Raw genomic sequence first — 56,125 nt, forward strand, 5'->3', positions numbered from 1 at the left:
CACCGGTGTCCTCGGCGGCTTCACCACGTTCTCGACGTACGCGGTGGACATCGAGCGCCTGATCCGCGAGGGCCACCCCCGCACCGGCCTCGCCTACCTGGGCCTGACCCTGCTGGCGGCCCTCGCGGCGGCCTGGTGCGCGGCGTGGACGACGCGCCGCGCGGTGGCGTGGCGGCGGACATGAACTGGCTGCTCGTCATCGCCGGCGGCATGATCGGTGCCCCCCTGCGCTACCTCACGGACCGCGCCGTGCAGCTGCGGCACAGGACGGACTTCCCCTGGGGCACGTTCACCGTCAACGCGACGGGCTGCCTGATCCTCGGCCTGCTCACCGGGGCGGTCATGGCGGGCGCCGCGACGGCCCAGACCCAGCTGTTCCTCGGTACGGGTCTGTGCGGGGCGCTGACGACGTATTCGACGTTCTCGTACGAGACCCTGCGCCTGGCCGAGCGCGGCGCGGGCTTCCAGGCGACGGCCAACGCCCTGGGCAGCGTCTCGGTGGGTTTGGGCGCGGCGTTCGCGGGGGTGGGTGTGGGGGAGGTCATCTGGCGGTGACGGCGCATGCCCCGCCCCAGCCCGCGGCCCGCTTCACGGCGCCCTTGTCCGGTTGAGTGTGTGGGTTCGGGCCTGTGTGACCGAGTGAGCCGGGCCGGACGGCCCGGCTCGTCGACTGTTTTCCGTTTTCCCGGAGGTTTCGCGAACTACGTGGGACCAGGGCTGCTGGGAAGTGTGAGCGTCGAGTGGGCGTGGAGCGTGATGCGCACCGGTGTGAAGGTGGTGGCGTCCAGTGGCGACTCGCCGGTGCCGGGATTCCGGGCGTAGCGCGGGTGGGCGCCCGCGCTGATCTGCCAGCGTATGCGGTGGCCGACGGGGAAGCGGTGGGCGGTGGAGCTCATCGGTACGGTGACCTGCGAGGGCGTCCGGCCGGCCGTCGGTAGGCGGCTGAACCCGTCGCAGATGTTGACGGAGCGGCCTTGTGGGTCCACGTCGCACAGGCGCGTGAAGACATCGGCGTGGCCGGTGTCGGTGGAGACGCTCAGCCGTGCGGAGACGGGGCCCAGGACGTCCAGGGGCTCGGTCAGGGGTGGTCCGGTGAAGGTCAGGACGTCGTCTCGGGCCTCCAGGGCGGCGTTGTCCCGGGGGCCGGCGGTGCGGGAGAGCAGGGGGCCGCCCAGGGAGGGGGTGGGGTCGGCCGGGTCGTAGCGGATCGCCGCCACGGGTGCGGAGTCTGTGGGGGCCCGCTGGGTGAGATGCCCGCCAGGAATGGGGTACCACGGGGTGGCAGCCGCGGCCGGAGGCCATGCGTCGAGGTCCTGCCAACTGTCTTCGCCGCCGATGTGCACACGTACCGCGGTGGGACGCAGGTCTGAGGGATCGGCGTCCAGGTGGGCGCGCAGCCACGCGAGGCTCTCGGCGAATACCTCGGGCCATCCTCGCTGCAGGGCCGACGTGTGGGTCCAGGGCCCCACGAGCAGGGCGGTCCGGCATCCGGCCCGGCGCAGCCGGTCGTACTGCTCGAAGGTCTGGTCGGCCAGTGCGTCGTGCCATCCGGTGATGAGGGCCGTGGGTACGCGGAGCCGCTCCGCCGACTCCGCCAACGACGCTCCGTGCCAGTAGGAGTCCTCGGCGTCCGGGTGGGTCATCACGTCGTCCAGCCACGGCAGTTCGCTGCCGAAGGCCGACACGTACGCCCTGCGCGGGGGCTGCTTGGTGGTGACCTCGCGCAGGCGCCGTTGCAGGCGCAGCGTCGCCTTGAGGAACGGTGCCATGCCTTGGTGCTGGTAGTTCATGCCCAGGCCCACGGCGAGGGCGTTCTCCAGACGGAGCGCACCGCCCGCGTGGAACAGGGCGTGGGGATCGTGCAGCCCCACTTGCACCACCATGGCCTTCAGCTCCGGCGGGGGGTCCAGAGCGAGGGCCCATTGCACGTAGCCCAGGTAACTGGGGCCGACGGTCCCCAGTGTTCCGTTGAACCAGGGCTGCTCGCGCAGCCAGGCCACCGTGGCCCGGCCGTCGGCGGCCTCGTTGCGCCAGAGATCGAACGTGCCGCCCGAACCTCCGGTGCCGCGGCAGCTCTGCAGGACCACGTGGAAGCCCTGCTCGGCGAAGAGCAGGCCGAACTGGGGTGACCACGGCAGGCCTCGGCCATAAGGGGAGCGGACCAGCAGGGTGGGGAAGTCGCCCTGGGCGCGCGGGAAATAGTGGTCCGTGATCAACGGGCTGCCGTCGGCGGCCGGTACCGACAGTCCCGGCTCCCACCCGACCTCGTACCGCCTCGCCGGCAGGCCTCGCCAGGTCGCCCGCATCATCCGGGCGGACAGCGGCGACTTTCCGGCGGGTGGCACCCAGGCTGGTCCGGCTGCGGCTGCGGCTGCGGCTGCGGCATCGGGCGTGCGTGATGGCATCGGTGCCCTCCTCTATTCTCGTACGATGTACGAGAATAGAGGATGCTTGGATGACCTCGAAGCAAGGGCCGACCCAGCCACCAGGGGAAGGAGAGCGAGGTCATGTCCGACGACGGAACATCCGGTGCCGAGAGCGTCGATCCCGAACAGCTCTGGCTGCGTCCCACCGAGCCGCGCAGGGGCCGCAAACCCTCCTTCAGCCGGGAGGCGATCACCGCCGCGGCCGTCACTCTGGCGGACGCGGAAGGACTCGACGCGGTCACGATGCGGCGGGTGGCTGCCGAGGTCGGGGCGGGCGTCATGTCGCTCTACAGCTACGCCCCCGACAAGGAGACGTTGCTGGAGCTGATGGTCGACCACGTGAGCGGCGAACTCACGGTCACGGACCCACCGAGCGGCGACTGGCGTGCCGATCTGAAGACCGTGGCCCGCCTGCAGCGCGCCCACATGCTGCGGCACCCTTGGCTGCCCGTCGCCTTGTTCACCCGTCGTGTTCCGGGGCCCAACACGCTGACCTTCCTGGAACAGGTGCTCGCCGTCCTGCGGCCCACCGGGCTGGACGGTGCGGCGAAGCTCGAGATCTTCGCCCAGATCACCGCATTCGTGGCCGGGTACGTGATCCAGGAGAGCGCGCACGCCGCAGTCTCGCGATCACCGGACCGGGCCGCGGCCGAGGGTCGCTACCTCGCCGCTGTCGCCGCCGACGGCCGCCACCCGGAACTCGCCGAAGCCCTCTCCGCTCCCGGACGCCCCCTCACACCCGACGCCACCTTCACCCGGTTCCTCAACCGGCTGATCGACGGCCTCGATACTGACTGACGCGCCACATCGACGCGTGCCCGGGTTCTCAGCCGCCGAGTTCGTAGCGGAGCTGGACGACGCCGTTGCCGAAGGTGTGGGTTCCGGTGAGTCGCAGGTCCGTCCGGACGTCCGCAGGCCGGAACATCGGCCTGCCTCGGCCGATCAGCACCGGGTGGACGTAGACGTGGATCTCGTCGATCAGCCTCTCGCGCAGGAACGTCGAGGCCAGGTCCGCGCCTCCCACCACCACGTCCCCGTTCGCCTTCCCGACAAGGGCCCGGATCTCCTCGGGGACCACCTCGCGCACGATCGTCGTGTTCCAGTCGGCCCGTTCCAGGGTCCGCGAGAACACGTACTTGGGCATGGTCCGCCAGATGGGGCCGAACTCCCGCATCGCCTCGGTGAACCCCGGCTCGTCGTCCGCGGTCGGCCAGACCTCGGCCATCAGCTCCCAGGTGACGCGCCCCTCGAAGAACGCGCCCATGCGGGCCGCCTTCTCGTTGAAGTGGCGGTGCAGCTCGTCGTCGACCAGGCTCCAGTCGAGCTCGCGGTCCGGCCCCTCCATGAAGCCGTCCAGCGACACGGACATCATCCAGATGATCTTGCCCATCACGGTCCTCGCCGTCATCCGTGCCCGCCGCTGCCGCGGCGGCGGGTCTACGGATGACGGTAGAGGGTGGGGGGCTCCTGCTCACCCCGCCGAGCGTGTGTGTCCGCGTGGCCGGCGCGGGCTCACGGCCGGCCGGGGTCCCCGGTCAGCGCCGCCGCCATCCGCAGATGCGGCCTGGCGTCGTCCGGGCGGCCCTGCCGCTGCAGCGTGCGCCCCAGCATGAGGTGGGCGTAACTTTCCACCGGGTCGAGTTCGAGGACCTCGCGCAACGCGGTCTCCGCGCGCAGCAGTTGGGCCGAGTGGTAGTAGGCGCGGGCCAGCAGCAGGCGCGGGGCGACCTGCTCCGGCACCTCGTCGGCCAGGGTGACCAGAACGCGCGCCGCCGTCGCGTACTCCTTGGCGTCGAAGAACAGCCGTGCCCGCTCCCAGCGCTCCGCCGGCGTGCCGTGGTCGTAGTACGTCGTGTCCACCGTTTGCTCCACTGTCTGCCTCCTTCGAGGCCTGCAACAGAGCCGTGTGGTTGAAAATTCCACTAGCGGGTGGCGAGCCGTTCCAGCAGCGTGGCGCTCCGTGCGAGCAGCTCCCGCTCCTCGTCGTCGAGTTCGGCGTCGATGGCCCGCGCGAGCCAGCCGACCCGGCGGCCGCGCTCCGCCTCCAGCGCCGCCCGGCCCGCGTCCGACAGCTCGACCAGGGATTTGCGGCCGTCCGTGGGGTGCGCCCGGCGCGTGACCAGGTCCTGTTCCATGAGCAGCCCCACCGCCCTGGCCATCGACTGCGGGCGCACGCGCTGGTCGGCGGCGAGGTCGCTGGTGGTCATGGCGCCGTCGCGGTCGAGCGCGCCGAGCACGGCGACCTGGCCCAGCGGGATCCGGTCCTCGTGCTTGACGCGTCGGGTGAGCTTGCCCATCGCCGTGCGCAGTTCGGCGGCGATGGCGGCGGCTTCCGAGGTGGGCATACGGCACTTTAGCCCGTCGCCCGGCGCCGTCGCGCGGCTGACCTGCGCGGCTGCCCCCGTCGCGGTCCCGTGGCGATCGACGCGCAACGGTGTCGCACGGCACTGCACAGCAATACTGTGCAGCAGAACTGAACAGCATTGCTGTACTGTTCCTGATCGTCGGGCCCAGCGCCAGCGTCGTCGCAGCCGGGGCCCCGGCGCCACGACCACGGGAAGGACCTCCCATGTCCGATCGGTTCGCTCAGTCCGCTCAGTCCGACCAGCCCATTCGGTCTGCTCCGTTCACCCCCTCCGCTCACGAGGCCGGATCCGCCGATGCCGCCATCGAGTCCGTCGTCGCCCGCCGGATCATCGACAGCCGGGGCAACCCCACGGTCGAGGTCGACGTGGTCCTCGCGGACGGCTCCCTGGGGCGCGCCGCCGTCCCCTCCGGAGCCTCCACCGGCGCCCGGGAAGCCGTGGAACTGCGCGACGGGGACTCCGCGCGCTGGCACGGCAAGGGCGTCGACCGCGCCGTGGCGCACGTCAACGAGGAGATCGCGGCGTCCGTACGCGGACGGGACGCGACGGACCAGGCGGGACTCGACGCCGCACTGATCGACCTCGACGGCACCCCCACGAAGTCCCGGCTCGGCGCCAACGCCGTCCTCGGCGTCTCCCTCGCCGCCGCCAAGGCCGCCGCGGCGTCCCACCGCCTGCCCCTCTACCGCCACCTCGGCGGCGCCGACGCCCACCTCCTGCCGCTGCCGATGATGAACATCGTCAACGGCGGCGCCCACGCCGACAATCCGCTGGACTTCCAGGAGTTCATGATCGCGCCCGTGGGCGCGGACACCTTCGCCGAAGCCGTCCGCATGGGCAGCGAGGTCTTCCACACCCTGCGCCAGGACCTGCTGAGCGCCGGGCACTCCACGGGCGTCGGCGACGAGGGCGGCTTCGCGCCCGCGCTGCGCACCGCCGAGGAGGCCCTCGACTTCGTGATGTCCGCCATCGAGCGCACCGGCTACCGCCCCGGCGCCGACATCGGCCTCGTCATGGACCCGGCGTCCTCGGAGTTCTTCCGCGACGGCGTGTACGAGTACGCGGGGGAGGGGGTGCGCCGCACGCCCTCCGAGCAGGCCGACTACCTGGCCGGGCTCATCGACGCCTACCCGGTCGTCTCCATCGAGGACCCGATGGCCGAGGACGACCTGGACGGCTGGCGCGAGCTGACCGCCCGCGTCGGCGACCGCTGCCAGCTCACCGGCGACGACGTCTTCTGCACCAACGAGACGCTGCTCCGCGAGGGCATCCGCACCGGCGTCGGCAACTCCGTCCTGGTCAAGGTCAACCAGATCGGCACCCTGACCGAGGCGCTCGCCGCCGTCGCCACGGCCCACGGGGCGGGCTGGACGGCCGTCATGTCGCACCGCTCGGGCGAGACGGAGGACACCACCATCGCGGACCTGGCGGTGGCGACCGGCTGCGGTCAGATCAAGACCGGTTCGCTCTCCCGCTCCGACCGCACCGCAAAGTACAACCAACTGATCCGGATCGAGGAGGAGTTGGGCGACGCGGCACGTTACGCGGGCCGAGCCGTGTTGCGGCGGGCCTGACCTCCTGGGGCCCTGCCCCCTCTCGGGGGCAGGGCTCGTGAGGCAGGCGCCTCCGTACGCGTACAGGTCCTCCCCATACGTCTCCGTACGAGCCCGTACGAGGAAGCCCCCGCTTTGATCTTCCCGCGACCGGGTAGCCGTCCGACATGGTCACCGACAACGCCGACAACGCCGACAATGCCGACAACGCCGACTCCCCGAGCGGCTACGTGCAGCCCGTCATCGACACCCAGGCCCTCGCCGAGCTGCTGGACGGCGAGTACGCCGAGGTCCGCCGCCTCGTCCGCACCAACCTGGTGGCGTACGCCGACGTCCTGGAAGAGGCGGAGCAGCTCGGCTTCGACGCGTTCCGCGAACGGGTGCGCGAGATCGTCGTCGAGATGGCGGCCACCGGCCAGACCGGGATGGGCTTCCCCAAGGAGTACGGCGGTGGCGGTGACATCGGCGCGTCGATCGCCGCGTTCGAGACGCTGGCCCTCGGTGATCTGTCGGTCCTGGTGAAGGTCGGCGTGCAGTTCGGGCTCTTCGGCGGCGCGATCCTGCAGCTCGGCACCGAGCGCCACCACGAGACCTATCTGCCGGACGTGGTCAGCGGGAAGCTGATGGGCTGCTTCGCGATGACCGAGACCGGACACGGCTCCAACGTCCAGGCGCTCGGCACGGTGGCCCGGTACGACGCCGGGACCCAGGAGTTCGTCATCACCACCGGCGGCGACCAGGCGCGCAAGGACTACATCGGCAACGCGGCCCGGCACGCCGAGCTGGCGGTCGTCTTCGCCCAGCTGGAGGTGGGCGAGGAGCGCCAGGGGGTGCACGCCTTCGTCGTACCGATCCGCGCCGGCGGGCAGCCCGCCCCCGGCGTACGGATCGAGGACGACGGCCGCAAGATGGGTCTCAACGGCGTGGACAACGGCCGCATCTGGTTCGACGGCGTGCGCGTCCCGCGCGAGGCACTGCTCAACCGGTTCGCGGACGTCACCGCGGAGGGCGTCTACCGGAGTCCGATCGACAACCCCGACCGCCGCTTCTTCACCATGCTCGGCACGCTCGTCCAGGGGCGGGTCAGCGTCGCGGGCGGCGCCGTCAACGCCGCCAAGGTGGCCCTGGCGATTGCCACCAAGTACGCGCTGCGGCGACGGCAGTTCGAAGCGGCGTCGGACTCCGAGGAGCAGGTGCTCCTCGACTACGGCATGCACCGGCGCCGGCTGCTCCCGCTCATCGCGCGCACCTACGCGCTGCATTTCGCGCAGGACGTCACGCGCACCCAGCTGCACGAGGTCTTCTCGGGCATCGCGGACGACGAGCGGGCCCGGCGTGAGCTGGAGGCGCGGGCCGCGGGCATCAAGGCGCTCGCCACCTGGCACGCGACGCGGACGATCCAGGAGTGCCGCGAGGCGTGCGGCGGCGCCGGCTATCTCGCCGTCAACCGGTTCGCCGCCCTCAAGGCCGACAGCGACGTCTTCGCGACGTTCGAGGGCGACAACCACGTGCTGCTGCAGCTGGTGGCCAAGGGCCTGCTCACGCACTACGCGAGCGAGTTCGAGAGCATGGACCAGCTCGGCATGGTCCGGTACGTCACGAACCTCGCCGTCGAGACGGTCATCGAGAAGTCCTCGGCGCACAAACTGCTCGAGCGGGTACGGGACCTGCTGCCCGGCGGCGACGAATGGGACCAGCAGGCGGGCCTCCTGGACTCGGAGTACCACCTCGCGATGCTCCGCTTCCGCGAAGAGCACATGCTGGCCGGTGCGGCGCGTCGGCTCAAGCGCGGGATGGACCAGGAGAACCACCCCGGCGTCGTCTTCTCACAGGTGCAGGACCACGTCATCGCGGTGGCCCACGCCCACGTCGAGCGGCTGGTCCTCGAGGCGTTCGTGGACAAGGTGGAGGGGTTGCCCGACGGCGACGAGAAGGTCGCCCTCGGGCTGCTGTGCGACCTCTACGCCCTCTCCGTCATCGAGGCGGACCGCGCCTGGTTCATGGAGCACGGCCGGCTGACCGTGCAGAGGTCCAAGGCGATCCGCCGCGAGGTGAACGACCTCTGTGCCAAGATCCGGCCCATCACGGCTGAGCTCGTCGACGCCTGGGGCATCCCGCAGGAGATGCTGCGCTCTCCCGACTTGGTGGGCTGACTTCCGGACTTCCGGACTTCGGGCGTCAGGACCTCCGGCCTCCGGACGTCCTGACTCCCTGCCGCTCGGAGCGGGTCAGCTGATGCGCGTGGCGACCGACGCGGAGTTGTTGCCGGTGTTGGTCTCGCGGCTGGTGGTGCCCGCTTCGCTGCGCAGGTGGACGGTGCCGCCGCCGTAGGAGGGGCCCTTGCCCGCGATGTCCAGGCGGACGGTCGCGCCCGGCTTGAGGTTGCCCAGATCGGCGATCAGGGAGCCGCCGGGGGTGTAGGTGGTGGCGCCCTGGCTGACCCGGTCGGCGACATGGGTGATGCCGTTGGGAAGCGTGGTGGAGAGACTGACCTTGTTCGCCGTGCTCTTGCCGATGTTGGTGACCACGACCTGCCAGACGCGTTCCTGGTGGTGGTCGATGTGCTGTGGACCCGTCGCGGTGACCTTCAGGTCCGCCCCGGCCTTCGCCCGGGGGTACTGGTAGTAGTCCTGGTTCCAGTGCCCGCCGATCCAGGCGTCGCCGTAGTGGCCGTCGTATCCGGAGGAGGGGGCGGGCGGCTTCGGCCCGGCGGGGGCGGCGGTGGCCGGGGCGGCCGAGGCGACGGCGAGAGCGGCTCCGGCGGCGACGAGAGCCGTGAGGGCACCGGCCGTGCGCCGGGTGCGTGAGGAGTACATCCGAGCGGACCTTCCATGAGGACGAGAGGGGGAAGCGCGCGTCGCTGAGCGCCTCTTCCATAAGAACAACACGGACACCTCACCCTTTTTGCTCCTGTAGGTCCCGTCCTGGCCGGTAGAAGGTCCCGCGTGTGCGCAGGCCGACAGGTCCCTCCCTCGACGGCGGGTCAACGCGTGTACAACCATCGGCCGCTTCCGCGTGTCTCGCAGGTGAACGACACCCGCGCGCACGCGTCTCGAGATCGCTCGCGCTCAAGGAGGAACCGTGGGCATCCGCCGACCCGCTCTGTCGACCGCCGTGGCCGCCGCCCTGATCGGCACGCTCGGCACACCGGCCGTCGCATCAACCGCGTCCGCGTCCGCGAAGGACGGTGCCGTCACCGTGCGCGAGGACTTCGACGGCGACGGCTACCAGGACGTCGCCGTCGCCGCGCCCGGCGCGACGGTCGGCGGCCATGTGTGGGCCGGTTACATCACGGTCAGCTACGGCTCGGCCCGGGGCCTCGACCCCGCCCGCACCACGGTCATCACCCAGGACACCCCGGGCGTGCCCGGCGACCCGGGCGACAACCAGGTCTTCGGCTACGCGATGGTCGCCCGCGACCTCGACGGCGACGGCCTGACCGACCTGGCGGCGGTCGCCCGCGGCTACCGGCCGGACGACAACGTCAGCGGATCGGTGATCGTCCTGTGGGGCCGTAAGACCGGCATCTCGGGCGAGGGCGCCGTCAGCGTCGCGGCACCGGAGAACGCCCAGGTCGGCGACGACCTCACGGCGGGCGACTTCGACGCCGACGGCCACCAGGACCTGTTCCTGCGCAACGGCGAGGACTACGACTACCACGACGTCCTGTACGGCCCCTTCACCCGGAGCGGCGCCCCCGCGCGCGACCAGCAGGTGCAGGTGTACAGCACCGACAACTCCATCAACTCGACGGCCACGGGCGACTTCAACGGCGACGGCATCGAGGACCTCGCGACCTTCTACGTCTACGAGAACCACGCCGAGGGCGGGAAGCTGTGGCTCGGCACCAAGACCGGTCTTTCCACGGTGCCGCAGCGGCTCAACTCCGCGTCCAGCACCGCCGTCGCCGACTTCGACCGGGACGGCTACGCCGACCTCGCCACGCGTATCTTCCCGGGCGGCGACACCGAGGGAACCGAGGAGGACTTCGGCACCGTCAAGATCTACTACGGTGCGGCGTCCGGGCCCAGCCAGACCCGTACACAGACGATCACGCAGAACACGGCGGGCGTGCCCGGAGTCAACGAGAAGGGCGACCAGTTCGGCGGCCGGCTGAGCGCCGGTGACGCGAACGGCGACGGTTATCCCGACCTGGCCGTGGGTGTCCCCGGTGAGGCGATCGGCACGAAGAAGAAGGCCGGCGCGGTGGTGCTGCTCAAGGGCGGCAGGAGCGGGCTGACCGGCAAGGACGCGCAGGCGTTCCACCAGGACACGGCGGGAGTGCCGGGTGTCGCGGAGTCCGGCGACGTGTTCGGCGCCTCGGTACGGCTGCTCGACATGACCGGCGACGCCAAGGCGGACCTCGTCGCGGGCGCACCGGGCGAGAACCTGGACTCCGTCGTGAACGGCGGCGCGGTGTGGCTGCTGCGGGGCGCCGCGGCCGGCCTGACGGCCGCGAACTCGACGGCGCGGAACCCGGAGGACATCGGCGCACCGGCGACGAAGGCCCGGTTCGGTGAGAACCTGAGTGGCGACAACGGGCCCGGAACGGTGTTCCCTTAACACCCATGACCCGCACGGTCATGACCCGCAGGCCGAACCCGTGACCCCACCGGTGACTCGCGAACGGCCCGCACTTATGTTGTGGCGATGCAGCCACAGCAGGATCCCGCCACCCCGCCCGTGACATCGCGCCCGCGCGGCCGCACCACCACCGCGGTCGTGTGGCTCGCGGCAGGCCTCCTGATCGGGGCCGGCGCGGTCGGAGCGGCCTGGGCGTCGGACGACGGCGGGGCGTCGGAGGAGAGCGGCGGAGCCGCCGCGGGCGACGCCCGCGGCGCGTGCCGGGCTCTCGACGGATTCGACGAGGCGAAGTACACCGACAAGGGACCGGCCGGCGAAATCGCCCTGAACCGATACGCCGCGGCCGGCGCGTTGTCCGCGTCGGCCGCGGCGGGCGACGCGCGCTACAAGCCGCTGGCCCGGGCGATACGCCGCTCGCAGGAGCGCCACGCCAGGACGTTCCGCTTCGACACGACGGCGAAGCGGGATCTGCACAAGGCCCGCGGTTACTGCCGGGACCTGTAGTCCTGCCGAGCGGTGCAGCCGACGACCGGAGCGCCCTCCCGTACGGGCCACGGGAGGGCGTCACCAGGATCAGACCTCGCGGACGACGACCACCGGGCAGGTCGCGAGGTGCACGCAGTGCTGGCTCACCGACCCGAGCAGCGCCTGGGTGAAGGCGCCGTGCCCGCGGTTGCCCACCACGAGCAGCTCGGCTTCGCGCGACGCGGTGATCAGAGCCGCGGCCGGGTTTCCGTCCAACACCCTCGTGCGGATCTCGACTCCCGGCTCGTCCTTGCTGACCTCTGCCACCACTTCGTCGAGAGTCTTGCCGAAGGCGCTCTCGAAGTCGTCGGGCAGCGGCAGCGGAGGCCAACCAGGGGCCGTCGGATAGCTCCAGGCGATCACGGCCTCCACGATCTCGTGCGTCAGCCGGGCCTGTCGCACCGCCCACCGCAGCGCGGCTCGGGACGGGAGGGAACCGTCGACGCCGACCACGATCTTGCGCTGACCGGTGCGGGGGAGAACCATGTTGGTCCCTTTCGGGGATCGGGGCCTCAGGAGGCCGCTCGACGGTGAACCGGCATGGAATCGGCGGCCCGGAGCCGGGCGCCCCGGCCGGTCACCAGGCGTAGACGCGGGTGATGATCTGGGTGCGGGCCACCTGTTCGGGGCCCGGGTACGTCACCAGCACCGGTATCCCGCTGGGGTCGCGCCCCTCCACCCAGGTGAAGCCCGCGTCCTTGTGCGTGGAGATGTGGGCGTTGCGGACCTTGAGCATCCGTTCGCATCGGTGCAGGGAGGTCTCGCTCGGAGCGGTCCACATGAGGCACGGGGTGCCGATGCCTCCGGTGGCGTGCGGTGCGTGCCGGCCCACCGACCGCACGTAGAGCTGTGACCCCTCGCCGCTGACCAGGAGCGCGGCGTCGTCGGCGCTGACGGCGACCTCCAGGCCGAGCAAGTCGCGGTAGAACTCCACCGATGGCGCCAGGTCGTTGACGTACAGGACGGCCGAGGCGAGCCGCATGCCGTGGTGCGGCGGCGGGATGCCCTGAATCCCGGGCCGCGTCAGGTCGTCGGGAGAGGGGTGCTGGTCTGGTTCGGTTCGCATGGCGGACTCCGTGATGCTGGGTGCGGGCGTCCCGAGACCTGTTGCCGCCGCGGCGGGAGGCCGGCGGGTCAGGCCGGTGCCGGTCCACAGCCGCCGCGGGCCCGTCCGGCGCGGACCGGGACACCGGACGCCCGCGACGGCTGTGATGTCCTGCGGGACGGCGGTTTCACCGGCGGAACCGCACCTGCGTGCGCAGCAGCCGTTCCGCCGACCGGCAGGCATCTACATGCGCAGCAGCCGTTCCGCGGTCTCCCTGTACTGCTGCAGCGCTTGACGCAGTTCCTCGGTCTGCACCTCGACACCCTGCCCCGGGCCCTGCCAGCCCGTGCGCAGGACGCGGCGTCGCTCCGTGAGGGCCTCGGTCAGCTGGGTGACCGTCTCCTCGAAGACGCCGTCGGCCTCCTCCACGGCTTGGCGCGGGCTCTCCACGAAGGTGTTGAGGGCCTGCTGGAGCCGCGCGGTGAGCTTGTCCCGCTCGCCCCGCGCCAACAGCGCGGGGCCCGGGGCCCGGGTGGAGTCGTCGGTGCCGGGAGCCTGCCCGCCGGCCGGGCGGGCGGACTCGTGAAGGGGTTCCTGCAGGGCGTGTTGCTCGGCGAGGTTCGGGCTGCCGCTCGCAGGCTGCCGTGCGCGTTCCCGGTCGTACATCATGCTGTGCCACTTCCCTTCGCGTGGCGCGGGCTCTGTGCCCACGGCCCGTGGCTGCGGTCATCGGGGGACTGCGGGTGGTGCCGACGGGAACCGGTCGACTGATCGGCGACGAGCGCCTCGAAGAGGCTGCGGGACTCGACCATGGCCTCCCGCATCTCCTCGGTGCTGCTCAGGCCGCGTGCGGCCGTGTGCAGGCTGCGGTACCCGTGGATCTCGTGGGCGTGGTGGACGGAGAGCGCGGCGAACTGGTCGTCGATGCGTTCGGTGCCCGGGTATCCCCGGTCCTTGGCGAGCCGTGCGAGGAGCGCGTCCGCTTCGGCGACGGCCGTCCGGGGCGAGCTCACGAACTGCTCCTGGAGGTCGGCCCATTGGGCCACGTAGTGTGCACGGGCTCCGGAGGGCAGCGACTGCTCGCGGAGGGAGTGGTGGCGGTCGACGCGCTCGCCGAGTTCCCGTTCGGCCGACCTGACGTCGCCGTCGTGGCGGTCGACGGCCCGCTGGTACTCGGGGCCGAAACGCTGTGGCAGGCCGCTCCTGCCGCCTTTGCCGCCCCCGGACGGCCGGGTGCGGCCGATGAGGAGGAGGACGCCCGCCGTGATCGCGACCGCACCGATGATCACTACGGCGATCATGGCTGCCCTCTCCGGGTCGAGCCCTGTGCGTTGCTCAGCTTCATGTGTCTCAACCTCGTGTAACCGCTGTGGAGTTGTGCCCTGCCGGGATCAGCGGCGGAAGGCGTCCTTCGCCTTGTCACCGGACTGCTTGAGGTTTCCGGACACCCGGTCGGTCCTGCCCTCGCGCTGCAGTCGCCTGTTCCGGGTGTTGCGGCCGATCCGCTCGGTGATGCGGCCCTTGAGGGTCTGGGCCTTGTTCCTGAACTTGTCTCCAGCACTCATGGCTGTCCTCAGGTCGTCCATCGGATGAATTCGGTGCCGTGTCGCCGGCGGTCCGACTGCGGTCGCGACCCATCCGAAGCAGGATGGTGCCGCCGAAGCCGGAGATCACCGGGACCAGTAGACGATAAGGAGAATCCACGTGAGCATCGCCGGGACTCCAGATCGCGCGGAGTGGTTCCTGTCATCCGCGGGGTCCGGGCGAAGCGGGAGGGCGACATGCGTTTCCGGATGATCCGGATCGGCACGGCCCTGCGCCGTGTCGCCAGTCAACGCCCGGGAACGTCCGCTGTCAATGTCCATCGGGGCGCGTGGGGTCGGTGGTCGGGCGTGGGATGACTGAGGTCTCCGCAACCGTGACGGCGTCTGCCGGTTCGGCCGGAGGCAGCATGCGGTCCTCCCACCAGGACAGTCCCATCAGGGTGGCGAGCAGGACGAAGGGAACGAGAGCGACCAGCGCGTACATCTGTACCGCCTGCTCTGTGTACGCGTGCGGCGGTGCGGGCGCCGGATCGAGTGCCCGCGCGGGGCGCTTCGGGCCTGGGCCGGAATCGCGGTCCGGTGGCGGCGCAGGCGAGGGCGGCAATACGCCGGGTGCGGCGGACGCGGGCCCCGAGGCGCAAGGTGCGCCCTGAGGCGCGACAACCAGCGATGCGGCCGGGGGCCGGGGCGGCATCGTGCACCTTAACCCCGACCACGTGCGGTGAACAGGGGCGGAGGCAGGGGCGGCGGGCGGACCTCACCGCCGGGGGCGTCAACCGGCCATCAGTGTCGCGCGCCGCGGTGCCGGGGCTGGGCGTATCCACTGCCGCTCGACGGGATTACGCTCCGGAGTGAGGCCCGAGACCCCGGCAGCGACGCCCTGTTCCGCTCCGAAAGGCCCACCGTGACCATCTTGTTCGTCATCCTCATCGTGGCTCTCTTCTGCCTCGGCTTCCTCAACGCTCTGTGGTGGGCCGCCGCGGCCGCGCTCATCTTCGCCGCCGTGTACTACGGCCGCGGACAAGGGGGCAGCCGGCGGCGACGCGACGCATTCGAGTACCGCGACTACCGGGAGGACCGCGACCGGGCACACCGCTGGGACCGTCGCTACCGACGGCAGCGACGGGGGCTCTGGCGGCGGCAGAACCGTCGCGACGAGCTGCACGACGGCTGACCGCCGGGAGTCTCCGGAGCCCGCGGTGCTGGACGCGTCGAACGCTCTGCCGGGGCGTCGGGCCGCGCGCCGAGGTGCGTGGGAATCGTGAAGAGTTGGCCCAAGATCCTCGGGATTCGGTCACGTGAGCGCAAAACTCGGAGGGCTCACTCGGCGCTTCGAACAGGTCGGGCGCCGACCCTTGCGATGGGAGACCGATCAACGATGTTCACTCTGGTACGGAGCAGAGTGCGGACCGCCGCGCTCGCCCTCTCGGCCGTCGCGGCCCTCGCCGTCGGTGCGACCGGCACGAGCGGCGCGGCAGCGGCCCCCGCTTCCACCCCCACCCCCGTTTCCGCGAAACAGGGGCCGACCTCGGTGGCGTACGTCGAGGTGAACAACAACAGCATGCTGAACGTCGGCAAGTACACGCTCGCCAACGGCGGCGGCAACGTCTTCGACGTCGCCGTGATCTTCGCGGCGAACATCAACTACGACACCGGCAAGAAGGCGGCGTATCTGCACTTCAACGAGAACGTGCAACGCGTGCTCGACAACGCCGCCACGGAGATACGGCCGTTGCAGCAGAAGGGGATCAAGGTCGTCCTCTCGGTGCTCGGCAACCACCAGGGCGCGGGCTTCGCCAACTTCCCGTCCCGGCAGGCCGCTTCGACGTTCGCCAAGCAGCTGTCGGACACCGTGGCCAAGTACAAGCTCGACGGCATCGACTTCGACGACGAGTACGCCGAGTACGGCAACAACGGCACCGGCCGGCCCAACGCCAGTTCGTTCGTGCACCTGGTGACGGCGCTGCGCGCGAACATGCCGGGCAAGATCATCAGCCTCTACAACATCGGCCCGGCCGCGTCCCGCCTCTCCTACGGTGGCGTCGACGTCTCGTCCACGTTCGACTACGCGTGGAACCCGTACTACGGCTCCTGGCAGGTCCCCGGCATCTCCCTGCCCAAGTCGAAGCTGTCGCCCGCGGCCGTCGAGATCGGCGGGACGTCGCGGGGCACGGTCGCCGACCTCGCCCGCCGCACGGTCGACGAGGGTTACGGCGTCTACCTGACGTACAACCTCGACGGCACCGATCGCAGCGCCGACGTCTCGGCGTTCACCAGGGAGTTGTACGGCAGTGACGCCGTCTACACCCGGTAGGGCGAGCGCGCGCGGCGGCGTGCGGTAGGAGTACGGAAGGTGCGGGCCGCGCCTCTGACAACGATGTCGGGGGCGCGACCGTCCTCTTTCCGGGTCGCTCACCGATCGGTGTCCGCGGCCCCGTCCGACCTCGGGAGCTCCACGGTGACGCGGAGTCCGCCCCCGGGGCGTGGGCTGAGGGTGAGGGTGCCGTCGTGCGCCTGCGTGATGGTCTGGACGATGGCCAGGCCCAGGCCGACGCCGGCCTGTTCGGTGTGGATGCGCTCGGTGCCGCGCCGGAAGGGTTCGGTGAGGGTCGTGACGTCCTCGGGGGCGAGCAGCTCGCCGGTGTTCTCGACGGTGAGCACCACGGTGCGCGGACCGACACCGGTGTGGACCCGGACGCTGCCGCCGTCGGGCAGATTGTGGACGATCGCGTTCTGGACGAGATTCGTGGTCAGTTGGAGCAGGAGCGTCGGCGATCCGGCGGTGGGGGCGACGTCGCCACCGGTTTCGAGGGTGAGGCCGTGCCGCTCCGCGAGGGGCAGGAGCGTCTCGACGGCTTCCTCCGCCAGCAGGGACAGGTCGACGTCCTCCCGGGCGAACGACCTCTGCTGGGCGCGGCTGAGCAGGAGCAGCGCCTCGGTGAGGTCGATGGCCCGGGTGTTGACGACGTGCAGGCGTTCGATGAGTTCACCGGTGTCCTGGTCCGGGTCGGTGCGGGCCACGTCGAGGAGGGACTTCGAGACCGCCAGCGGAGTGCGCAGCTCGTGGGAGGCGTTGGCCGCGAACCTCCGCTGTTCGGCGACATGCGCTTCGAGCCGCGCGAGCATCGTGTCGAAGGCGTCGGCGAGTTCGCGGAACTCGTCCCCCCGCCCCGGCAGTCGCACGCGGTGGGCGAGTGATCCGCTCGCGGCCAGGCGGGTGGCGTCCGTGATGCGGTTCAGGGGGGCGAGCATGCGACCGGCGAGGAGCCAGCCTCCTCCGAGGCCGAAGATCAACAGCAGCACCATCGTGACGCCCGCCATCGGCGCGAAGTCGCGTGCGACGGAGAGGGCGTAGCCGGGTCGGTAGACGATCGCCACGTGCTTCACACGGCTCAGGAACAGCCACCCCGCGACGAGCATCAGCGCGCCGGCCACCATCAGGAATCCGGTGTAGCTGAGGGTGAGTTTGAGGCGCACGCTCAGTCCGGGTCGTCTGTCCATGTCGTCCGCGCCCTGCACGGTCGTCACCGCCCTCCGCCGCCCTCACGGCTCCCGGGTTCTCGACGCTCCCCGGGTCCGGCACCGGGCGCCGGGGCGATGCGGTAGCCGACACCCGGCACCGTGGCGATGAGCCAGGGTTCGCCGAGCCGCTTGCGCAGGGCCGAGACCGTGATGCGTACGGCGTTGGTGAAGGGATCCGCGTTCGCGTCCCACGCGCGTTCCAGGAGGTCCTCGGCGCTGACGACACCGCCCTCGGCGGCGACGAGGACCTCGAGTACGGCGAACTGCTTCCTGGTGAGCGCGACGTAGCGGCCGTCCCGGTGGACCTCGCGGCGGAACGGGTCGAGGCGCAGCCCCGCGATCTCCCGCACGGGAGGCCTGGTGTGCGCCCGTCTGCGGTCGAGTGCCCTGAGCCTGAGGACGAGCTCCTGGAGTTCGAACGGTTTCGTGAGGTAGTCGTCGGCGCCGAGCCCGAACCCGGTGGCCTTGTCGTCGATGCGGTCGGCGGCGGTGAGCATCAGGATCGGTGTGCCGCTGCCGGAGGCGACGATGCGCGCGGCGACCTCGTCACCGGAGGGGCCCGGAATGTCGCGGTCGAGGACGGCGATGTCGTACGCGTTGACGCCCAGCAGCTCCAGGGCGGTGTCGCCGTCCCCCGCGAGGTCGGCCGCGATCGCCTCCAGACGCAGGCCGTCGCGGATCGCTTCCGCCAGATAGGGCTCGTCCTCGACGATCAGTACACGCATGGTCCGAGGCTACGAGCCGGGACATATCGGCGGCGTATCGAAATCCGCATACGGGGCGGCAACACCGGGCTGCCTTGACTGGCGGCATGACTCGTACACCACCTTCGGCACGGACCGGGGCCCGCGGCGGCCGCCGGGTTCAAAGGGCGGCGGTCGGCGGCCTCGTGGTCGTCGGCCTGCTGGCCGTCATGGCGGCGATCATGGCGTTCCTCGGCCCCCGGCTGTGGAACGCCTGGTCACCGGCGGCGTCCTCCTCCTCGTCGGCCTCGGGCCCGCCGCTCCCGAATGCGCCACGCGGTCAGCTGAGCGGCGGCGGCGGCGGCGGCCGGCTCGGCGAGGCCGACGGCGCCGTCTCCGGCGACGTGACGGTCTTCGACGACGAGATCCCGGCCGTGGCGAGGCTCGATGCGGACCTGCTCAAGGCTCTCCGTCGGGCCGCGACGGCGGCGAAGGACGACGGAGTCGACTTCTACGTCAACAGCGGCTGGCGCTCCCCGGCGTATCAGAGCCGGCTGCTTCGCGAGGCGGTTGCGGAGTACGGGTCGAAAGAGGAGGCCGCCCGCTGGGTGGCCACCCCGGAGACGTCCTCGCACGTGTCGGGCGACGCGGTCGACATCGGGCGCTCCGAGGCGACGGGCTGGCTGTCGCGGCACGGCGCCGCGTACGGGCTCTGCCAGATCTACGAGAACGAACCCTGGCACTACGAGATGCGCACGGGCGCCGTCTCGGCCGGGGGCGGTTGCCCGCGCAGGTACGCCGACGCGACGCAGGACCCGAGGATGCGGCGCTGAGCGCGGCGGCCGACGGGATGCCCGTGACGAACGGCGATCGACAGCCAACGGCCGCGAACGACGACGAACGACACCGAGGGACGACGAACGACAGTGAACGAGGGCGAACGATGACGCAGGTGGAGACGGCGGAGGCCGGACACGACGGCGTGGGGGAGACCGGAGCGACGGACACGGGTGGACCAGCCGCCGCCGCGACAGGCGCCGGCGCACGGGACACCGGCGCGACGGGCGCCGGAGCCGGTACGTCCCGCCGGGGGTGGCGGCGCCCGCTCGTCGCCCTCACCCGGTCGGGCCCCTGGAAGCGCGGCCTGGTGCTCGCGGCCCTCGCACTCGTCCTGGGTCTGCTCATGCTGCTGCACGCGCGGATCACGGACCGTGGCGGCATCGGCAGTCTGGTGGAGACGTTCCTGCCGTGGTTCGGTCTGTTCGTCCCGGTGCTGCTCGCCGCCGCGGCGTGGCGCCGCTCGGCCTCCGCGGTGATCGCGCTGGTGGTGCCGGCCGTGGCGTGGCTGCACCTCTTCGGCGGGCTGCTCGGCGACAAGTCCCACCAGGCCGGTGACCTCACCGTGGTCAGCCACAACGTCGGCGCCGAGAACCCCGACCCGGCCGGCGCCGCCCGTGACCTCGCCGCCTCCGGGGCGGACGTGCTGGCCCTGGAGGAGATCAGCGCGCAGGCCCGGGGCACGTATGAGAAGGAGCTGGCGAAGACGTACCCGCACCACACGGTTCAGGGCACGGTCGGGCTGTGGAGCAAGCGGCCGCTGTCGGAGATCCGCACGGTCGACGTCGCGATGCGGGGCATGGCCGGGCCGCTGGCGGAGCACCTGACGGCCGAGGAGAGGAAGGCCACGCCCCGGGCGCTGCGGGCCACGGTGGCCACGGACCGGGGGCCGCTCGCGGTGTACGTGGCGCATCTGGGGTCCGTACGCGTGAACCCCGGGTCGGGCTTCTCGACGCGTCAGCGGGACGACGGCGCGCGGTCACTGGCGAGGTCGATCGCCGCCGAGCGCAACGAACGGGTGGTGCTGCTCGGCGACCTGAACGGCACGGTGGACGACCGCGCCTTCGACGGGCTCACCTCGCGGTTGGATTCGGCCCAGGAGAAGGCCGGGGACGGCTTCGGGTTCAGCTGGCCAGCGAAGTTCCCGATGGCGCGGATCGACCAGATCCTGGTCAGGGGAGTGGAGCCGGCGAGCTCGTGGGTGCTGCCCGGCACCGGCAGCGACCACTTGCCGGTGGCGGCCGGCCTCGACTGGTGAGTCAGCTGGGCCCGGCGCCGCCGTCGCCGTTCAGCACGGCGCCGAACGCCTCGATCGTGCGGCGGCGCGCGGTGAAGAAGGCGAGCCAGCTGCCGTCCGCGTAGTGCACCCGGAAGCGGGCCATGAGCTGCAGGCGCCGACGGCGCTCCACCCGGGCGACCCAGGTGCGGGGGACCTCCCACAGGGGAGCGCCGTCGTGCACCCCCACGAGGCCGACCCGCTGGTCCGTCACCCGCATCAGCAGCGCGCCGGACGCGGGCGGCATGGCCGCGGCGATGCTCTGCGCACCGCCGGACTCGGCCCCGTACCGGTGCATCAGATGGTCACCGAGCATGCCGCCGACCTTGCCGTGCTTGCCGTACTTGATCTTGACACCCTCGGCGCCCTTCACCGGGACGACGACGCCGTACGCGAGGAGCTGCTCGCCCGGTGCCAACTGACTGAGGGCGGACTGCTGTTGGACGGACAGGACTTCGGTCATGGCGGTGCTTCCCCGTGATCTCATTGACTCCGACGGAAGATCGTATAGGCCGGAGTTCCGATGGCGGACGGCGCCCCCGCGGGTCCGGTGGCCCGGAGCTGACCTCTTGACCTGGCCGTCCCCGGCCCACTAACTTTCGGTAGCCACTGACCCCCGACGCCCGGAAGGAGGCGACCGGCGGATGTACACCAGCTCTGATCTCGGTCGTCTCGCCCAGTGCACCGCCTGGGTGCCGGGCCGGATCGCGCACGGCTGCTGAACGGGCCGCGCCCCTCGCGGCTGCTGAGCGCGCCGTATCGAACGGGCGCTGAGCGAGCCGTTCCGCTGTTCACCTCTGCGGCACACCCAAGGCTCCGCCGGGTTCCCCGGGCTCCAGCGGCTCTCATCCCGGCCACCCGGCGCTCCTAGGGCTCCCGGTCCCTACGGGCCACCCGCCTCCTCCTGCGGTACGCCGTCCTCGCGTGCCGTTCCGCGCCGCTCCCTGCCCCGCGGCGCGTCCGGACACAGAAAGTCTTCCGACCTTGGCGAACACCATGAACCGACCGATCACGCACCGCATCGAAGGCCCGTCATGACAGAAGCGCGGATCACCGTCAACGGCAAAGAAACGCCGATCTTCCCCGCCACGCCCCACACCACGGCACTGGACTTCCTGCGCGAGCGCGGCCTCACCGGCACCAAGGAGGGTTGCGCCGAGGGGGAGTGCGGCGCCTGCTCGGTCCTGGTGGCCCGGCCCGGCGTGCACAAGCCCACCGACTGGGTGGCGGTCAACGCCTGTCTGGTCCCGGTCGCGGCGCTCGACGGCCAGGAGGTCGTCACCTCCGAGGGACTCGCCACCGGTGGCGAGGCCGGCACGCCGCCCGTCCTGCACCCGGTGCAGGAGGAGATGGCGGTGCGCGGCGGCTCCCAATGCGGCTACTGCACACCGGGGTTCATCTGCAGCATGGCCGCCGAGTACTACCGGCCCACCCGCTGCGCCCACGCCGACACGGACCGGGCGGAGGACGCGCAGCACGCGGAGCACGCGGAGCACGCAGAGCAGGCCGACGCCGAACACGGCCCGAACGGCTTCGACTTGCACGCGCTGAGCGGGAACCTGTGCCGCTGCACCGGCTACCGGCCCATCCGTGACGCCGCGTTCGCCGTCGGGACGCCCACCGAGGACGACCCGCTCGCGCTCCGCCGCGAACAGGCACCCCCGGCTCCCGTCGCCACCGAGTACACCGGGGACGACGGCGTGTTCCTGCGCACCAACACCCTGGCCGAGACCCTCCGCCTGCTGCGCGAGCGCCCCGACGCGGTGATCGTGGCAGGCTCCACCGACTACGGCGTCGAGGTCAACATCCGCTCCCGCAGGGCGGATTGCGTGATCGCCGTCGACCGGCTGCCCGAACTGCGCAAGCTGCGCGTCGCGTCCGACCACATCGAGATCGGTGCCGCCCTGACGCTCACCGAGATCGAGCGCCGGCTCGACGGGGACGTACCGCTGCTCGCTGAACTCTTCCCGCAGTTCGCGTCCCGGCTCATCCGCAACGGCGCGACGCTCGGCGGCAACCTCGGCACCGGCTCGCCCATCGGCGACAGCCCGCCGGTGCTGCTCGCGCTGGAGGCGTCGGTGCTCCTCGCCGACGCCGACGGTGAGCGTGAGGTCCCGCTCGCGGAGTACTTCACCGGCTACCGGCAGAGCGTGCGCCGGACCGGCGAGCTGATCCGCGCGGTGCGTGTCCCGCTGCCCCTGTCGAAGGTCACGGCCTTCCACAAGATCGCCAAGCGGCGTTTCGACGACATCTCCAGCGTGGCCGTCGCCTTCGCGCTCGACATCGAGGACGGCGTCGTACGCAAGGCACGCATCGGTCTGGGCGGTGTCGCCGCCACCCCGATCCGCGCCCTCGCGGCCGAGGCCGCCCTGGAGGGCGAGGCGTGGACGGCCCGGACCGCCGAGGCCGCGGCCCAGGTCCTGCGGGCCCAGGGCACGCCGATGAACGACCATCGCGCCAGCGCCGGATACCGCTCCGCGATGCTGGGCCAGAGCCTGCTCAAGCTGTACGCGCAAACCACTGAGGCGGTGCCGTCATGAGCCAGTTGTCCGAGCGTCCCGAGAAGTCCGTCGTCGGCCTCCCGATGCCGCACGAGAGCGCGGTCCAGCACGTCACCGGCACCGCGCTGTACACCGACGACCTGGTGCACCGCACCAAGGACGTGCTGCACGCGTACCCCGTGCAGGTCATGAAGGCCCACGGCCGGATCACCGCGCTGCGCACCGCGCCCGCGCTGGCCGTGCCCGGCGTCGTCCGGGTGCTGACCGGCGCCGACGTGCCCGGCGTCAACGACGCGGGGATGAAGCACGACGAACCGCTCTTCCCCGACGTGGTCATGTTCCACGGCCACGCCGTCGCCTGGGTGCTCGGCGAGACCCTGGAGGCGGCACGGCTCGGCGCCGCCGCCGTCGAGGTGGAGCTCGACGAACTGCCCTGTGTGGTCACGCTGCAGGAGGCCATCGCCGCGAGCAGCTTCCACGGCGCGCGGCCCGTGATGGTGACCGGCGACGTCGACTCCGGCTTCGCCGACTCCGCGCACGTGTTCTCCGGCGAGCTGCACTTCTCCGACCAGGAGCACTTCTACCTGGAGACGCACGCGGCGCTCGCACACATCGATGAGGCCGAGCAGGTCTTCGTGCAGAGCAGCACCCAGCACCCCTCGGAGACCCAGGAGATCGTCGCGCACGTGCTCGGCCTGCACAGTCACGAGGTGACCGTGCAGTGTCTGCGGATGGGCGGCGGCTTCGGCGGCAAGGAGATGCAGCCGCACGGCTTCGCCGCCGTCGCCGCGCTCGGCGCCAAGCTGACGGGACGGCCGGTCCGGCTGCGGCTCAACCGCACCCAGGACCTCACCATGTCCGGCAAGCGGCACGGCTTCCACGCCGACTGGAAGATCGGCTTCGACGCCGACGGCCGCATCCGGGCCCTGGAGGCCACGCTCACCGCGGACGGCGGCTGGAGCCTGGACCTGTCCGAGCCGGTGGTGGCCCGCGCGCTGTGCCACATCGACAACACGTACTGGATCCCCAACGCCCGTGTCGCCGGCCGCATCGCCAAGACCAACAAGGTCTCCAACACCGCTTTCCGCGGCTTCGGCGGACCGCAGGGCATGCTCGTGATCGAGGACATCATGGGCCGCTGCGCCCCGCTCCTCGGCCTCGACCCCATGGAGCTGCGCGAGCGCAACTTCTACCGGGAGGGCCAGGTGACGCCCTACGGGCAGCCGGTCCGCCAGCACCGAAGGATCGCCGCCGTCTGGGAGAAGGTCCAGGAGAACGCCGGCATCGCCGACCGCAGGCGCGAGATCGCCGCGTTCAACGCCGCGCACCCGCACACCAAGCGGGCGCTCGCGGTCACCGGCATCAAGTTCGGGATCTCCTTCAACCTCACCGCCTTCAACCAGGGCGGCGCGCTGGTGCTGATCTACAAGGACGGCTCCGTCCTGATCAACCACGGCGGCACCGAGATGGGCCAGGGCCTGCACACCAAGATGCTCCAGGTGGCCGCGACCACCCTGGGCATCCCGCTGCACAAGGTGCGGCTGGCCCCGACGCGCACCGACAAGGTCCCCAACACCTCGGCCACCGCGGCGAGCGCGGGCGCGGACCTCAACGGCGCGGCGGTCAAGAACGCCTGCGAGCAGCTGCGCGAGCGGCTGCTGCAGGTGGCCGCGGTCCGGCTCGGTTCGAGCGCCGCGGACGTCCGCATCGCCGAGGGCGTCGCGCGCGCCCTGGGCAGCGACGCGGAGGTGGCCTGGGACGATCTGGTGCGGACCGCGTACTTCCAGCGGGTGCAGCTGTCGGCCGCCGGTTTCTACCGGACCGAGGGACTGCACTGGGACGCGAAGACCTTCCGGGGCTCGCCGTTCAAGTACTTCTCGCACGGCGCGGCCGCGGCCGAGGTCGAGGTGGACGGCTTCACCGGCGCGTACCGCATCCGGCGCGTGGACATCGTGCACGACGTCGGCGACAGCCTGTCGCCGATGATCGACGTCGGTCAGGTCGAGGGCGGGTTCGTGCAGGGCGCCGGCTGGCTGACCCTGGAGGACCTGCGCTGGGACACCGGCGAGGGGCCCGGCCGCGGCCGCCTCCTGACCCAGGCCGCCAGCACCTACAAGCTGCCGAGCTTCTCGGAGATGCCCGAGGAGCTGAACGTGACGCTGCTGGAGGACGCCACCGAGGAGGGCGCGGTCTACGGCTCCAAGGCGGTCGGCGAGCCCCCGCTGATGCTGGCGTTCTCGGTACGGGAAGCGCTCCGGCAGGCGGCCGGCGCTTTCGGTCCGGCCGGGGCGAGCGTCGAACTGGCCTCGCCCGCGACGCCGGAGGCGGTCTTCTGGGCGATCGAGAAGGTACGGGAGGACGGTGCCGCCCACGCGGGCGTGGCCGCCGACGGTGGCACGGGCACCGGGCGGGCCGCCGACGGCGCCCCCGGGAACGGCCGGGCCGCCGAGGGCACGCTCCGTACCGACGCGACAGCGTTGAACGGTGCCTGACATGACGTGGATCGCCGCGGTCGCGCGGTTGCGGGCACGCCGGGAGTCCGGCGTGCTGGTGACCGTCGCGACCGTGCGCGGCCACGCGCCGCGCGACGCCGGCGCGAAGCTCGTCGTCGGACGGACGCGGACGTGGGGGTCGATCGGCGGCGGCAATGTGGAGGCCGTCGCGATCGACCGGGCCCGGGAGATGATCCAAGTGGCCAAGCCGGAGCCGGAGTTGCTGGATTTCGCACTGAACGACAAGGTGACCAACCAGCACGGTGTGCAGTGCTGCGGCGGCACGGTCTCGGTGCTGCTCGAACCGCTGCCGGTGGTGCGGGCCGTCGCGGTCTTCGGCGTCGGGCACGTCGGGCTCGAACTCGCGCGGATCCTGGCCCGTCAGGACATCGACCTGCATCTGATCGACACCCGGTCCGAGCTGCTCGCCGAGCAGCGGCTCGCGCCGCTGGCCGACGCGGTGGCGCAGGTGCACGTGCACCACACGCCGCTGCTCCCGGAGGAGGTCCTCGAGGAGCTGCCGCCCGGCACCCACGTCCTGATCATGACCCACGACCACGCCGAGGACGCCGCGCTGTGCGACGCCGCCCTGCGCACGAGCCAGCTCGGCTCCATCGGCCTGATCGGGTCGGCGGCGAAGTGGGTGCGGTTCCGCAAACGGCTGGCCACCGAGGGCGGTCACGACGACGCCACCATCGACCGGATCAAGACCCCGATCGGCCTGACGGACGTGACCGGGAAGGAGCCCGCGACGATCGCCGTGAGCGTCGCCGCGGACCTGCTGCGGACCTTCGAGTCGGAGGTGTGCTGACGGCTCGTGACCCTCCCGGTCGGGGCGCTTTCGTCCCGGTCAGGGCACGACCGTCCCGATCGGGTCCTGGAAGACCCGGTCCAGGGCCAGATGGGCGCCGCCGCGCGCCGCGGCGCTGAATCCCAGGGACGACAGCACGACCTCGCAGCCGCCCGCCTCGGGAGCCATCACCCGGGCGGCGAACCCGGCGCGCACCCGCTCGGTCAAGTGGTCGCCGAAGTGGGTGAAGTAGCCGCCGAGGACGACCGCCCGGGGGTTGAGCACATCGGCCAGCAGCGCCATGCCCAGCGCGAGCCCGTCGGCGATCCGGCCGAGGGCGTCGAGGGTGGCGGCGTCCCCCGCGTCGGCGCGGCGGCGCAGTTCCGTCAGCCGTTCCTCCAGGTCGACGGCGGGGTCGCGGACCGGGTCGTGCGGCGGTGCGGCCCGATGGAGCAGGGCGGTCAGGCCGACCATGGTCTCCCAGCAGCCGACCCGCCCGCAGGCGCAGGGCGAGCCGTCCGGCGCCAGCGGCATGTGGCCGATCTCCCCGGCGAAACCGGCCGACCCCTGAAGGAGCCGGCCGTCGGAGATGATGCCGCCGCCGACGCCCGTCTCACCGGTGATGTAGATCAGGTCGTGGATGTCGGCCCACGCGGCGACGAGATACTCGGCGACGGCACCCAGCTTGGCGTCGTTCTCCAGGCCGATCGGCGGCGCACCGGGGCCGAGCCGTTCACGCAGCCCGTCGATGACGGCGACGTCCCGCCAGCCGATGTTGGGGGCGTACGAGACCACTCCGGTACCGGTCTTGATCACGCCGGGGGCCGCGACGTTCACCGCCACCGGAACGACGCCCCGCTCGCGCAGACTCGCGCACGCCTCTCCGACGGCCTCGGCCATCCGGTCCAGTACGTCGGCCGGTGCGCTGCCGCGGGCGTCCAGCGGGGCGCGGTGCCGTGCGGTGACCTCGCCGCGCAGATCGACGGCGATCAGGCTCAGAAAGGCGGCGTTGATCTCGACGCCGATGCCGCAGACGGTGCGTCCGTCGATCTCCACCGTGCGGCCGGGCCGGCCGACCGCACCGTGCCGCTCGGCCTCCCCCTCGCGTAGCAGACCGCTCTCCATGAGTTCCGCGACCAGGTGGGTGACGGTGGCCTTCGGCAGTCCGGTGTCGGCCGCGATCTGGGCGCGGGGCCGGGGCCCGGCGTCGCGCAGAAGACGCAGCACCAGGCCGAGGTTGGCCCGGCGCAGGGAAGCACGGTCGCCGGCGTGCGGCGCCCCTGACCTGCCCAGGTCGCGTATGCCTGCGCCGCGTAGGTCTGCCTTCACCGGGGCCGCTCCTTGCCGGGGGGTCGTATAGCGCGGGTGCTGCCCAAATTATGCGGGGGCGCGGGTGGGGGAGTGGCGTGTCGGGCCGGTGACGCGCAGCCGTGCACCTGTGGAGTTGTCGTGAACCTGTTGACGGGCCTCCCTTTATTTTGGATCCTAGCCGAACTAATTGCTGCCGCACCGGCGCACCGGCTTCCGCTGACGCAACCGATGCTCAACCGGCAAGCGTGGCCAGGTACTTCACAGAACGAGCTCGGCGAGGGGACCGCGGGATGGACACCGGCACGGAGTGGGACCCGGCGGAGGGCCGGCCCGTCCGACGGGCGCGCTACCACCTGCGCTTCCAGTTGCGGCCCGGCGCCGACCTCGCCGACCGCGCCCGCTCGCTGGCCAAGGTGTGCGGGGAGAACGGCGTCGACGAGGTGGTGCTCCTGCTCGGCGCCGAACAGTGGCACACCGGGCACCTCGCCGGTGCGGAGGAGGCCCGGTGGTTCGCGGCGGCGGCCGAGGCCCGCGACATACTCGCCGCCGCGGGCCTTCGGGTCAGCCTCAATCCCTGGGTCACCGTCGGCCACGCCGACCGGGGCCGCATCGGCACGCTCGGCTTCGCGCCGATGGTCTCGCCCACCGGGCAACGCGCCGCCGCCCAGGCTTCCTTCGCCTGCCCCGTGTGGCGCCGCTGGCTCTTCTCGCACTACGGGTTCTTCGCCGAACTCGGCTTCCGCGTGCTGTGGGTCGAGGACGACTTCCGCTTCCACAACCACGCCCCGCTCGACTGGGGAGGCGGATTCGAGCCGCTCATGCTGCAACGCCTCGCGTCACGCGTCGGCGAGCCGGTCACCCGGGACCAGGTGGTCGCGGCGGTCACCGCACCCGGCCCGCCCCACCCGTGGCGCGCCCAACTGCAACAGGTCTGGCACACGGCCCAACGCGAAGTCGCCGAAGGTCTGGCCGAGGTGGTGCGGGAGCGCTCCGGCGGACGTTCGCGGCTGGGCCTCATGAGTTCCCTGCCTGCGCGGCACTCCGTGGAGGGGCGTGACTGGGAGGAACTGTTCGGCGCGCTGTCCATCGCGGGTGAGGTGACCCACCGCCCGCACTTCGCCCCGTACTCCGACACGCCGGCCCGCACCCTCGCCTCCGGACTCTGGTCCCTCCAGGCGCAGCGCGCGCTCCGCCCCGGCCGGGTGGCCTGCGAGCCGGAGATCGAGAACTGGCCGCACACCTCCTGGTCGAAGTCGGACACCCAGACCTGGTCGGAGATGGTCACCGCGCAACTCGTCGGCGCGGACGCGCTGTTGCTCAACCTCCATCCCACGCACGCCGAGCGCGCCGAGAACTTCCCGCACATCGACCGGCTGCTGCGCCGGTCCAGGCCGGCCCTGGACTGGCTGGCCCGGGAGTGCCCGGCCGCACCCCGCGTGGCGGGCGATGCCGTCCCGCTCGGCGTGGGGCTGCCCTGGCGGCAGGACACGGCGGCCCGGCTGCCCGTGGAGGGGGGCGGGCTCGGCGACTTGGTGGCCGACCCCGCACCGACCGCGGACTTCCTGCTCGGTCACGGTGTGCCGGTCACCGAGCGACCGGCTCCCGTCCAGGCCGTGTTCGGCCGTCAGGTCGACGCCTTCGACGACGACGAGATACGTGAACTCCTGCGCGGAGGACTGTTGTTGGACGGTGTGGCCGTACACGCCCTGACCCGGCGCGGCTTCGCCGACCTGATGGGCGCACGTGTGACCGAGCTGGTCGGCCGTGACGATCCGGCGCTCCCGGGCCCGTACGCGGTGGAACAGCTTCTCGACGAGCAGCGCGAGGGCGGCCCGGACGGTGAGGGCGGTGAAACGGGCACGGACACGTTCCTGAGCGTGGACGTCCAGCCGGCGCTGGCCCGCGTCGAGCCCCTGGCGGAGGCCCGCGTGCTCACCCGGATCCGGACGCCCGACGGCCGTACGTGGGGTGCGGGGCGCTGTCACTTCGTCAACGCGCTGGGCGGACGCGTCGCGATCCTGCCCGCGACGGCACCGGCCGACCTGGCCCGCGGTGACGAGAGCCGACGGCTGCTGCATACGACGATCCGTTTCCTGGAGGGCGAGCGGCCCCGGCTCCCGCTGGTGAGCGGTGCTCCGCACCTGATCCCGTACGTGACGCGGGCCGCGGACGGTGGTCACCGGCTCGCGGTGGCCAACGGCAGCGCCGACCCGGCGCGTCCCCGTGTCCACCTCCCCGGCCCGCCGGGCGGAGCGGGGAACGGACACGACGTACCCGTACGGGCCACGCTGCTCGCGCCGTTGGCCGAGCCGGTCGAGGCCGACACGACAGGCGCCGCCGCGACGGTCGCCGCGGAAGCCGCCGTCACGGAAACCGGCGCCACCAGAACCGTCGCCACCGAAGCAGCTGCCACCGCGGCGACCGCGGCCGTTCTGGAGCTCGACGCCCCGCTGCCGCACCGCGGCTGGGCGGTCTTCGCGTGGTGACTTCGCGCATCGACGTCACGTCGTGACGTCGCCGCGTGAAGACGCGGAGCGCACCACCGTCGCCCGGACACGCCCGTCCGCCGCGACGTCCGGACCGAGAGGAGCACCCGTGTCACTCCGTTCCAGAGCAAGAACGCTCGCCGCCGTCACGGCGGGCGCCGCCGTCCTGTTCGGCGTGGCGGCCCCCGCGCCGGCCGCGTCCGCCGACCCCACGTACAAGATCACCGTCGGGCAGAAGGGGGCGTGGACCCACCCCGACGACACGCCCGCCGCCCCCTTCATCGACCGGGACGGGTCGTTCCACTACCAGTCCGCCCACGCCCTGTACGGCGCGCAGGACCCGCGCAAGTGGACGTTCTACTCCGGCAAGGACTTCGACACCGCCACCAGGGACGGCGCGCTCAGCGACGCGGCCGACCCCGCGAACGCGGCCGACCGCAACAACGACACCACCTGGCGGTGCAACAACAGCCCCACCGGACGTGAGGCCACCGCGGCCGACGACACCTCGCACTACGCGCAGAAGAACTACTGCGACCTCATGGGCGTCTGGGTCGACCCGGACACCGGCCACTGGTACGGCCTGGTCCACAACGAGTTCACTCCGCAGCCCTTCGGCGACGGCCTGCACTACGACGCGATCGACTACGCCGTCTCCCAGGACCGGGGCAAGACGTGGAAGATCAAGGACCACGTCCTCACCTCGCCGTACAGCACCGCGCGGGGCGACAACAAGGCGTTCCCGCACGACACGTACCACTACGGCAACGGTGACCCGCGGCTGTTCGTGGACACCGCGTCGGGCTACTTCTACGTCTATTACAACTCCCGCGTCATCCCCAAGGGCGGTGTCCCCGGGGGGTGGACGGACGGCAGCCGCGCGCACGTGGCCCGCGCCCCGATGTCCGCCAAGCTGGCACCGGGCTCCTGGAAGAAGTGGTACGACGGCGCCTGGTCGCAGCCCGGCATCGGCGGCCTGGAGAGCAACATGGAACCGGTCGACGCCGATCACCCCACCGGCTACACGGCTGTGGAGCACGACTACGACCCGGCCAACGACGGCTCCGTACAGGAACAGCAGGCGGCGGGTGAACTGCCCGCCAAATCCGACCTGTTGACCATGAACATCGCCTACGACGCCCACCTCGGCAAGTACATCGGCCAGCCCGAGGCGATCGTCCAGGACAGCACCGAACCGCAGCGCTTCTACGTCACCGACGACCTCGCCACCCAGAAGTGGAAGCTGATGGGCGACACCGGCGCGTACCGCTCGGGATCCTGGTACCGCTGGATGCTGGACCCGGTGAACAAGACCGGATCGACCATCGTCGGGCGGAAGTTCCGCAGTTACTGCTCGTTCTCCTGCTCGGGCGGCGCGGACGGCGAGTACTACGAGACCACCGTCGACTCCAGCAGCCCGGCCGCTCCCGTCGCCATGGGCACCCCCTACACCATCAGCAGTGGTACGGGCCGGGCCCTCGTCCAGTCCGCACGCGGCAACGGCACCACCTCACGGCCGTCCGGCGAGAACTCCCCGCGCGGCCACTGGGTCTTCGCCTCCAACGCCGACGGCTCGTACCGCATCACCAACACCGCCACGGGACGGCTCCTGGGCGTCGACTCCACCACCGCCGCGGGCCGCGCCTGGGCGGCCGGGCCGACCGTGACCGCGGCGCCCGCGTCCGGTCCCACCGTCGGCCAGCAGTGGTTCGTCGTGCCCGGACGGAACGCCGACGGCAGGGCCACGGGCACCTTCCGCCTGGTCAACCGGTACAGCGGACTGGTGATCGGTCTGTCCGGCGTCGAGAGCCGGGCCGCCGAGACCACACCGACCCGGTCCTGGACCGACAGGTCCGGCGGAACCGTCGGAGGCGGCAGGACAGCGGCCGAGCAGACCCTGCGCCTGGAACCCGTGAACTGATCGACCGCTTCCACGACTTCGCGACTCAGTGGGCCGACACGTGGCCGCCGGTGGTGACTCCCGAGGGGTGTCAAGGTGCCGGTCGGTCACCTGTTGGCCGTATCCGGACAACAACGGAGGTTCGGCTCCTGAGTCGTGGGGCGCGCGGGATGATTCCGAGGACGCCGCCGGGCGTCGGCGCCGCCGGTCGTCGGGCGGGGCCCGCACCACCGCACACCTGCTGGTTCTCGGGGCCCGGTCTGTCGGACCCGCCGCCAGGGTGCGGAACCGCTGAAGGGGGATGTCCTTTGATCCGTGCACTTTCCAGACCCTCCGAACCCGCCGGCCACCCCGGAGCCGGTGGATCGTCCCGTGCCGTACGGAGGCGGCGGCTGATCTCTCTGGCCGCCGGTGGTGCCCTGGCGCTGGCGGGCGTCGTGGCGCTCCCCGCGCCCGCGCAGGCAGCCGCGGGCCCGTCCGCGTACGTGGCCAACTTCCACGGTGACACCGTCTCCGTCGTCGACACGGGCACGAACACCGTCACCGGCAGTATCCCCGTCGGCAACAGTCCCGTCGGTGTGGCGGTCGACCCGGCCGGCGCGCGCGCCTTTGTCACCAACTTCGACGAGGCCACCGTGTCGGCCATCGACACGGACACCAACGCCGTCACCGCGACCATTCCGGTCGGCAGCAACCCTCTCAACGTCGCGTTCACCCCGTCCGGCGGCCGTGCGTACGTCGCCAACAGCGGCGGGACCACGGTGTCGGTGATCGACACGGCGACGAACACGGTCAGCGCCAGCGTCCCGGTGGGCAACTCCCCGAACGGCGTGGCCATTTCACCGTCGGGCGACACCGCGTACGTGACCAACAACAACGAGACCTCGGTCTCGGTCATCGACACCGCGACCAACTCGGTGACCGCCACCGTCCCGGTGGGGGGTTCCCCCGCCGGTGTGGCGGTCAGCCCCTCCGGTGCCGTCGCCTACGTCACCAACAGCGGCGCGAACACGGTCTCGGTCATCGACACCGCGACGAACACGGTCAGCGCCACCGTCCCGGTCGGGACCGCGCCGAACAGCGTCACGTTCGACCCGTCCGGCGCCCGCGCCTACGTCGCCGACCGGGGGAGCGACGACGTCAAGGTGATCAACACGGCGACCCGCACCGTGACGGCGACCGTCCCGGTCGGCGACGGCCCGGCCGGGGTCCGGGTCGACCCGTCCGGCACCGCCGTCTACGCCTCCAACGTGGACAACGGCACCGTCTCGGTGATCGACGCCGGGACCGACACCGTCACGGCCACGATCGACGGGTTCACCGGCCCGTACGGTGTCGCCTTCACCGGCGCGCCGTCCCCGGCGAAGGCGGCGGACATCGACGTCAACCTCACCGCTCAGCCGCATCTCAGCCTCTTGGTGCCGTACGTGTCCTACACCCTCACGGCACACAACACCGGCCCTGAGGCGGTCAGTTCGGCCACCCTCACCGCGAAACTCCCGCGGGGCGCCACCGCCACCAACCTCGCCTCCGGGTGCACCGTGTCCGGCGCGACGGTGACGTGCGCCTACGGAGCGATCGCCGACAACGCGAGCGCGAACAAGACCTTCCGTGTCCCGCTGTCGCTGCTGACCCTCGGCCCGGTCAAGGTCACCGGCCAGCGCACGGCCTCCGCTCCCACGGACCCCGGCTCCGCCAACGACTCCGCGTCCGTGACCTGCACCGCCGTCTCCATCATCCTCGTCACCTGCCCCTGACCCCTCTGCCTCCTCCGCCCGGGCGGTGACTCCGCCCGACCGACCGCACCACAGGCCCGACTGGGGCAGCCCCAGCCGGGCCTGAGCGCGTGAAATCGTGGTCAGGTGGTACGCCGACGAGCTCCGGCCACCCCCATCGGTGCCGGAGTCCGGGAGGCCGGGCTGACCAGCACCCTCACGGCAGGGGCCGCGACGCGACGCCGTCCGGGACCGGGAGAGGGCTCCGGATTGGTCTAGTCCTTACTTGGTTCAGACCATTGACATGTATCTGATCACCGGGCTATTCCGTTAGCACCTCCCGTGCGTCACAGCTGAGTTGACGCCGCCTCACCTCTTGGATGGCCATGAGACGTATGCGCTCCCTCCGTGCCACTCTCACTGCGGTGGCCACCGCAGTGGCCGCTCTCGGTCTCACCGCGGTCTCCGGCGCCCCCGCCCAGGCCGCGACCCCGCTCCCCGCCCGCGTCTTCGCCCCCTACTTCGAGTCGTGGACCGGCGAGAGCCCCGCCCAGCTCAGCGCCCAGTCCGGTGCCAAGCACCTGACGATGGCGTTCCTCCAGACCGCGACGAAGGGCTCCTGCACCGCCTACTGGAACGGCGACACCTCGCTGCCCGTCGCTCCGGCGTCCTTCGGCGCCGACATCAAGACGATCCAGGGGCGCGGCGGGGACGTCATCCCGTCCTTCGGCGGCTACACGGCGGACACCACCGGAACCGAGATCGCCGACAGCTGTACGGACGTCGATCAGATCGCCGCCGTGTATCAGAAGGTGATCACGACCTACGACATCCCGCGGCTCGACATGGACATCGAGGTCGACGCCCTGGACAACGCGGCCGGCATCGACCGGCGGAACAAGGCGATCAAGAAGGTCCAGGACTGGGCCGCCGCGAGCGGCCGCAAGCTGGAGATCTCGTACACCCTGCCGACGACGACCCGCGGCCCGGCGGCCAGCGGTCTCGCCGTGCTCAAGAACGCGGTGGCCAACGGCGCGCGCGTCGACGTCGTCAACCTCATGACGTTCGACTACTACGACAACGCCTCCCACAACATGGCCCAGGACACCAAGACCGCCGCTCAGGGCCTGTACGACCAGCTCGCCAAGCTCTACCCGGGCAAGAGCCCCGCCCAGCTGTGGGGCATGATCGGCGTCACCGAGATGCCCGGGGTCGACGACTTCGGCCCGGCCGAGACGTTCACGCTCGCCGACGCCCGTGAGGTGTACGACTGGGCGAGCGCCAAGGGGATCAACATGATCTCCTTCTGGGCACTCCAGCGTGACAACGGCGGCTGCCCCGGCGGTGCCGCCGCGGACAACTGCTCCGGCATCGAACAGAACACCTGGGACTTCTCCCGCATCTTCGCGCCCTTCACCAGCGGCGGCACGGCGCCGAGCGACGACTTCTCGCTGACGGCGGCCCCGGAGTCCGGCACGGTCAAGGCGGGCGCCTCCACGAGCGCGACGGTACGGACGTCCGTGACCGCGGGCAGTGCCCAGAGCGTGAAACTCACCGTCAGCGGCGCGCCCGCCGGCGTCACCGCCTCCCTCAGCCCCACGTCGGTGACGGCCGGAGGAACCTCGACGCTCACCGTCGCCACGACCGCGGCGACCGTCAACGGCACGTACAAACTGGTGGTGAGCGGCGCGAGCCCGTCCGCCGCGCACTCGGCGACGTACACCCTGACCGTCACCGGCGGCAGCGGCAACCAGTGCACGGCGGCGCCCTGGGCCTCGGGCACGGTCTACACCGGCGGCCAGCAGGTGTCGCACAAGGGCCACACCTGGAAGGCGAAGTGGTGGACGACGGGCGAGGAGCCCGGCACCACCGGGGAGTGGGGCGTCTGGCAGGACCTCGGCGCCTGCTGACCCCTCGGTCGGGGAGACCGATCGTGGCGCCCCGGAAAGCCGAACGCGGCGCCCCATGAACAGGGCAGCGCGTCACCGGGCCGGCACGGCGACGGACCGTTCGCCGTGCCGACCCCGCCTGCCCATGCCCGCCCTCCCGTGGCCCACCTTGGCCATGGACGCGACAGGCGGTACCTTCAGTGGGTTATCGACGACGGCACGACGGAAGCCGGTGAGATCCCGGCACGGTCGCGCCACTGTGTGCGAAGGGTCCTCGGACCACTCGTGAGTCAGACCCGTGGCTGTCGTCCTGTGCTCCACCGAGATGGGACGCGAACTCCCGAGGAGGCCCTGCCATGGCGCAGCATGTCGCCCAGCCGACCGCCACCACCCCCGTTCTGCCGGCCAAGCTGCCGCTGAAGGCCATCGCCCCCTGGGCGGTCTTCTTCGGTGTGCTGATGCTGGTCCTGCTGTACTTCGTCGGCGCCGAACAGGGCGCCACCTCCGTTTTCAGCGGCGCGGAGGTCCACGAGTGGGTGCACGACGCCCGCCACCTGCTCGGCTTCCCCTGCCACTGATCCAGAGGAACGCCGTGCGCTCATGAATTCAACAACCGTACGAAATCTGCTCGTTCGGGGCATGCTCGCCGGCCTGGGGGCCGGCGTGCTCGCCCTGATCGTGGCCTACTTCCTCGGCGAGCCGAACGTCGATAGTGCCATCGGCTTCGAGGAGGCCCACGCCGGCCACTCCCACGGCGACGAGGTCGAACTCGTCTCCCGAGGCCTGCAGTCCACCGCGGGACTCGCCACCGGAATCCTCGTCTACGGGGTCTCCTTCGGTGGCATCGCGGCACTCGCCTACTGCTTCGCCCTGGGCCGTGTCGGCCACTTCGGCGCGCGCCCCACGGCTCTGCTGCTGTCCGGCTGCGCGCTGGTGGCGGTGTACGTCGTGCCGTTCCTGAAGTACCCGGCCAACCCGCCCGCCGTCGGCAACCCCGACACCATCGGCAAGCGGACCAGCCTGTACGTACTGATGATGGTGCTGAGCGTGCTGCTGGCGATCGGCGCGACCCTTCTGGGCAAGCGGCTCGCTCCCAGAATCGGCGACTGGTACGCGACGGTCGCGGCCGTCCTCGGCTTCGCCGCGGTGGTCGGTATCGCGTACGCCTTCCTGCCTGTCGTCAACGAGGTGCCCGAGCACTTCCCGGCCGCGCTGCTGTGGCGCTTCCGGCTGTCGGCTCTCGCGATGCAGATCACTCTGTGGGGCGGATTCGGCCTGCTCTTCGGCGAGTTGGCCGACCGCCTGCTCCGCCCGCAGGCCCACACGCCGGGCCGGGCCGTACCCGCCGGACAGTGACCACCCGGGGCCCTCACAGGCCGGGGATCGGCCGACAACCAGCCGCGGAGCCGAGTGGCCGGACGACTCCCACCGCAGCACATCAGCCTCGGCGGCCGCGAAGTCGTCGCCTTGACCCTCGACGAGTACGAGCAACTCATCGCGAGCCGACGGCAGATCGGTGGCCGGAGCGCGAAGGTACGCATCCTTGCCTCGCAGGCCAAGCGGGCCGAGCGTCCAGTGCGGGACCTGGAGGCGCTGGTCGGGACGTGCGCGGGGGCGGAGGCCAGGCCACCGGGAGATCGACCCCCAGGGGCGGGCTTCAGCCTGCGTCAGCGCAAGTTCAACGGGCGCCCCATCCGCACGTTCCACCGGCCGGACCGGCCGCTGAGCTCCGTGAGCGTCAGTGGTGTCACGTCGAGCCGCCAGAACGCGGTCGGCGGCGCGCCGGTCGCGTGGACCACCGTGGCCCGTACGACCTCCGGTTCCACGACGGCGATGACGCGTCCGCCGTCCGGCTCCGCCGACACCATGTCCAGCCAGCGCGTCACGCGTGCGCAGAAGGCGCTCACCGACTCTCCACCGGGCGGCGCGTATTCCGGATCCGTGAGCCAGCTCGCGACGGCTTCCGGTTCCCCGGCGCTCACGTCCTCCAGCGTCCTGCCGCGCCAACGCCCCATATCCATACCGGCGATCCCAGAGCTGTCGGAAATGTCGGCGGTGTCGACGGTGTCGGCGACACGACCGGTCGACGTCGGCGAGGTCGTTGCCGGGGTGAGTCCGAGCGCCTCGGCCGTCTCCCGGCACCGCGTGCTGCCGGAGGAGACGACGGTGGCGCCCGCGGGCAAGGAACCGGCCGCCGCACACGCGTCGGCCCGTCCGCCGGCGTCGAGCGGGGCGCCGTCGTCGAACCGGGCCTGACGCACCGACGCGGACATGGCGGGCGTGACGAGCAGGAGGCGGATGGTCACCGGACGTTCCTCAAGTGCCGTGCGAAACGGGCGGGTTGGGAGGCGTAGGGGCTCCGGGGGGACGCGCCGACACCGCGGTCCCGGCCGCGGTGGAACCCCTACGGCAACCGCTGTGCGCCCTCGCCGCACCGGGCCCGCAGATCGGCGATGGCGTTCTCGAAGTCGGCGAGCGACTCGAAGGCGCGGTACACGGACGCGAACCGCATGTACGCCACCGGGTCCAGCTCACTGAGCGGCTCCAGCACGGCCAATCCCACTTCGTGCGTGGACAGTTGGGCGCTGCCCGACGCCCGTACGTTCTCCTCCACCTGCTGGCCGAGCCGCTCGAGCATGTCCTCGGTGATGGGGCGGCCCTGGCACGCCTTGCGGACGCTGCTGACGATTTTGGTACGGCTGAACGGTTCGGTCACGCCGCTGCGTTTGACCACGAGCAGGGAGTAGGTCTCCACCGTGGTGAACCTCCGCTGGCAGTGCGTGCACTGCCGCCGGCGACGGATGGAGGTCCCGTCATCGGTCGACCGACTGTCGATGACGCGGCTGTCGGGGAGCCTGCAGAAGGGGCAGCACACCGTACGTGTCCTTTCCGATTCCCTCGGATGGTCAGGGTGTCTTCCGGCGTCCGGCCGACCGTGAGTGGATTCCGATGATAACCGATCTGACCTGGCTCTTTACACCAGATATACCGCTCCGTCAGGTTGTTCACTGATGGACAGTCACCAAGCCTTATCCCGCCCGGAGGCGCATCGCGCACCGGCGGCCGCGCCGATCGCGTGCGCGACCCGCACCGCGTCCGCCGTCGCCCGCACCTCGTGGACCCGCACGGCCCATGCGCCCTGATGGGCGGCGATGGCGGAGAGCGCCGCCGTCGCGGCGTCGCGTTCGCGGGCGGGTGGTGGCGTGCCGTCACCGTCGGACAGGACGCGTCCGAGGAACCTCTTCCGGGAGCCCGCGACCAGCACGGGACGGCCGAGGGAGCGGAGTGCGGCCAACTCGGCCACCAGGCGCAGGTCGTGCTCCGCTTCCTTGGCGAAACCGAGGCCCGGATCGATCACGAGACGCTCGGGAGGGATGCCGGCGCCCACGACGGCGTCGAGCCGGGCGCGCAGTTCGGCCACGACCTCGGCGACCACGTCGTGGTACACCGCCCGGCTGTTCATGTCGTGGCTGAACCCGCGCCAGTGCATCACCACGAAGGGAACGCCGCTCGCCGCCACGACGGGGAGCATCGCGGGGTCGGCGAGCCCTCCGCTGACATCGTTGACGAGGACCGCGCCCGCCGCGACCGCCCGCTCCGCGACCGTGGCACGCATGGTGTCGACGGAGACCGTGACGCCCTCGGCCACCAGGCCCCGGACCACGGGGACGACCCGTCGCAGCTCCTCGTCCTCATCGACCCGTGACGCGCCCGGGCGGGTCGACTCGCCGCCGACGTCGACCAGATCGGCGCCCTCGGCCATGAGGTCGAGCCCCCGCTTGCAGGCCGCGGGCGTGTCGAACCAGTGGCCGCCGTCGGAGAAGGAGTCCGGCGTCACGTTGACGACGCCCATGACAGCGCATCGACCCCAGTCGGGCAGTCCGTCGACCGTGTGACGGCCCGGGTGGCTGTGCATATGTGGTGTTCTCCGATGTGCCGGGGGAGGGGTGGGGCCGGGGCGCCGTCGACGCCGCGGCCCCACCTCCTCGGGGATCACGAGGCGGACAGTTCCTCGCGGACGGTCCTGGCCGCGGCGACCAGGTTCTCCAGGGAGGCACGGGTCTCGGGCCAGCCGCGGGTCTTGAGGCCGCAGTCCGGGTTCACCCAGAGCCGCTCGGCGGGGATCGCCTCAAGTCCCTTACGCAGCAGGGCCGCTGCTTCCTCGGTGCTCGGTACGCGCGGGGAGTGGATGTCGTACACGCCCGGGCCGGCCTCCCGCGGGTAGCCGTGGGCGGCGAGTTCGCGGGCGACCTGCATGTGGGAGCGGGCCGCCTCCAGGCTGATGACGTCGGCGTCCAGGTCATCGATGGCCTGCACGATGTCGCCGAACTCGGCGTAGCACATGTGCGTGTGGATCTGCGTGTCCGGCCGTACCCCGCTGGTGCTGAGGCGGAAGGACTCGGTGGCCCATGCCAGGTAGGCGGAGTGGTCGGCGGCGCGCAGCGGCAGCGTCTCGCGCAGGGCGGGCTCGTCGACCTGGATGACCGAAGTCCCGGCCGCCTCCAGGTCGTTGACCTCGTCGCGCAGGGCGAGCGCGACCTGGCGGGCGGTGTCGCCGAGTGGCTGGTCGTCACGGACGAAGGACCAGGCGAGCATGGTGACGGGGCCGGTGAGCATGCCCTTGACGGGGCGGCTGGTGAGCGACTGGGCGTACGTCGTCCAGCGCACCGTCATCGGCTCGGGCCGCGAGATGTCGCCGGCGAGGACCGGCGGGCGGACGTAGCGGGTGCCGTAGGACTGCACCCAGCCGTGCTGAGTGGCGAGGTAGCCGGTGAGCTGCTCGGCGAAGTACTGCACCATGTCGTTGCGTTCGGGCTCACCGTGCACCAGCACGTCGATGCCCGCCTTCTCCTGGAAGGACAGGACCTCGCGGATCTCGTTCCTGATGCGCTCCTCGTACCCGGCCGTGTCGATCCGCCCGGCCCGCAGGTCGGCGCGGGCGGTGCGCAGTTCGGTGGTCTGCGGGAAGGACCCGATGGTCGTCGTCGGGAGCAGCGGGAGACCGAGGGCTGCACGCTGGGCCGCCGCACGCTCCGCGTACGGCTGGGAGCGTCGGGCGTCGGCGTCCGTGACCGCGGCGGTACGGGCGCGGACGGCCGGGTCGCGGGTGATGGTGGAACCGGCGCGGGAGGCCAGGTCGGCGCGGTTCGCGGCGAGTTCGGCCGCGATGGCTTCGGTGCCCTGGGAGAGGCCGCGCGCCAGGACGGAGATCTCCCGCGTCTTCTGCCGGGCGAACGCCAGCCAGCGGGCGACCTGCGGGTCGATGTCCCGCTCCGCGGTGGCGTCCAGCGGGACGTGCAGGAGCGAGCAGGACGCGGCGACGTCCACGCGGTCGGCGAGCCCGAGGAGTGTGCCGAGGGTGGCGAGGGACCTCTCCAGGTCGTTGATCCAGATGTTGCGGCCGTTGACGACACCGGCGACCAGCCGCTTGCCGGTCAGTCCGCCGACGGCGGCGAGGTCGTCGAGGTTGGCGGCGGCCGTCTCGGTGAAGTCGAGGGCCAGGCCGTCGACGGGGGCCTTGGCCAGAATGCCGAGCGCGTCACCGAGACGACCGAAGTACGAGGCGACCAGGAGCTTGGGGCGGTCGGTGAGGGCGCCCAGGTCGCGGTAGGCGCGCTCGGCGGCGTTCAGCTCGGCCGGGGTGCGGTCCTGGACCAGGGCGGGCTCGTCCAGCTGGACCCACTCGGCGCCCGCCGCGCGCAGGTCCGCGAGCACCTCGGCGTAGACGGGCAGGAGCCGGTCGAGGAGCGTCAGCGGGTCGAAGTCGGCGGCCACACCCGGCGCGGGCTTGGCGAGCAGGAGGTACGTCACGGGGCCCACGAGGACGGGACGCGCCGTGTGCCCGATCGCGAGGGCTTCCGTCAGCTCGGCGACCTGCTTGGCGGAGTCGGCCCGGAACGCGGTGTCGGGCCCCAACTCGGGCACCAGGTAGTGGTAGTTGGTGTCGAACCACTTCGTCATCTCCAGCGGCGCCACGTCCTGCGTGCCGCGCGCCATCGCGAAGTAGCCGTCGAGGGCGTCGGCCTGTACGGCCGCGCGGTGCCGCTCGGGGACAGCGCCGACCATGACACTGGTGTCGAGAACGTGGTCGTAGTACGAGAAGTCACCGGTCGGCACCTCGTGGAGGCCGGCGTCGGCCAACTGCCGCCAGTTCGACCGGCGAAGGTCCGCCGCGGTCTCCCGGAGGGCGGCAGCGGTGACGCGGCCCTTCCAGTAGCCCTCGATGGCCTTCTTCAGCTCCCGGTTCCGGCCCTGGCGGGGGTAGCCGTACACGGTGGCTCGTGCTGCCGCGGCTGCGGGCTGCGCTGTCACGGAACTCTCCTTCGCGAGATGTGTCCTGGTTCTCCCGGAGACCGGACGGGGCGCGAAGGGACGACTGACCGGACGGACCACGCCGCGGTCGGATGCCGCGCGTGCCGCTCGATATGTACGCCGACCCGCCCACGAGGTCACCGAAAGCGCCGCACGTGATCGGTCACGTGCGGGCAACGGGCAGGTCTTCGGACTCGCGGGCACGTCACGTGTCGGCCGGACACGGGACACCTACTGGCCGTCGCTTCCCGGACCCGGTCGGGTCCAGTGCTGATGACGGCGGTCGTTCCCACTCACCGCTGCGGGGCAGTCCCGGATTCCCACCGGGTTCCCTCTTACGACGCATCCCGCCTGGCGGACGGGGCGAACCAGCTGCACCGCTCACCCTAGGCGCACGGAAACCGATCGCACACCCCGGCCCGCATTTCGACATGTGAAGCGGGTCACGAGCGTGACACCGGGTGTCATCTCGCTCCGGCACACGTGAGAGGAGTGCCGGGCGGATCACCACTCCGCCCCGCACCCCTCTCCCGCAGCAGCCGCGGGCCCCTCAGCCCGGCGGCGGACCCGGGCCCCTCAGCCCCGGTCGTAGGTGTGGAACCCGCCCCTGCTCGGCAGGTTCAAATCGCCGCGTGGTACGGCGTGTTGGGGGGGCGATGCACTCCCGCGCGGCGCGGGCTGCGACCACGACCGCCTCGCAGGCCACGGTCGTGTCCAGGCCGGTGACTCCCCAGCCATCACAGTCCCTCCGGACGGTGCACGAGATGGCGCGTGTAGGCGTCCGTGGTGAAGAAGGCGGGCAACTCCCGTGCCAGCGCGGTGCGTTCGAAGAGTCCCCGGACATCGTCGAGCGGCGCCCACGGGTACTCCGCGCCGAGGGAAGCCAGTTCGTCCTCCAGTACCTCCAGGACCCGCTCCCGGTCGACGACCCGGTGCCGCAGCCACTGCCAGATCTGTACCCGTGCGATCTCCGCCGTGGCGGCGTCCTCCATGAGCCCGTCGAGGGCGACGGCGCCCTGCCCGCGCAGCCAGGCGGCGAAGTAGCGCAGCGCCACCGCGACGTTCGTGCGCACGCCCTCCGGGGTGGGCCGGCCGCTGGTGCGCCGCACGGAAAGGAGCTGCTCCGGCCCCACCTCGACGTCGTCGCGGGTGCGGTCGAGCTGATGCGGCCGCGGTCCGAGGACACCGTCGAAGACATCCCGGCAGACGGGCACCAGAGCGGGGTGGGCGACCCGGGAGCCGTCGAAGCCGTCCTCGGCTTCACGCTCCTTGTCGAGTCGCACCTGGGCGAGGGCGGCCTGGTGTGCCTCGGCGTCCCTGCCGGGTACCTGGGCGGCCATTCCACCGATGGCGTGGGCACCGCGCCGGTGACAGGTGCGCACGAGGAGCTCGGTGTAGGCGCGCATGAAGGCTGCCGTCATGGTGACCTTGGCGCGGTCGGGCAGCAGGAAGTCGGTGCGGTGCCCGAAGGTCCTGATGAGGCTGAACAGGTAGTCCCAGCGTCCCGCGGTGAGACCGGAGCTGTGTTCGCGCAGCTCGTAGAGGATCTCCTCCATGGCGACGGCGGCCGTGACGGTCTCGATCAGGACGGTGGCCCGGATCGTGCCCCGGGGCATGCCGAGGAGTTCCTGGGCGAGCACGAACACGTCGTTCCACAGCCGTGCTTCACCCCGGCCCTCCAGCTTGGGCAGGTAGAAGTACGGACCGTGTCCGGCGTCGATCTGCCGCTGGGCGCAGTGGAAGAAGTAGAGCCCGAAGTCCACCAGCGAAGCCGGCACGGCGCGGCCGTCGATCCGCAGGTGCTCCTCGGTCAGATGCCAGCCGCGCGGACGGACGACGATGGTCGCGAGCCGCTCACCGAGCCGGTACCGCTTGCCCTTCGGAGTGGTGAAGTCGATGCGGCGCTCGATGGCGTCCAGGAGGTTCAGCTGCCCGCCGACGATGTTGTCGCAGGTGGGGGCGGTGGCGTCCTCGAAGTCCGCCATCCACACCTGAGCACCGGAGTTGAGCGCGTCGACCGTCATCGCCCGGTCCGGGGGGCCGGTGATCTCCGCGCGGCGGTCGGTCAGGCCGGGGGCGGGCGGCGCCACCCGCCAGGAGGCGTCCGCGCGGATGCGGGTGGTGGCGACGGAGAAGTCCAGGGGGGAGCCGGCGGCGAGCCTGGCCGCCACGCGTGCCCGCTCCCTGAGGAGGTCGGCGCGGCGCTCGGCGAAGGCGTCGGCGAGGCGGCCGACGAAGTCCAGGGCCGCCGGCGTGAGGATCTCGTCGTGACGGTGGCCCCCTGGCGTGCCGAGGAGCTGGATGCGGCTGGTGGGCGCGGAGACGGGCATGAGGCTCTCCTCAGCGGGAGCGGCCGGGGGCCGGACGGAGACGGTCGTCCGGCCCCCGGCCTGATCGCAGGGTGGGGCTGGATGGGGTGGGGAATGACGGGCCCCGCCGACAGGGCCCGGGCGCGGCCTAGTGGAACTGCTCGGTCTCCGTGGAGCCGGCCAGCGCCGTGGTGGAGGAGGCCGGATTGACGGCGGTCGACACGAGGTCGAAATAGCCGGTGCCGACCTCTCGCTGGTGCTTGACCGCGGTGAACCCGTGCTCCTGCGCGGCGAACTCCCGCTCCTGGAGGTCGACGTAGGCGGTCATGCCGTGCTCGGCATAGCCGCGCGCCAGGTCGAACATGCCGTGGTTGAGCGAGTGGAAGCCGGCCAGGGTGATGAACTGGAAGCGGTAGCCCATCGCCCCCAACTCCCGCTGGAACTTGGCGATCTGGTCGTCGTCCAGCGCGGCCTTCCAGTTGAAGGACGGCGAGCAATTGTAGGCCAGCATCTGGTCCGGGTGCTCGGCGTGGATCGCCTCGGCGAACTCACGGGCCTGGGCGAGATCGGGCGTGCCGGTCTCGACCCAGATCAGGTCGGCGTACGGGGCGTAGGCGAGGCCCCGGGCGATCACCGGCGCCATGCCGCCCCGCACCCGGTAGAAGCCCTCGGCCGTTCGCTCGCCGGTCACGAACTCCGCGTCACGCTCGTCGACGTCGCTCGTGAGGAGGTTGGCGGCGAGCGCGTCGGTGCGGGCCACGATCAGGGTGGGCACGTCGGCGATGTCGGCGGCGAGCCGGGCCGCGTTGAGGGTACGGATGTGCTGGCCGGTCGGCACCAGTACCTTGCCGCCGAGGTGACCGCACTTCTTCTCCGAGGCGAGCTGGTCCTCGTAGTGGATGCCGGCCGCGCCCGCCGCGATCATCGCCTTGGTCAGCTCGAAGGCGTTGAGCGGACCGCCGAAGCCGGCCTCCGCGTCGGCGACGATCGGCGCGAGCCAGTCCACCGAGGCGTCGCCCTCGCTCGTGGCGATCTGGTCGGCGCGCAGCAGCGCGTTGTTGATCCGACGCACCACCTGGGGAACGGAGTTGGCCGGGTACAGGCTCTGGTCCGGGTAGGTGTGCCCGGCCTGATTGGCATCGGCGGCGACCTGCCAGCCCGACAGGTAGATGGCCTGGAGGCCGGCCTTGACCTGCTGGACGGCCTGGCCACCGGTCAGCGCGCCGAGCGCGTGGATGTAGTCCTGCTCGTGCAGCTGCCGCCACAACCGCTCGGCGCCGCGCCGGGCGAGAGTGTGCTCCTCGCGCACACGGCCGGAGAGTCGGACGACCTCGTCGGCCGTGTAGGTGCGCTCGATGCCCTGCCAGCGCGGGTCGGTCGCCCAGTGCTGTGCGAGCTCCTGAGCCGTTGCCGTCGTCGTCCCTGCCTGCGCCATGACCGTCTCCCGGGAGTGGTGAACTGTGCGAATACGTGGCACGGAGTGCCTGTGCGATGAAGGATGTGCGGCCCACCGATGCCGATTCGGCAGAGCGGGTGGTGCGAGCAAGGTGACTGCGCTTCCGGCCGGAAGGGTCGGGATCGCCGATGTCAGGGCATTGAATCGTGCCCCGACCTCGTTCCGTCCGGCGGTTCTCGGTGGGCCGTGACTCGACTTTGGCACTGGCACTCGGTGCCAGCAAGCGAGGGAAGCTGCCAACTTCTGCGCATCTTTCTCCCGCCTTTTGCCAAGGTTGTTAATCCCCGTAACGCCCTCCTGGTGGTTACGATCGCGGCGCGACGCCTGACGAACACGACGGGGAACGACGGGGACGGGAGCCACAGGTGAGCAAGACCTACGCGGGAGCACGGCTGCGGCGACTGCGCGAGGAACGCCGCATGAGCCAGGCCGAGTTGGCCCGTGCCCTGGCCATCTCCCCGAGCTACCTCAACCAGATGGAGCACGACTCACGGCCCCTCACCGTGCCCGTACTGCTGCGCCTGACCGAGGCGTTCGGAGTCGACCCGGGCTTCTTCTCCGAGCGGGACACCAGCCGGCTGGTCGCCGACCTGAGGGACGCCCTCACCGGTGAGGTCTCCGCGGGCCACGTCACCGCCTCCGACCTCGCTGACCTGGCCTCCCGCATGCCGGCGGTGGCCGCCGTCCTCGTCGACCTCGGCCGCCGCAACCAACACCTGGCCGAACAACTGGCGGAAGCGGCTGAAGGGAGGGGAGGGGGCCCGGCGACGCAGCCGAGGTCGGCGCACGAGGAGATCCGGGAGTTCTTCTACCGGCGGCAGAACTACCTCCACGACACAGACCTCGCGGCCGAACAGCTGGCCTCCGAGATCGGCGTGCGCCCCGGCGAGGTCGTGCCCGCCCTGTCCGCGCGCCTCGCCGAGCGGCACGGGGTGCGCCTGAGCGCCGACTGCGACCGGCTCCTGCACCACTACGACCCGCAGACCCGGGTCCTCCACCTCTCCGGCCGTCTGCGCCCCGGCCAGCAGGCGTTCCGCATGGCCACCCAGCTCGCGCTGCTGGAGTACGGCGCGGAGATCTCCGCGCTCGCCTCCGAGGACTTCGACCGGGACTCCGCGGCCTGGCCCCTCGCCCGCATCGGCATCGCCAACTACCTGGCCGCCGCGTTGATCCTGCCGTACCGCCGCTTCCACCAGGCGGCGGAGGAGTGCCGCTACGACATCGAGCGGCTGACGGACCACTTCGGCCTCGGGTACGAGACGATCTGTCACCGCCTCAGCACCTTGCAGCGCCCCCGCCTGCGCGGCGTGCCGTTCTCCTTCGTCCGGGTCGACCGGGCCGGGAACATGTCCAAGCGGCAGTCCGCCACGGCCTTCCACTTCTCCCGAGCCGGCGGCACCTGCCCCCTGTGGAACGTCTACGAGGCGTTCGCCGCACCGGGACGCATTCACGTACAGGTCGCCGCCATGCCGGACGGCCGGCGCTATCTGTGGACCGCGCGCACGGTGTCCCGGCACCGCGGCGGCTGGGGAGAGCCGGGCAAGACCTTCGCCATCGGCCTCGGCTGCGAGATCCGGCACGCCGCACGCCTCGTCTACTCCGACGGCATCGACCTCGCGAACGCCTCGGCGGCGGTCCCCATCGGCATGGGCTGCCGGCTCTGCGAGCGCACCGACTGTCCGCAACGCGCCGTCCCTCCGCTGGACCGCCGCCTGGCGATCGACGAGCACAGCAGCACGTTCATCCCGTACCCGGTGGCCGAGGCGGGGCGCGTTCGTCCCGAGGCAGCCTCGTCGGTCCCCGCCCACTGACGCCGGCCGAGCCGCAGCCGCGGCCCGCTGTCAGTGGGCGGGGCTAGCGTGTGGGGGAGACGAGCCCGGCGCGAGCGAAGAAGGTAGACCCATGACCACACTGGAGAACCGGCCGAACACCGCACTCCTCGTCGTCGACGTGCAGCAGGACGTCGTCGCGGGGAGCCACCGGCGCGACGCGGTCGTCGCGAACATCTCCGGACTCGTCGAGCGGGCCCGGCAGGAAGGCGTTCCGGTCGTCTGGGTGCAGCACTTCGACGATGAGCTCACGCGCGGGAGCGACGGCTGGCGGATCGTCCCCGAGCTCACTCCCGATGACGCCGAGCCGCTCGTCGAGAAGAGCTATGGCGACTCGTTCGAGGACACCACGCTGGAGGCGGTGCTTTCACGGCTCGGGGTGGGGCGCCTCCTCGTCGCCGGCGCCGAGACCGACGCGTGCGTCCGCTCGACGCTCCACGGCGCGTTCGTCAGGGGTTACGACACGACGCTGGTCAGCGACGCCCACACGACCGTCGACAAGACCGCCTGGGGCGCGCCGTCGCCGGACCTGGTCGTCGCGCACACGAACCTGTACTGGGCCGACCAAGCGGCGCCGGGACGGACCGCGGGGACGGTCGAGACCAAGAACGTCGTCTTCACCTTCGATGACGCTTCGTGACGTTTCCTGACGCCTGCTGACGTCTCCTGACGTCTTCCGGCGTCGACGGACGGCGTGAGCCGCGCCCCGGCCTCAGCTCAGTGACTGCCCACGAGGCCCAGACCCGGCCCGCCGGAGAGCAGCGGGCGCAGGGCCGCCTGCGCCCGCTCGAAGTAGCCCGGGACCTTCGTCGCGCTCTGGGCGTACCGCACGGCGTTCGCCAACTGCGCGGCCTCCGCCGCTCCCGCCGCCTCGGCGGCCCCGGCGGCGCCCGCGGCCCCGGCGGTCTCGACCGCTGCGGCCGCGAGCGGCACCGCCGCGGGCCAGGCCAGCACCACGAGGGTGACCAGCAGGGCCGCGCCGAGGCCGATGGCGAGCCACTTCTTCAGCTCCCTGCCGTCGGCGCTGTTGTCGTCCCAGTACTGCTGCATCGCGGGCAGCAGTACGAGCTGATGCTGGTTCTCCAGCTCGCGCAGGCGCCGGGCGACTCTGTTGAGCACTTCGAGGGGAGCGCCCTGCGGCAGGGGCGTGGTGTGGATCTCGTACAGCACCAGGCCGTCCTTGCCGATGCCGTCGGGGCGGAACGTGGGTTTGTAGCAGATCCATTCGTACTTGACGCTGCCGGGCGCCCCCGAGGCGGCCTGGGTCGGCAGGAGCGGGTAGTACAGCTCGTGCCAGTAGGGACGCCAGGTCGACCGGCGCACCTCGATCCGCGTCGGGACGCCGAGGCTCACCCGCCCGGCCCGCTGCAGGGCGAGCATCTCCTGGAGGGCCGGGTCGATGACGAAGCGTTTCAGGGTGTCCATCTTGTGCTTGAGGTCCTCGACCTCGGCGTCCTTGGCCTCGTCGACCGTGGTCACCTCGACGAGTTCGAGGAGCAGGGTCGTCCCCTCGGTCCGGACACCGAGGATGTCCGAGCGAAGCTGCCGGCCGGACGTCTGCGTCCTGATGTCGCGCCGCAGGGCGGCGCGGCCGAACACATTGCGGTACTCACGGAGGATCCATTTGGCGAGGATCTCGGTCACGCCGCGGAACCGCTTGGTGTTCAGGTAGCTGATCTCGCTGATCACCTCGGAGTCCGGGTAGCGCTGCGTGTAGTACTTCGTGAAGCACTCGACCATGTAGTACTCCGCGGTGAGCCCCTCCAGATACCGCCGCATCGCGTCGATGTTGCCGTTGGCGTCCGCGCCGACCTTGCGGGTCGGCAGCGTGCAGAAGGAGTCCAGGAGCCGGATGTCCGCCATGGCGCTCCCGCTACCCGTTCTCGGAGAAGTCGGAGCCGACCTCGATGTCGAGGCCGCTGCACGGCGTGTACTCGAACCAGGTGCCGACGAGATTGCCCTCGGCGTCGGTGGAGATGTCCGACGCTTCGTCCGTGCCGCCCGCCGACGCGTCCGCGCCCTGGCTGGTGACGACGAACGGTGCGGTGCGCCCCGGATTCTGGTAGAGGTACGGCCGGCCCCAGGGGTCGTTGAGGACCAGGTTCGGACTCGCGTCGAGCAGCACCCGCAGACCCTGGCGGGTGCTGGGGTAGTACTCCGGCTCGATCGGCGCGCCGCGCCACTTGGGGTCCACCCGCTGTTTCGCCTTCTCGGCGTACGCCTCGAGCGCCGTGACGATGGCTTCGATCTCGCGCCACGCCCGCTGCTGGCTCACCGTGACGAGCGGCCGGGCCCGGGCGGCGACGTCGGGGTTGGCGGGCGGAATGCCCGGATAGTTGGTCCGGGCGTACGCCTGGATCTCCTCGGCGATGGACATGTACGGCGGGTCCTGGGGGTCCGGTGAGCCGTCGCCGTCGATACGGCCGGTGGACATCAGCCGGGAGAACGCGCGCTCGAACCCCGGCCGGATGGGCAGGACCACGCGCGCGGCCCCCGCCCGCAGGAACTCGCGGCGCAGCGGATCGGGGTGCCACAGCAGCCGCTTGGTCTCGGCGAGCTTCTCCGACCCCCAGAAGTACGGGTAGAAGAAGTACAGGACGTTCTCCCACTCCACCGCCTGGTGCAAGAACTTGACGAACTCGCCGAACTTCCGGATCTTCAGCCACGTCTCGGCGTCGACGGGGAGGGTGGACGGATCGATGTCGTCGGTCCAGGTCGGTGTGGAGTTGGTGCCGAGCCCGGCGAGCACCGCGTCGATGGTGTCGGGCGCGGTGTCGAAGTCGCTGCCGAAGAGCCACTGCAGCGACCGCTTCATCAACTCCTCGCGTTCGGCGCGGCGCAGTGTGAGGGTGTCGTCCCGGCTCAGCTCCGCGAGGAGTTGTTCCCGGCGGTCCCGCAGCCGCTGCTGCAACGTGTAGTACTGCTGCTCCGCGGCCTCGCGCAGCTTCTGCCAGGTGGCGAGCTGCCAGGCCTGGTACGCCTGTTCCGACAGCCGCAGCGTGGTGGCGAGCCGGAACCCGGCCCAGCTGATGTTGCGGTGGGTGTACTGGATGGAGAGGTGGCCGACCTTGCCGTTCAGGTGCAGGAGCTGGGACTGGTAGCGGCCCTTGAGCTCGGCGCCGACCGGAGTCGCCGTGACCTCGACGGCCTCGTCGCCGATCACGTCGAAGCGGGCCAGCGCGGCGGGAGGCCAGCCGTAGTAGTTGACCTCGAACAGGATCGGCACGAGTTCGTAGCCCTCCGGCAGATCGATCTGCCAGGACTGGTACCGCGTGACGACGGCGTCGTCCTCACCGATGATGGAAGGGAACTCGTAGGTGTAGTCGGGCGGGCTGAGGTACTCCGCGGGCGGAGCGGTCACCGCCGCGCCGTAACGAGCGGCGAGCGTCATCCAGTTGGACCGGCCGATCTGGTCGATGGCGAAGGCGAACTCGTACGGGGTCGCGAGGGTCCGGTCGATCTCGGCGAGTTCCATGAGCTGGCGCCGCAGCGCGCCCCCGGGGTCCGGCACCACCAGGTCGTACGTCATGCGCAGGCCGTACCGCATGAGGTCCACGCGCCACTTGCGCATGATCCGGTAGTAGTCGAGGCGCATCACACGCGGGGAGTTGTTGGTGATCACGCGGGCGGCCTCGTCCTCGTCGCCGCGCCGGGTCTCGGTGCGGAAGGAGACCTTGTGTTCCTTGCGCGAGCGGGAGGAGGCCTTCGACGTGATCTCCGTGGCGTGTTTGTTGCTGGCCTGACGGGACTCGTGGTCGGAGGTGGCGACGCCGTAGTTGAAGGTGCTGGTGACCGAGACCGTGCCGTAGCTGCCGCTGGCCGTGACGCCGAAGTTGAGGTTGGTGTCGCGCTTGGACTCGTTGGCCGTGGACATCGCCACGTCCGTCTTCTCGGCGACGCCCTTCTCCGCGTACGTCTCCAGTTCGTCCGTGACGATCCGGGACAGCTCCTCGCTCTGTGTGGACCATTCCTTGTGGCTCACGCGCGATGTCTCGCCCGGTGCCATCGGGATGGTCGAGACGAGCTCGCCGCGCTCCAGGCCCACCGGCTGCATCTCGATCCGCTCCAGGTGCAGCCAGCCGACCGGCTGGATGTCGGCCTCCTCGACGAAACGGTCGACGAGCAGGCCGACATCGCTCGCGCTGGGCCGCGCGGAGTCCGGTTCCGCCTCGGCCGACCCGGTGCCGTCCGCGCGCCCGGTCGTACGCACCGCCGCGACGCCACGGCCGAGGGCGGCCAGCGTCTCGGGGGTGACGTCGGCGTACAGCCGGGCGGTGTTCGCGGCGGTGGCCGGGTCGCTGTCGAGGAGGGAGGGGAGGATGGTCTCGAACGCCTCGGTGAGCTCGGTGCTCTCGCCGCGCAGCCGCGCCGCCAGGGCGTCGGTCTCGGGACGGGTCAGCCCCAGTGACCGCATGAAGTTCAGCTTCGCGAACACCGACATGGAAGCCCCGCGTGCGGCGGTGGCGCCGGGTTCGGCGGGCTGGGCCGGTACGGCCGACGGGACGGGCTGGGTGTAGGTCGCTTTGAGGATCGCCCGGGTGGAGTTGGTGAGTCCGGTCATGCCTGTCGTCCCCCTCGGACCGCGGCAGGGCCGCGATGTTCAGCGCGTGAAAGCGCATGACGAATCGCCTGGTTGGAGCGTCATGGAGTCCGTGGCCCGGCGAACTGCCGTGGCGGAGACGGAAGAGCGCGGATGCGCGCGAAGAAGAAGTGGTCGCGAAGAAGAGGTGGTCGCGGAGGCGAAGCGGTCGCGGAGAAGAAGTGGTTGTGGCGGTACGCTAGCAGTTTTGACCTGTGGCTTTCGTCGCCCTGACGAGTGAACGGTTTCCGGCCGTTGGGGCGTGGCGTACGCGAGGTACGGGGGGGTTTTCTGTCGGCTTCCGGGCCCCGGGCCGGACCGCGCACCGGCGCATGCGCGACGCCTGAACCTCAGGCCCTGGCATCTACTGGCTGTGACAGAACGAAGACCTCGCGGGAAACCCTTCGTAACTCAGTGCGAGATACAAATATTTCAGACCGCACACACCGCACTCCCGCTGGGGGAACACCATGAAGTACACCCGCGTCTCCGCTCTCGCCGCCCTCGGTCTCGCCGCCACGCTCTCCCTCACCGCTTGCAACGGCGACGACTCCGGGTCGGACGCGGCAGCCAACGGCTCCTCGTCCTCCTCGTCCTCGGGCAGTGGCCAGTCGTCGCAGGACGGCGCGAAGTCGGAGGGCGGCTCGGGCTCGGGCGGCTCGGAGGCCGGCGACGGAAAGTCGGGATCGGACTCCAAGGCCGGTGCCGGGAGCGGCGCCGGCCAGACCGGCAAGGTCACGTTCTGCAAGACGGCGGACCTGGCCATCGACGCCGCGGACGCCGCTCCGGACGAGGCCACCGGCCGCATCGACATCACCATGATCAACCGGGGCTCGACCACCTGCTCGGCGACGGGCTTCGCCGGCGTCGACATCAAGGACGAGGACAACACCTCGAACCCGATCAGCCGCGGCCACGCCCAGCCGCGCGTCACCACCCTGAAGCCCGGCGACGCCGCCGTCTTCAACCTCGCCTACGACATCGACAGCAGCGGCGACAGCCTCTCGCACCCGACCAACCTCCTGGTGACGCCCCCGAACGAGACCCACTCGGTGACCCTGAAGTGGCCCGAGGGCGCGGGCGCGATCAAGGGCGCCTACACCGACGTCGAGGTCTACCCCACGCACAACACGAACTAGGGACGGCAGAGCGGTACGCAGGGGTGGCACGGCGGGGTGGAACAGCCCCGGCCGCGACCCTCACCGATGAGTTTCCGCAGGCTGTGCGGTCTACAGGGTGTCCGTTTCGGATCACCCGTAGAGCTGGGGAGCACACACCATGCGCAAGATCATCGTTTGCACGTTCCTGACGCTGGACGGCGTCATGCAGGCGCCGGGCGGTCCGGACGAGGACGCGGAGAGCGGCTTCGAGCACGGCGGCTGGCAGAAGCCCGTGGACGACGACGAGGTCGGCAACGCCATCGCGGGTTGGTACGAGGAGTCCGACGCGATGCTGCTGGGCCGCAAGACGTACGAGATCTTCGCCTCATACTGGCCGACCGCCGACCCCGGCAACCCGTTCACGGCACGCATGAACGGCATGGCCAAGTACGTGGCGTCCAGGACCCTGACCTCCGTGGAGTGGCAGAACTCCTCGCTGCTGGGTGCCGACGTCGTCGACGCCGTACACGAGCTGAAGGCGTCCGACGGCGGCAACATCAACGTGGTCGGCAGCGGCGACCTCGCCCAGACCCTCATGCGGCACGGCCTCGTCGACGAGTACCGGCTGACCATCCACCCGGTCATCATCGGCACCGGCAAGCGGCTGTTCGCCGAGGGAGCGATCCCCACCGCCCTGGAGCCGGTCAGCGTCACGACGACGAAGGGCGGCACCGTAGTCGGCGTGTACCGGCCGAACGGACAGCCTGGCTACGACAGTTACTAGGAGTGCCGGCGGTGTCCTACGGGGCGGTGTGCGGGAAGAGGACCGCCGCCACGTGCCGGGTGTCCGCGTACTCGATGACCGAGGTGATCCGGCCTGCGTGGACCGTGTAGATCCCGATGCAGCGGTTGTCGTACGTGCCGCCGTGGACGGTCCTGGCCTTGGCGGTCCACTCGGCGACCACGCGGGGGCCTTCGACGATCGTGCTGACCAGCTCGACCTGCATGGTGCCGGGTACGAGGATCGGCCCCATGCCGCCCAGGAAATCGTTGATGATCGCGTCGCGGCCCCGCCAGATCTTCGAGATCGGCAGGTCACTGCCCGGGTAGTGCCAGGTCGCGTCCTCGGCGAAGCTCGCGTGGATGACGTCGGCGTCGCCGTCGCGGACTGCCTCGACGTAGCGGATGACGACGCTCCGTGGGTCGGTCGAGGCGGCGGGCGCGGTGGGCTCGGTGGTGCCGGTTTCGGTTCCGGTGGTCTCGGTCATGGTGGGGCTCCTTACTGCGTTTTCTTGGCTTTTTGGCTTCTTGCCCTGTGGTCGCTGGAGGTTTCGGCCGCTCAGGAGAGCGTGAGTACGGCCTTGCCGCGGATGCGGCGGTCCCGCAGGTCGGTGAGGGTGCTCGCGGTGTCGGCCCAGTCCGCGACGCGGCCGATCTCGGGGTGCAGGCGGCCCTCCGCCGTCAGCCGGACGAGAGCAGCCAGGTCGTCGCCGAGGCCGGTGTCCGCGTCGAGGTAGTGGAAGTGGCGGATGACGGCCGACTCCGGACCCGCGAAGAAGGAGAAGAAGTCGAGCGTCACCGGAGTGCGGCTGGCCTGCCCGAACCAGATGAGCGTGCCCCGCTTCGCGAGCCGTGCGAGGGCAACGGGCAGGGCCTGGCCGCCGGTCGACTCCAGCACGATGTCGTACGGGCCGCGGGCGTCGGCGGGGTGGTGGACGATCTCTGCCGCGCCGAGTTCAATGAGCCGGGCGCCGCGTTCGGCGTCCCGGGTCACGGCGGTGACCTCCGCTCCCGCGGCGGCGGCGAGTTCGGTCACGTAGTGCCCCACACCGCCCGACGCGCCGGTCAGCAGCACGCGTCGCCCCAGCACGGGCCCTGCGGTGCGCAGCAGTCGCAGCGCGGTGAGCCCGGCGAGCGGCAGCGCCGCGCCCCGCGGCGCGCAGACGTCGTCGGGCAGGACCGCCAGGGCGCCGGTCGGCACCGCCACGAACTCCGCCCAGCCGCCCGCCATGGGGTGGCCGACGACGCGTGCGATGCCGGTCGGCCCGCTGCCGTCGGCGGCGGGCTGCACCACGAGCCCCGCGATGTCCTTGCCGGGCCGTTCACCCGGCACGGGGGCCTCCAGCTTGAAGGTCTCGCCGCGGTTGACCGAGAACGCCTCCACCCTCACGAGTGCCTCGTCGGCACGCGGCGTGGGTTCGCGGACGTCGGCGAGGACGACCGGTTCGGCGGGGTCCCCGGTCGGTATGAGCGCCTTCATTCTGCTGCCTCCTCCGATGGCGCCTTCGCCTCCTTGGCGGCGCCTGAGAACACTTCACCGGACGAGGCACCGGCCGGGCCAACAACCGAACTGACCGGCCGACAACGCGCGGTTGTCATATAAGGTCAGCGGCATGGAACTGGACCTCGACCTCGTCCTGGTCCGCTCGTTCGTCGCGACCGCCGAGACGCTGCACTTCGGGCGCGCCGCCGCACGGTTGGACACCAGCCAGCAGGCGTTGTCGAAGCGCGTCGCACGGCTGGAATCGCTGCTCGGAGTGGTTCTGTTCGAACGCGAGGGCGGCACGCGGCTGACCGAGGCCGGGGAACGGTTCGAGCCCTGCGCGCGCGAGGTCCTCGCGGCGGGCACGCGCGCGGTCGAGGCCGCACTGGGCGCCGGACCGATCGTACGGATCGACGTGTGGGGCCATCTCTACGCGCCGATGCGCACCGTCGCACAGGCCGTGGAGACGCTCGGCGCGGTGCGCCTGGAACCGGGCCCCGCACGTGACTGGCCGTCCGCCGCGCAGGCGCTCCTGCGGGGGGACACCGATCTGGGGTTCGGCCGGGTGCACCCGCTGCCGGGCGGCCGCGACGCCGGCCTCGCCCAGCGGGTCGTTCGCCTGGAGCCCGTCGACGCGGTGGTCTGCGCCTCCCATCCGCTGGCCGACGCGGACGAACTGCGTCCGACCGATCTGCGCGACAGCACGCTGTGGTGCCCGGCCGAGCTGTCCCGCCTCGACTTCCTGGAGCGGTTCGCGGACGAGTTCGGGCTCACCCGGCGCCAGGACGGCCCCAACCTGGGACTCGACCACCTCGTCCAGCACGTTCGCGGT

49 protein-coding genes and 1 riboswitch (2 of these 50 only partly in view) are annotated in these 56,125 nt (G+C 71.4%); of the genes, 25 read left to right on the forward strand and 24 right to left on the reverse strand.

Features of this window, described 5'->3' with window-relative positions:
• Both crcB (ACZ6B8_RS24855) and crcB (ACZ6B8_RS24860) read left to right on the forward strand, forming a co-directional pair.
• Window positions 1-184, forward strand: the end of a protein-coding gene (crcB, locus tag ACZ6B8_RS24855) for a fluoride efflux transporter CrcB (RefSeq protein ID WP_471608672.1). The gene continues 302 nt to the left of window position 1, outside the view; 184 of the gene's 486 nt are visible here — the last part of the coding sequence; its start codon lies beyond the left edge, outside the window; the stop codon is at window positions 182-184.
• The gene (crcB, locus tag ACZ6B8_RS24860; RefSeq protein WP_471608914.1) at window positions 181-555 is read left to right on the forward strand and encodes a fluoride efflux transporter CrcB; all 375 of its coding nucleotides are present in this window, start codon (window positions 181-183) and stop codon (window positions 553-555) included. The genes crcB (ACZ6B8_RS24855) and crcB (ACZ6B8_RS24860) overlap by 4 nt, the downstream gene beginning before the upstream one ends.
• A gap of 146 nt (window positions 556-701) precedes the next feature.
• Here crcB (ACZ6B8_RS24860) and ACZ6B8_RS24865 read toward each other — a convergent pair whose 3' ends face one another.
• Window positions 702-2,405: a CocE/NonD family hydrolase gene (locus ACZ6B8_RS24865; protein ID WP_471608673.1), complete on the reverse strand. Its 1,704-nt coding sequence runs from the start codon at window positions 2,403-2,405 to the stop codon at window positions 702-704.
• 102 nt (window positions 2,406-2,507) lie between these two features.
• Between ACZ6B8_RS24865 and ACZ6B8_RS24870 the strand changes: the two genes are divergently transcribed.
• On the forward strand, window positions 2,508-3,224 hold the full coding sequence (locus tag ACZ6B8_RS24870) for a TetR/AcrR family transcriptional regulator (RefSeq protein ID WP_471608674.1): 717 nt from the start codon (window positions 2,508-2,510) through the stop codon (window positions 3,222-3,224).
• A 28-nt stretch (window positions 3,225-3,252) separates the two neighbouring features.
• Here the strand turns inward: ACZ6B8_RS24870 and ACZ6B8_RS24875 are convergent, their stop codons facing one another.
• From ACZ6B8_RS24875 to ACZ6B8_RS24885, 3 genes are all read right to left on the reverse strand, one after another.
• On the reverse strand, window positions 3,253-3,834 hold the full coding sequence (locus tag ACZ6B8_RS24875; RefSeq protein WP_471608675.1) for a dihydrofolate reductase family protein: 582 nt from the start codon (window positions 3,832-3,834) through the stop codon (window positions 3,253-3,255).
• A gap of 104 nt (window positions 3,835-3,938) precedes the next feature.
• Window positions 3,939-4,286, reverse strand: a complete 348-nt coding sequence (locus ACZ6B8_RS24880) for a tetratricopeptide repeat protein (protein ID WP_471608915.1) — start codon at window positions 4,284-4,286, stop codon at window positions 3,939-3,941.
• A gap of 62 nt (window positions 4,287-4,348) precedes the next feature.
• Window positions 4,349-4,771, reverse strand: coding sequence for a MarR family winged helix-turn-helix transcriptional regulator (locus ACZ6B8_RS24885; protein ID WP_471608676.1), 423 nt, complete (start codon window positions 4,769-4,771; stop codon window positions 4,349-4,351).
• A gap of 224 nt (window positions 4,772-4,995) precedes the next feature.
• On the opposite strand from ACZ6B8_RS24885, the gene eno reads away from it, so the two are divergent.
• Both eno and ACZ6B8_RS24895 read left to right on the forward strand, forming a co-directional pair.
• Complete coding sequence (gene eno / locus ACZ6B8_RS24890) at window positions 4,996-6,366, forward strand: phosphopyruvate hydratase (protein ID WP_471608677.1); 1,371 nt, start codon at window positions 4,996-4,998, stop codon at window positions 6,364-6,366.
• Window positions 6,367-6,512: 146 nt separating this feature from the next.
• On the forward strand, window positions 6,513-8,498 hold the full coding sequence (locus ACZ6B8_RS24895) for an acyl-CoA dehydrogenase family protein (protein ID WP_471608678.1): 1,986 nt from the start codon (window positions 6,513-6,515) through the stop codon (window positions 8,496-8,498).
• Window positions 8,499-8,573: 75 nt separating this feature from the next.
• On the opposite strand, the gene ACZ6B8_RS24900 is transcribed toward ACZ6B8_RS24895, so the two are convergent.
• Window positions 8,574-9,161 (reverse strand): hypothetical protein, encoded by a 588-nt coding sequence (locus tag ACZ6B8_RS24900; protein ID WP_471608679.1) that lies wholly within the window; start codon window positions 9,159-9,161, stop codon window positions 8,574-8,576.
• Between the two features lie 265 nt (window positions 9,162-9,426).
• Between ACZ6B8_RS24900 and ACZ6B8_RS24905 the strand changes: the two genes are divergently transcribed.
• Both ACZ6B8_RS24905 and ACZ6B8_RS24910 read left to right on the forward strand, forming a co-directional pair.
• Window positions 9,427-10,908, forward strand: a complete 1,482-nt coding sequence (locus tag ACZ6B8_RS24905; protein WP_471608680.1) for an FG-GAP and VCBS repeat-containing protein — start codon at window positions 9,427-9,429, stop codon at window positions 10,906-10,908.
• An 87-nt stretch (window positions 10,909-10,995) separates the two neighbouring features.
• Window positions 10,996-11,433 carry a hypothetical protein gene (locus ACZ6B8_RS24910; protein ID WP_471608681.1) on the forward strand — a complete coding sequence of 146 codons (438 nt, stop codon included), beginning with the start codon at window positions 10,996-10,998 and terminating at the stop codon, window positions 11,431-11,433.
• 69 nt (window positions 11,434-11,502) lie between these two features.
• Here the strand turns inward: ACZ6B8_RS24910 and ACZ6B8_RS24915 are convergent, their stop codons facing one another.
• From ACZ6B8_RS24915 to ACZ6B8_RS24935, 5 genes are all read right to left on the reverse strand, one after another.
• Window positions 11,503-11,940 carry a universal stress protein gene (locus tag ACZ6B8_RS24915; protein ID WP_471608682.1) on the reverse strand — a complete coding sequence of 146 codons (438 nt, stop codon included), beginning with the start codon at window positions 11,938-11,940 and terminating at the stop codon, window positions 11,503-11,505.
• Window positions 11,941-12,031: 91 nt separating this feature from the next.
• Window positions 12,032-12,520 carry a VOC family protein gene (locus ACZ6B8_RS24920; RefSeq protein WP_471071690.1) on the reverse strand — a complete coding sequence of 163 codons (489 nt, stop codon included), beginning with the start codon at window positions 12,518-12,520 and terminating at the stop codon, window positions 12,032-12,034.
• 222 nt (window positions 12,521-12,742) lie between these two features.
• Entirely contained in the window at window positions 12,743-13,168 is a 426-nt protein-coding gene (locus ACZ6B8_RS24925; protein WP_471608683.1) for a hypothetical protein, read from the reverse strand.
• Window positions 13,165-13,800, reverse strand: a complete 636-nt coding sequence (locus ACZ6B8_RS24930; protein WP_471071684.1) for a hypothetical protein — start codon at window positions 13,798-13,800, stop codon at window positions 13,165-13,167. The genes ACZ6B8_RS24925 and ACZ6B8_RS24930 overlap by 4 nt, the downstream gene beginning before the upstream one ends.
• A gap of 90 nt (window positions 13,801-13,890) precedes the next feature.
• Entirely contained in the window at window positions 13,891-14,064 is a 174-nt protein-coding gene (locus ACZ6B8_RS24935; RefSeq protein WP_471071682.1) for a CsbD family protein, read from the reverse strand.
• Window positions 14,065-14,947: 883 nt separating this feature from the next.
• Here ACZ6B8_RS24935 and ACZ6B8_RS24940 point away from each other — a divergent pair.
• Both ACZ6B8_RS24940 and ACZ6B8_RS24945 read left to right on the forward strand, forming a co-directional pair.
• The gene (locus ACZ6B8_RS24940) at window positions 14,948-15,217 is read left to right on the forward strand and encodes a hypothetical protein (protein ID WP_471608684.1); all 270 of its coding nucleotides are present in this window, start codon (window positions 14,948-14,950) and stop codon (window positions 15,215-15,217) included.
• Window positions 15,218-15,421: 204 nt separating this feature from the next.
• Complete coding sequence (locus ACZ6B8_RS24945; protein WP_471071676.1) at window positions 15,422-16,357, forward strand: endo-beta-N-acetylglucosaminidase H; 936 nt, start codon at window positions 15,422-15,424, stop codon at window positions 16,355-16,357.
• Between the two features lie 98 nt (window positions 16,358-16,455).
• Here the strand turns inward: ACZ6B8_RS24945 and ACZ6B8_RS24950 are convergent, their stop codons facing one another.
• Window positions 16,456-17,544, reverse strand: a complete 1,089-nt coding sequence (locus ACZ6B8_RS24950; protein ID WP_471608916.1) for a sensor histidine kinase — start codon at window positions 17,542-17,544, stop codon at window positions 16,456-16,458.
• 23 nt (window positions 17,545-17,567) lie between these two features.
• On the reverse strand, window positions 17,568-18,290 hold the full coding sequence (locus ACZ6B8_RS24955; RefSeq protein ID WP_471071673.1) for a response regulator transcription factor: 723 nt from the start codon (window positions 18,288-18,290) through the stop codon (window positions 17,568-17,570).
• 86 nt (window positions 18,291-18,376) lie between these two features.
• Between ACZ6B8_RS24955 and ACZ6B8_RS24960 the strand changes: the two genes are divergently transcribed.
• Window positions 18,377-19,081 carry a M15 family metallopeptidase gene (locus tag ACZ6B8_RS24960; RefSeq protein WP_471608685.1) on the forward strand — a complete coding sequence of 235 codons (705 nt, stop codon included), beginning with the start codon at window positions 18,377-18,379 and terminating at the stop codon, window positions 19,079-19,081.
• A gap of 110 nt (window positions 19,082-19,191) precedes the next feature.
• Complete coding sequence (locus tag ACZ6B8_RS24965) at window positions 19,192-20,343, forward strand: endonuclease/exonuclease/phosphatase family protein (RefSeq protein ID WP_471608686.1); 1,152 nt, start codon at window positions 19,192-19,194, stop codon at window positions 20,341-20,343.
• A gap of 1 nt (window position 20,344) precedes the next feature.
• Here the strand turns inward: ACZ6B8_RS24965 and ACZ6B8_RS24970 are convergent, their stop codons facing one another.
• Complete coding sequence (locus ACZ6B8_RS24970) at window positions 20,345-20,824, reverse strand: hypothetical protein (protein WP_471608687.1); 480 nt, start codon at window positions 20,822-20,824, stop codon at window positions 20,345-20,347.
• Window positions 20,825-21,395: 571 nt separating this feature from the next.
• Between ACZ6B8_RS24970 and ACZ6B8_RS24975 the strand changes: the two genes are divergently transcribed.
• The 3 genes from ACZ6B8_RS24975 to xdhC are packed head-to-tail and all read left to right on the forward strand — an operon-like array spanning window position 21,396 to window position 26,165.
• The gene (locus tag ACZ6B8_RS24975; protein ID WP_471608688.1) at window positions 21,396-22,901 is read left to right on the forward strand and encodes a xanthine dehydrogenase small subunit; all 1,506 of its coding nucleotides are present in this window, start codon (window positions 21,396-21,398) and stop codon (window positions 22,899-22,901) included.
• Entirely contained in the window at window positions 22,898-25,354 is a 2,457-nt protein-coding gene (xdhB, locus tag ACZ6B8_RS24980) for a xanthine dehydrogenase molybdopterin binding subunit (RefSeq protein ID WP_471071659.1), read from the forward strand. Before ACZ6B8_RS24975 ends, xdhB begins: the two co-directional genes overlap by 4 nt.
• A gap of 1 nt (window position 25,355) precedes the next feature.
• Window positions 25,356-26,165: a xanthine dehydrogenase accessory protein XdhC gene (xdhC, locus tag ACZ6B8_RS24985; protein WP_471071656.1), complete on the forward strand. Its 810-nt coding sequence runs from the start codon at window positions 25,356-25,358 to the stop codon at window positions 26,163-26,165.
• Window positions 26,166-26,204: 39 nt separating this feature from the next.
• On the opposite strand, the gene ACZ6B8_RS24990 is transcribed toward xdhC, so the two are convergent.
• Window positions 26,205-27,473, reverse strand: a complete 1,269-nt coding sequence (locus ACZ6B8_RS24990) for an ROK family transcriptional regulator (protein ID WP_471608689.1) — start codon at window positions 27,471-27,473, stop codon at window positions 26,205-26,207.
• A gap of 272 nt (window positions 27,474-27,745) precedes the next feature.
• Between ACZ6B8_RS24990 and ACZ6B8_RS24995 the strand changes: the two genes are divergently transcribed.
• The 6 genes from ACZ6B8_RS24995 (at window position 27,746) to ACZ6B8_RS25020 (ending at window position 36,801) form a co-directional block, all read left to right on the forward strand.
• A complete protein-coding gene (locus ACZ6B8_RS24995) occupies window positions 27,746-29,941 on the forward strand; it encodes a hypothetical protein (RefSeq protein ID WP_471608690.1) in 2,196 nt (731 codons plus the stop codon).
• Window positions 29,942-30,050: 109 nt separating this feature from the next.
• Window positions 30,051-31,862: an RICIN domain-containing protein gene (locus ACZ6B8_RS25000; RefSeq protein WP_471608691.1), complete on the forward strand. Its 1,812-nt coding sequence runs from the start codon at window positions 30,051-30,053 to the stop codon at window positions 31,860-31,862.
• A gap of 287 nt (window positions 31,863-32,149) precedes the next feature.
• Window positions 32,150-33,598 carry a beta-propeller fold lactonase family protein gene (locus ACZ6B8_RS25005; RefSeq protein ID WP_471608692.1) on the forward strand — a complete coding sequence of 483 codons (1,449 nt, stop codon included), beginning with the start codon at window positions 32,150-32,152 and terminating at the stop codon, window positions 33,596-33,598.
• A 344-nt stretch (window positions 33,599-33,942) separates the two neighbouring features.
• Window positions 33,943-35,466: a chitinase gene (locus ACZ6B8_RS25010; protein WP_471071641.1), complete on the forward strand. Its 1,524-nt coding sequence runs from the start codon at window positions 33,943-33,945 to the stop codon at window positions 35,464-35,466.
• Between the two features lie 335 nt (window positions 35,467-35,801).
• Complete coding sequence (locus ACZ6B8_RS25015; RefSeq protein ID WP_164300373.1) at window positions 35,802-36,023, forward strand: CbtB domain-containing protein; 222 nt, start codon at window positions 35,802-35,804, stop codon at window positions 36,021-36,023.
• Window positions 36,024-36,045: 22 nt separating this feature from the next.
• Window positions 36,046-36,801, forward strand: coding sequence for a CbtA family protein (locus tag ACZ6B8_RS25020; protein ID WP_471608693.1), 756 nt, complete (start codon window positions 36,046-36,048; stop codon window positions 36,799-36,801).
• A 311-nt stretch (window positions 36,802-37,112) separates the two neighbouring features.
• Here the strand turns inward: ACZ6B8_RS25020 and ACZ6B8_RS25025 are convergent, their stop codons facing one another.
• From ACZ6B8_RS25025 to aceA, 6 genes are all read right to left on the reverse strand, one after another.
• A complete protein-coding gene (locus tag ACZ6B8_RS25025; protein ID WP_471608694.1) occupies window positions 37,113-37,751 on the reverse strand; it encodes a histidine phosphatase family protein in 639 nt (212 codons plus the stop codon).
• A gap of 98 nt (window positions 37,752-37,849) precedes the next feature.
• Entirely contained in the window at window positions 37,850-38,320 is a 471-nt protein-coding gene (gene nrdR, locus ACZ6B8_RS25030) for a transcriptional regulator NrdR (protein WP_471071633.1), read from the reverse strand.
• Window positions 38,321-38,464: 144 nt separating this feature from the next.
• Complete coding sequence (folP, locus tag ACZ6B8_RS25035) at window positions 38,465-39,361, reverse strand: dihydropteroate synthase (RefSeq protein ID WP_471608695.1); 897 nt, start codon at window positions 39,359-39,361, stop codon at window positions 38,465-38,467.
• Between the two features lie 77 nt (window positions 39,362-39,438).
• Entirely contained in the window at window positions 39,439-41,757 is a 2,319-nt protein-coding gene (gene metE, locus ACZ6B8_RS25040) for a 5-methyltetrahydropteroyltriglutamate--homocysteine S-methyltransferase (RefSeq protein ID WP_471608696.1), read from the reverse strand.
• A 162-nt stretch (window positions 41,758-41,919) separates the two neighbouring features.
• Window positions 41,920-42,146, reverse strand: a riboswitch (cobalamin riboswitch).
• A 348-nt stretch (window positions 42,147-42,494) separates the two neighbouring features.
• Window positions 42,495-44,087, reverse strand: a complete 1,593-nt coding sequence (gene aceB / locus ACZ6B8_RS25045) for a malate synthase A (RefSeq protein WP_471608697.1) — start codon at window positions 44,085-44,087, stop codon at window positions 42,495-42,497.
• A gap of 127 nt (window positions 44,088-44,214) precedes the next feature.
• Window positions 44,215-45,501, reverse strand: coding sequence for an isocitrate lyase (gene aceA, locus ACZ6B8_RS25050; protein ID WP_471608698.1), 1,287 nt, complete (start codon window positions 45,499-45,501; stop codon window positions 44,215-44,217).
• Window positions 45,502-45,887: 386 nt separating this feature from the next.
• Here aceA and ACZ6B8_RS25055 point away from each other — a divergent pair, with 386 nt between their 5' ends.
• Window positions 45,888-47,333 (forward strand): short-chain fatty acyl-CoA regulator family protein, encoded by a 1,446-nt coding sequence (locus tag ACZ6B8_RS25055; protein WP_471608699.1) that lies wholly within the window; start codon window positions 45,888-45,890, stop codon window positions 47,331-47,333.
• 91 nt (window positions 47,334-47,424) lie between these two features.
• On the forward strand, window positions 47,425-47,991 hold the full coding sequence (locus ACZ6B8_RS25060) for an isochorismatase family protein (RefSeq protein ID WP_471608700.1): 567 nt from the start codon (window positions 47,425-47,427) through the stop codon (window positions 47,989-47,991).
• A gap of 77 nt (window positions 47,992-48,068) precedes the next feature.
• Here ACZ6B8_RS25060 and ACZ6B8_RS25065 read toward each other — a convergent pair whose 3' ends face one another.
• Together ACZ6B8_RS25065 and ACZ6B8_RS25070 are read right to left on the reverse strand one after the other, a co-directional pair.
• Window positions 48,069-49,214 carry a hypothetical protein gene (locus tag ACZ6B8_RS25065; RefSeq protein ID WP_471608701.1) on the reverse strand — a complete coding sequence of 382 codons (1,146 nt, stop codon included), beginning with the start codon at window positions 49,212-49,214 and terminating at the stop codon, window positions 48,069-48,071.
• A 10-nt stretch (window positions 49,215-49,224) separates the two neighbouring features.
• Window positions 49,225-51,912 (reverse strand): type II secretion system protein GspG, encoded by a 2,688-nt coding sequence (locus tag ACZ6B8_RS25070; RefSeq protein ID WP_471608702.1) that lies wholly within the window; start codon window positions 51,910-51,912, stop codon window positions 49,225-49,227.
• A gap of 488 nt (window positions 51,913-52,400) precedes the next feature.
• On the opposite strand from ACZ6B8_RS25070, the gene ACZ6B8_RS25075 reads away from it, so the two are divergent.
• Window positions 52,401-53,069, forward strand: coding sequence for a DUF4232 domain-containing protein (locus ACZ6B8_RS25075; protein ID WP_471071606.1), 669 nt, complete (start codon window positions 52,401-52,403; stop codon window positions 53,067-53,069).
• Between the two features lie 139 nt (window positions 53,070-53,208).
• Complete coding sequence (locus ACZ6B8_RS25080) at window positions 53,209-53,814, forward strand: dihydrofolate reductase family protein (protein ID WP_471071602.1); 606 nt, start codon at window positions 53,209-53,211, stop codon at window positions 53,812-53,814.
• A gap of 16 nt (window positions 53,815-53,830) precedes the next feature.
• Here the strand turns inward: ACZ6B8_RS25080 and ACZ6B8_RS25085 are convergent, their stop codons facing one another.
• Together ACZ6B8_RS25085 and ACZ6B8_RS25090 are read right to left on the reverse strand one after the other, a co-directional pair.
• Window positions 53,831-54,298, reverse strand: coding sequence for a nuclear transport factor 2 family protein (locus ACZ6B8_RS25085; protein WP_471608703.1), 468 nt, complete (start codon window positions 54,296-54,298; stop codon window positions 53,831-53,833).
• Window positions 54,299-54,369: 71 nt separating this feature from the next.
• Entirely contained in the window at window positions 54,370-55,290 is a 921-nt protein-coding gene (locus ACZ6B8_RS25090) for a zinc-binding dehydrogenase (protein WP_471608704.1), read from the reverse strand.
• Between the two features lie 133 nt (window positions 55,291-55,423).
• On the opposite strand from ACZ6B8_RS25090, the gene ACZ6B8_RS25095 reads away from it, so the two are divergent.
• Window positions 55,424-56,125: the 5' portion of a LysR family transcriptional regulator gene (locus ACZ6B8_RS25095; RefSeq protein ID WP_471608705.1), read on the forward strand. Its footprint extends 318 nt past the window's final position; 702 of the gene's 1,020 nt are visible here — the first part of the coding sequence; the start codon lies at window positions 55,424-55,426; its stop codon lies beyond the right edge, outside the window.

Source organism: Streptomyces sp. NPDC041122 (assembly GCF_055592445.1).

What these genes read in the sequence shown, in the direction of transcription:
- ACZ6B8_RS24930 (WP_471071684.1), bottom strand. Translation starts at nt 13,800, where the DNA reads ATGATCGCCGTAGTGATCATCGGTGCGGTCGCGATCACGGCGGGCGTC.
- ACZ6B8_RS25080 (WP_471071602.1), top strand. Translation starts at nt 53,209, where the DNA reads ATGCGCAAGATCATCGTTTGCACGTTCCTGACGCTGGACGGCGTCATG.
- ACZ6B8_RS25070 (WP_471608702.1), bottom strand. Translation starts at nt 51,912, where the DNA reads ATGACCGGACTCACCAACTCCACCCGGGCGATCCTCAAAGCGACCTAC.
- ACZ6B8_RS24920 (WP_471071690.1), bottom strand. Translation starts at nt 12,520, where the DNA reads ATGCGAACCGAACCAGACCAGCACCCCTCTCCCGACGACCTGACGCGG.
- ACZ6B8_RS24950 (WP_471608916.1), bottom strand. Translation starts at nt 17,544, where the DNA reads ATGGACAGACGACCCGGACTGAGCGTGCGCCTCAAACTCACCCTCAGC.
- xdhB (WP_471071659.1), top strand. Translation starts at nt 22,898, where the DNA reads ATGAGCCAGTTGTCCGAGCGTCCCGAGAAGTCCGTCGTCGGCCTCCCG.
- ACZ6B8_RS24925 (WP_471608683.1), bottom strand. Translation starts at nt 13,168, where the DNA reads ATGATGTACGACCGGGAACGCGCACGGCAGCCTGCGAGCGGCAGCCCG.
- ACZ6B8_RS24915 (WP_471608682.1), bottom strand. Translation starts at nt 11,940, where the DNA reads ATGGTTCTCCCCCGCACCGGTCAGCGCAAGATCGTGGTCGGCGTCGAC.
- aceA (WP_471608698.1), bottom strand. Translation starts at nt 45,501, where the DNA reads ATGGCGCAGGCAGGGACGACGACGGCAACGGCTCAGGAGCTCGCACAG.
- folP (WP_471608695.1), bottom strand. Translation starts at nt 39,361, where the DNA reads ATGCACAGCCACCCGGGCCGTCACACGGTCGACGGACTGCCCGACTGG.
- ACZ6B8_RS25085 (WP_471608703.1), bottom strand. Translation starts at nt 54,298, where the DNA reads ATGACCGAGACCACCGGAACCGAAACCGGCACCACCGAGCCCACCGCG.
- ACZ6B8_RS24900 (WP_471608679.1), bottom strand. Translation starts at nt 9,161, where the DNA reads ATGTACTCCTCACGCACCCGGCGCACGGCCGGTGCCCTCACGGCTCTC.
- ACZ6B8_RS24910 (WP_471608681.1), top strand. Translation starts at nt 10,996, where the DNA reads ATGCAGCCACAGCAGGATCCCGCCACCCCGCCCGTGACATCGCGCCCG.
- ACZ6B8_RS25090 (WP_471608704.1), bottom strand. Translation starts at nt 55,290, where the DNA reads ATGAAGGCGCTCATACCGACCGGGGACCCCGCCGAACCGGTCGTCCTC.
- ACZ6B8_RS24975 (WP_471608688.1), top strand. Translation starts at nt 21,396, where the DNA reads ATGACAGAAGCGCGGATCACCGTCAACGGCAAAGAAACGCCGATCTTC.
- aceB (WP_471608697.1), bottom strand. Translation starts at nt 44,087, where the DNA reads ATGCCCGTCTCCGCGCCCACCAGCCGCATCCAGCTCCTCGGCACGCCA.
- ACZ6B8_RS25065 (WP_471608701.1), bottom strand. Translation starts at nt 49,214, where the DNA reads ATGGCGGACATCCGGCTCCTGGACTCCTTCTGCACGCTGCCGACCCGC.
- ACZ6B8_RS24955 (WP_471071673.1), bottom strand. Translation starts at nt 18,290, where the DNA reads ATGCGTGTACTGATCGTCGAGGACGAGCCCTATCTGGCGGAAGCGATC.
- ACZ6B8_RS24935 (WP_471071682.1), bottom strand. Translation starts at nt 14,064, where the DNA reads ATGAGTGCTGGAGACAAGTTCAGGAACAAGGCCCAGACCCTCAAGGGC.
- ACZ6B8_RS24945 (WP_471071676.1), top strand. Translation starts at nt 15,422, where the DNA reads ATGTTCACTCTGGTACGGAGCAGAGTGCGGACCGCCGCGCTCGCCCTC.
- ACZ6B8_RS24960 (WP_471608685.1), top strand. Translation starts at nt 18,377, where the DNA reads ATGACTCGTACACCACCTTCGGCACGGACCGGGGCCCGCGGCGGCCGC.
- ACZ6B8_RS25020 (WP_471608693.1), top strand. Translation starts at nt 36,046, where the DNA reads ATGAATTCAACAACCGTACGAAATCTGCTCGTTCGGGGCATGCTCGCC.
- ACZ6B8_RS25010 (WP_471071641.1), top strand. Translation starts at nt 33,943, where the DNA reads ATGAGACGTATGCGCTCCCTCCGTGCCACTCTCACTGCGGTGGCCACC.
- ACZ6B8_RS24995 (WP_471608690.1), top strand. Translation starts at nt 27,746, where the DNA reads ATGGACACCGGCACGGAGTGGGACCCGGCGGAGGGCCGGCCCGTCCGA.
- ACZ6B8_RS24885 (WP_471608676.1), bottom strand. Translation starts at nt 4,771, where the DNA reads ATGCCCACCTCGGAAGCCGCCGCCATCGCCGCCGAACTGCGCACGGCG.
- ACZ6B8_RS24865 (WP_471608673.1), bottom strand. Translation starts at nt 2,405, where the DNA reads ATGCCATCACGCACGCCCGATGCCGCAGCCGCAGCCGCAGCCGCAGCC.
- ACZ6B8_RS24875 (WP_471608675.1), bottom strand. Translation starts at nt 3,834, where the DNA reads ATGACGGCGAGGACCGTGATGGGCAAGATCATCTGGATGATGTCCGTG.
- eno (WP_471608677.1), top strand. Translation starts at nt 4,996, where the DNA reads ATGTCCGATCGGTTCGCTCAGTCCGCTCAGTCCGACCAGCCCATTCGG.
- ACZ6B8_RS25015 (WP_164300373.1), top strand. Translation starts at nt 35,802, where the DNA reads ATGGCGCAGCATGTCGCCCAGCCGACCGCCACCACCCCCGTTCTGCCG.
- ACZ6B8_RS24970 (WP_471608687.1), bottom strand. Translation starts at nt 20,824, where the DNA reads ATGACCGAAGTCCTGTCCGTCCAACAGCAGTCCGCCCTCAGTCAGTTG.
- ACZ6B8_RS25075 (WP_471071606.1), top strand. Translation starts at nt 52,401, where the DNA reads ATGAAGTACACCCGCGTCTCCGCTCTCGCCGCCCTCGGTCTCGCCGCC.
- crcB (WP_471608914.1), top strand. Translation starts at nt 181, where the DNA reads ATGAACTGGCTGCTCGTCATCGCCGGCGGCATGATCGGTGCCCCCCTG.
- xdhC (WP_471071656.1), top strand. Translation starts at nt 25,356, where the DNA reads ATGACGTGGATCGCCGCGGTCGCGCGGTTGCGGGCACGCCGGGAGTCC.
- ACZ6B8_RS24870 (WP_471608674.1), top strand. Translation starts at nt 2,508, where the DNA reads ATGTCCGACGACGGAACATCCGGTGCCGAGAGCGTCGATCCCGAACAG.
- ACZ6B8_RS24965 (WP_471608686.1), top strand. Translation starts at nt 19,192, where the DNA reads ATGACGCAGGTGGAGACGGCGGAGGCCGGACACGACGGCGTGGGGGAG.
- ACZ6B8_RS24895 (WP_471608678.1), top strand. Translation starts at nt 6,513, where the DNA reads ATGGTCACCGACAACGCCGACAACGCCGACAATGCCGACAACGCCGAC.
- ACZ6B8_RS25060 (WP_471608700.1), top strand. Translation starts at nt 47,425, where the DNA reads ATGACCACACTGGAGAACCGGCCGAACACCGCACTCCTCGTCGTCGAC.